Genomic DNA, 53674 nt, shown 5'->3' with positions numbered 1-53674 from the left:
TTGCGGGTGACGTCGGGCCGCGTCTTCGGCATCACGACGGCGTCGTCGCCCGAAGGCCCCTTGCCCTTGGCCGCTTTCGGCTCCGGCATACGGAAGTGAACGGTCTGCACCTTGCCGTCGCGGTCGAGATACATGGCGGAGTGATCGGACTTCTTCGGCTTGCCATAAACCCGTTCGGCCTTCTTGGGCAGCTCCGGCTGGCCCCATGTGTTGGCCTCGGTGATGACCCCCTTCTTGGGCAGGTTCCGCGTCATCCACTCCTGCTGCGCACCGAGATAGGCTTCGACGTCGGTGGTGTAACGGCTGTCCTCGTCGGCGGGCGCGAACAGGTCCTCCACCCAGGAAATGCCGTAGGCCTGGGCGAGTTCGTCGTCGAAACTCGCATCGCGCGCATACATGCGGGTCTTGGAGAGACCGTTGGCGACGCTCCACCAGGAAACCTGGGGATCGCCTTTGCTGGGCTTGTGCGCCTTCCAGACCTCCTTCTGCTCCTCGAGCGAGGCAGCCGCGATCGTGCGGAGCTGGCTTTCGTTGGGCATGTCGCCCTTGGCCATATGATCAAGCATGGCCGGCAGCACATTGGCGAGCAGCCGCAGCTTTCGGATCTGGCGGACCGAGAGCGCCAGCGCCACGGCGATCGCCTCTTCCGTCCAGCCAATGGCGACGAGGCGCTCGATCGCCCGCCACTGGTCGACCGGATTGAGCCCTTCATGGGCGAGCGTTTCGACGAGCGAACGCATGGCGCCACCATCCTCGGCGGCCTCTCCGACGATCACCGCGATCTCTTCGAGACCGGCGGCGATAGCCTGTTTGACGCGGCGGTGCCCGGCCTGGATGACAAAGCCGTTGCCGCCGTCGGGCTGAGGCGCCACGACGGGCGGCTGCACGATGCCGACCGCCTTGATCGTTGCAAGCAGCAGCGCATCGGCCTGGGGATTGGATTTCGAGCGGCGGGCCTTGTCGGGATTTTCGACGAGCGCGCGCGGATCGACGAGCTTGATTTCCATCGGGATGCTCCTTTCGGGGTTCGGGAATCCGGCACCACGCCGGTCCCTTTTTCGTCTTCTTCCCGAAGACATCCCCCGGCCCGCGGAGCGGACGGGCCGGTGCAACTGCGGCGGAGCATCCCTGCCCGGCAGGGCGAGCATGGCTCGTGAGCCATCGCGACGACCGACGGGCCGGGATCGCGAGCGGCGCGGTTGAGGTGAAACCGTCAGCGGCCTGGCCGCTCTGCGAGGGGTACTTCGTCCTCCCCCTCCTCTGTCATGTTTGCGGCTCTTGACCGCAGGTCGTCAGAACCGCCGCCGTGGCCGCGGGCTTCTCCATACGCGCCCGCGCTTCCATCGTTTCCCGGATGGGAGCCGGCGGGCCTGTTGCATCGCCGCCACGCGTGCCGCCCGGAATCGTGCCTGAAGGACGCCGACGATCTGTGCCGCGTCCAGAATCTGCGGACGCTCGTGCGCGGCCCGCACGAGACCTCGGCGGCCGAGCGCCACGACAACGCCGTTGCCCTCCGCCCGCCCGGGCAGAAGCCCCCAAAGATAACGCTCGATGGGCATGGCATCCGGCGCAACGGGTTCCGCACCGGCGAAATCGAAAAAGGCGGGAGCCCGGCAATCGATCCAGTTCGGCGGAAAGCACTCTCCCGGGAAGGCGAGCGTGTAAATTCCCCTCCAGGGCGTGGGCCGCAGCATTTGCCCACCTGCCGCAAAGCGCGGCGCGTCGCGCTTGAGGCGGGTGCCGTCTAGGACCCAAATGAGGTTCGGATAGAAGGCCTCGCGCGCGGCGCGTTCGTCGGGCCGCAAGTGGGAGTGCTGGAATTCCAGCACCAGTCCGTGCCCGGTCCTGACATCGGCGATGTGCCGCTCGCCGTCGGTGGCGACATGGACGAACTCCTGCCAATCGGCCGGAAATCGGCTCTTCCATTTGCGATGCCATCGGGTTTCGGGTTCCCACCAGTGATCGCAGGTTCGCCTGCCGCGGTGCGCCCAGTGATGGACGCGCCGGTCGCCGCATTTGGCGACCATGGACTGTCCGCAACCCGGGCACAGGGCAGAAAGACCGTGGCTGGCTTCGACGCGTTCGTTGTTGACCAATGCATAGCGCATGTCCGACTCCATATATATTGAGACGCATCCGCCAGTGTGGCGGGCGCAGATTGTTTGTTTTGGATGGAAGCAAACCGCAGCATGGCCAGACGGAGCTGGTGCTGTCTTGATTATCTTCGGCGTGACGGGGCAATGCCGGTCGCCGGTTATGATGACGGAATGTCGAACATGCCAGGCTCCGTCTTGTGCTCAGGCATGTTGCAAGATTAACCGCCGACCGGTTCCCGTCAACTCCGGTTGATCGACTATCCTCAGAGAGAGTTCGTCAGGCGGCGGCCCGTTCGGACCCTGTCGCTGCGTCCGCGAGCTCGGCTTCGATCTCGGCCAATTGCCGGCGCTTGTCTTCAAGCTCTCCCGCAAAGGCGAAGGCTTCGCCTTGGCGAGAGCGGTAGGAGGAGAGCCTGCGCTCCGCGTCCGCCAGACGCTGGCGATAGCGGAGCCGCTCGTCCTCGAATGCCGAAAGCGCGTGCTCGAGGCGTGAGACCGCGCCGAGCGGTGTCGTCGTGACCGGAAGTTCGATTTCGTGTTCGGCGCCTGTGCGCATGAGCATTGTGGTGTAGCGATATCCATCCGCACCGAACCGCTCGCCGGAGAATTCGACATCGAAGCCGCCGATCGTGGCGATTGCGGCGTCACCCTCCTGCTGAAGCTGGATCAGGGTGAGGATCTCCTTCATCAGCGCCCTGCCGGCGGGTTTGCGCTCGGAAAAGGATTTGCCGGCGACCGTCATGGCGAAAGCCTCGCCCGCGGTCGGGAGACGCCGGTCGATGTCCATGCCGATGTCAGCGATGCGGCGGGTCGCGATCTCGATGTCGCGCTCGGCCTCGCGAATCTGACGTCGGACCGCATGCTGATCGTCCATATGGGCGGAACGTAGCCGTTCCAGACGGGCGATGTCGGCTTCGAGCCCCGCCTTCTGCATCAGGCGCGGGTCGCCCGACGCGATTGCCTTGGCCATGGCGAACTGGTTGGCCTGACCCTCGCCCATGTCCTCGAGCCTGCGGATCGAGGTGTCGCCGGAAAGGGCGGCGGCGATGAACCGGGCCTTGCGCTCATTGTTCTGCCACATGGTGGCATCGAGCGAGCCTTCCGTCGCATAGGCGAAGATATCGATCTCGTCATGCTGATTGCCCTGCCGGCCGATGCGACCCTCGCGCTGCTCGATCTGCGAGGGCAGCCACGGCACGTCAAGATGATGCAGGGCCTTGAGGCGGAGCTGGGCGTTGACGCCGGTGCCCATGGTTTCGGAAGAGCCGATCAGGAACCGGACCTTGCCGGCATTGACGTCACCGAACAGGCGCTGCTTGGCCTGGGCCTTCTTATGGTCCTGCATGAAGGCGATTTCCGACGCCGGCACGCCCCTGCGCACAAGCTCGTCCCGGATCCAGCGATAGGCAGAGAATCCCCTGCTCTTTTCCACGCTGATCGTGCCTAGATCGGAAAAGATCATCTGCGCGGCACCGGGCAGCTCAAAGCGATCACCGTCGGGCTTGCGGTAGGTGTTCTGTGACGTTTCCACCCAAATGCGGAAGGCGTTGCCGATCAGGTCGTTGAGCTTGTTGTCGGGCTCGTCTTCATTGTCGGGGTCGACCAGGCGCAGGTCGATCGCAGCGTGGCGACCGTCGGTGATCACCGACAGCAAGATGTCGTCTCCGGGCTTTGCCGGTCCCTCCCGTTCCTCGATCGCCTTGATGCGCGCATCGAGCACGGTCTGGTAACGCTTGAACGCGGCGGACGGCCTGGAGGTCCTGATCTGGCGCTTGCCGGTCGAGACCGCCGGCACCTTCACATACTGCCGCAAGTCCTCGGGCAACACGACGTCCGCAAAGGAGCGGAACATGGCGATGAGCTCGGGCACGTTGACGAAGGTGGCAAAGCGCGTGACGGGCTTGTATTTGCCCGAGGGCTGAAGCTCGAGTTCGGTCGTCACATCGCCGAAGGTCGAGGCCCAGGCGTCGAACTCGTGGAGGCCACGCTCCTTCAGCGCCTCGATGCCGAGGAAGCGCTGCACCGAGAACATCTCGCCGAGGGTGTTGGTGATCGGGGTGCCCGAGGCCAGCACCAGCGCACGGCCGGGGTTCTTCGTCTCAATAAAGCGGGACTTGACGTAAAGGTCCCACGCCCGTTGTGATCCGTTCGGATCGACCCCCTTCAAGCTCGACATGTTGGTGGCAAAGGAAAGCTTGCGGAACTCCTGGGCCTCGTCGACGATGATCTGGTCGATGCCGAGCTCGGAGATGGTCAGAAGATCGTCCTTGCGCGTCGCGAGCGCTTCGAGCCGTTCCTTAAGCCCCTCCTTCAGCCGCTCGAGCCGCTTGCGCGACACGCGGTCGTCGCTTTCGACCCTGGTCAGCAGCTCCTTGTAAAGCTCCAGTTCGTCCTGGATCATCTGCTGTTCGAAGGCCGACGGAATGGAGATGAACCTGAACGCCGAATGGGTGATGATGATCGCGTCCCATTTGGCCGTGGCAGCCCGAGCGAGGAAGCGATGCCGCTTGTCCTTGGTGAAGTTGGTCTCGTCGGCAACGAGGATGCGGGCGGTCGGGTAGAGTGCCAGGAACTCGCGCGCCGCCTGGGCGAGGCAGTGACCGGGAACGACCAGCATCGCCTTGGCGATCAGCCCGAGCCGCTTCTGCNTCGCCTTGGCGATCAGCCCGAGCCGCTTCTGCTCCATGATGGCGGCCGCCATCGTCATGGTCTTGCCGGCGCCGACGGCGTGGGCGAGATAGGTCGAGCCCGCCGAGATGATTCGCCAGATGCCGCGTTTCTGGTGCCCATAAAGAGAAAAGGCGCCCGAGGCGCCTGGAAGCTGAAGGTGATCGCCGTTGAACGTTCGCGGGGCGATGTTGTTGAACCGGTCGTTATAGTCCCGGGCAAGCCGATCAGTGCGGTCTGGATCGGACCAGATCCATGCCTGGAAGGCCGTCTTGATCTTTGTGAGCTTCTCCTTGGCCGCCTCGGTGTCGACCACATTGAGGACGCGCTTCTCGCTGTCGCCCTCCTTCACGGTATCGTAAATCTGCGGAACCCGGCTGTTGAGCGCATCGGCGAGAAGCTCGCCGGCGTGCCGCCGATCCGTGCCCCATTCCGAGGTCCCCGCGGCGGTATATCCGAGTTGGCGCGCCTCGACCGTCCAAGAGGCAAGCTCCGGCATGTGGCGGATCTTGATTTCGACGCCCATCATCTCCTTGACGAAGGCGACCACGTCGTCGGCCGGAATCCAGGGGGCACCCAGACGTGCCGTGATATCGGACGGGCTGAGGTCGGCCGGCTGGACATCACGCAGCGCCCTGACATTGCGTTCGAACACCGGATCGAGCGCCGAAGCGGCTTCCGCCGCCCTGAGCTTGTCGCGCACCTTCCCCGAGAGATAGGCGTCGGCGGTCTGCCAGGACCCGGTCTCGGGGTCGCGGAAAACGGCGTCGCCGAGCTCGGCGACGACGGTGTCCACATCGGCATGCATGAGCTCGGCAATGTGGTCGACTTCGACATAACCGCGCTCGTTGAGCACCACGGCCAGCGCATCGGCGGCTGAAGCGATGACCGGCGTCGAGGGCGGGGCGATCACCCGCTCGGTAAAGATCGGACCGGGGCGCGCCGTGTTCGACTCGAGGTCGTAATCCTCGATCGAGGCGACGAGCCAGCAATCGGGGTCGTCTAGGAAGGGCTGGAGATTGGGACGACGGTGCGCCTCGCGGATTTCGCCGGTCTCAAGATCCTCCTTCACCGATACGGTGGTGGAATTGACCGGACCGAAGGCGCGCACGAAGTTCGACCAGGCGATGCGCAGTTTGACCTGATGCTGTTTGAAGGACTGGTCGCGCTCCTGGGCCTTCAGGACCTCGCGCGCCGCATCGCGGATCGGGATCAGCTTTCGGATGATTCTGGCGTGCTTGTCGGAGATGCCGTCAGCGGAGCGGCCCTTGCGCACCGTGATGGTGACGGGTTCACCGCCGCGCATCTGCATCAGCGCCTGGTTGTTGCCGACAAAGAAGCTGCCCTCGCGGATGCCCTGCCCTTCGGGCTCATCGAGTTCGTGGGCGTCGCCGGCATCGGTTTCCGGACCGACGGCTTCGGGCTCGCCGTCATAGATCGCTTCCGGAAGAAGACGGATGGCGGCGCCAAGCGCCTGCTCCAGATCGACATGGGGCCGGGGCAGGCAAGTATAGGTTTCACCGAACGGTCCGGACGTCGTGGCATGGAGTCCCAACACGCGATCCGGATGCTGCGCGAACCAGCGATTGACCCGGATGGGGCCCTCGTCCTCGGTTGCAGGCCGGACCTCTTCTGTTTCCAGCCAGGACATGTCGCCCTCGGCGTCGTCTGGCCTGCGCTTCCGGAAAAAGAGGATGTCGGCCACCACATTCGTGCCGGCCTCGGCCCGGAAACTGCCCTCCGGCAGGCGGATGGCAGCGACACGATCGGCCTGTCTGGCGATCGTATCCCGGGCGGCTGCATCGGCCTTGTCCATGGTGCCGCTGGAGGTGACGAAAGCCGCAAGCCCGCCGGGCTTCAGCCGGTCGATGGCCTTGACGATGAAATAATCATGCAGCCGCAGGCCGAGGCCGCGATAGGCCCGGTCCGAGCGCACCGTGCGATCGGAAAAGGGCGGATTGCCGATCGCCAGATCGAAATGGGCCGGCAGATCGATACGGGCGAAATCGCCATTGACGATGCGGGCGCGGGGCTGGAGCAGGCGGGCGATCCGCGCCGTGACCGGGTCGAGCTCGACCCCCGTGACATGCGAGACCGGGCGTAGGTCCTCGGGCATCAGAGCGGGAAACAGCCCCGTGCCGATACCAGGTTCGAGCACCCGGCCGCCGCGCCAGCCGAGCCGCAGCAAGCCCGACCAGATGGCCCGGACGATAAATTCGGGCGTGAAATGCGCATACTGCGTGCAGCGGGCGAGCGAAGCGTATTCCTGCTCGGTGGTGGCATCCTGCAGATCGGCGCCGATCTCCTGCCAACCCTTGCGAAACGCCTCCTCGCCCGGGCGCCGGAACACCGCATTGGCCAGTTCCGAGGCCCCGAACCCGGTGAACTTGATGAGGGCCGCCTGCTCCTCGGCCGTCGCCGAACGGGCCTCGGCTTCGATCGTCAGGGCGAGCGCGATGGCGGCGATATTGTCCTGGGCGCGCTGCCTCCAGCCACGGGCCAGCCCGCGATCGCCGGCGAGATGGAAGTTCTCGCCGCGTGCGCTGTCGGCGGTCTTGCCGGCGCGTTGTGAGGCCGCCGGTTCTTCAGGCGTATTATCATGATCCTCCGGCGGTTCGATCGTCGTGCCGAACGCGGTGACGCCAAGGCCGAGACCGGATGAAAGGGAGGTGTTGGCTAGAGACACGAGCGTGAAGGGGTCGTCATTGGACATCGGTTGTTCTCCATGTGTTGAGATGCACGCCCGCCCGCCGCCGGTTTGGCCGGTGGCGCGACGCGCGTGACAGATTCGGGATGGGGTCAGCGGGTGATCAGCGCGAACGAGATGTCGTGCTCGGTGAGCTGCACCCTCAGATGCGTGGCCCCGAAGTTCCGGTTGAAACTCGGGATCAGCAGGCCGGCATCGATGAATTCGACGCCGTCATCGCCACCGAAATGCCGGCGCTTGTAGTCCCACCAGTCCGGATTGCCCTTCGGATGGCATTCGGCGGAATAGACGACGAGCGGCCTCTGCCCATCGGCGAGCTTGCCGTTGGAGATGATGTAGACGCCCTCGTCGCCAACGAGCCACAGGCCGGGCTTTTCGCCCTGGCCGGGTTTCAAGCCGTAATAGGGGTCGCGGAAGCCGCCATTGGCGGCCGCGTCGGCTTCCCCGCGCGCGATGACCTTGCGCACGGCCATGATCGGGAAGGTGAACATGGCGGCCTCACGCGGCCTCGGCGAACGGCAGGTGGCGCAGATGAACCGGGAGCTTCTCCGAGATTTGCGCGTCGGTCAGATGATCCAGCAGCGCTAAGCTGCTTCCATGCCTGCCATAGACGATGACGGTGCGCTTGCCCCGATGCTCGGGCGGATAACCCGCCCCGGCATAGCCGCGATACCGGTCCTCGGTGGCGCTCCAGATATGCTCGATCCGCTCCTCGCGGGTCATCGCCTTGACCGGGCGGCGCTCCCGCTCGACGATGGCGTCGCGCATCTCGACCGGCGAACCCGGCCGGGCGAGATCGCAATATGCATGGAAGCAGCGGTCCGCCCCATTGATGCGCAGCGCGTAGAACACGCTGGTGATGCTGCCGGTCAGGAATTCGCCCAGGGCGAACATCTCACCGCGCATCCAGAGCGGCGGCAGGATATCGAGCATGTAATCGTGCTCGGGCCGGGCGATCTCGAACCATTCGCCCGCGAAGAGGGCGCCATCGTCGTTCTGCCAGCGGTTCGGGCGCTGGGCGTGGCGATCGAACAGACGGAACATCTGCCGGCGATCGGCTACCCCGAAGTAGATCTTGCGGATGGGAGAGAGGGTCATTGTTGGGCTCCTTGGCCTCCGGGGCTGGAGCGCGGCTCATCCTCTCGACGTCGCCATCGTCTTCAGCCCTTCCGGACCCCTCTCAAGCGGCCGCCTCTCCGTCCGGCCGGGTCAAGGGCCGGCGTCAGCCGGGCGAAGCGTCACCCTTGAGGCGGCCGGCGGGCATGCGGCAGCCGTCCTTCCTATCCTTCCCAATCGATTCCTGCTTCCTCACCAATTCCGTGTTCCAATCGTCTTCCAGCGGACAGATCCGCTCGAACCGGCATTTTGCTTCGTCCGCAAGGGCCTCCAGGCGGCTTGCATAGATCTCGCCCTGCGCGTTGTTGTCGGTGGCCGCCACAAGATGGGCGCCCGGCCGGCAGGCCTGTGCGTGAAGGGCTTGTGCCGTGGCCGGGGCCCAGCCGCCGCCGGTGCTGAGATAGAGGGTATTCGCTTGCACATCCTCGATCGCGGCGAGGCTCATGGCGTCGATCGCCGCCTCGGTTACACAAAATCGGAGCGCATCGGGCCGGCCAAGACGGAACAGCGTCTTGGTGCCGCCGGTCGCGAAGCCGCGCCAATCGGGACCGCGCTCCTCCCAGCCGGTCACCTCACCGGCGGAATCGGTGTGGCCGGCCCACATGCTACCCTTCGGGCCTTCGCGCAGGAGGTTCCCGGCAATGGCCTTCCGGATAACACGCTCAGGGATATGGCGCGTGTCGCGGAGATAACGCCATGTCGCCGAGCCGGGCCATGGTTGGCGCCGGACCCGCCAGCGTTCCATGATCGTCAAGTCGGGCGCGCGGTCCCTGGCCTCGCGTGTCCAGACCGGTTCGGTCGGGACAAAGCCGACCAGTTCGGCAACGACATGGAGCGCGGCGGCAAAAGGAACGCCGTCGAGATGTTCCACCAGGGAGAAGACGTCGCCCTTCGCATCGGACAAGGGATCGAACCAGCCCTTGCCGTCATGGATCACGATGATGATCTCGCTGGCGCGGCGATACTTCATCGCCTTGCGGCTGCTCTCCTTGAGATCGAGCGCGAACCCCGCGTCCTCCAGCACGGCGCTGCAGGGCACCTTTCTTCTCAGCTCTTCCAGGTCTGCTTTTTCCATGTCTCGCCTGCGCCTTCGCGCGCTCCTCTTATCCGATTCCCGCTCCCAGTCTCTGCCGGAACGAGGATCGGCATGCCGCGAAGAGCAAGACGGGCAAGGGCGCGGCGGGCAACCCGGCAGATTTGCAGGGACGGACCGATCTGGCCTGCCGCGGCGAAGCCTCCCTTGCCGGGCGCAGCGCGCAAGCGGCACCTAGACCCGCACGTCAACCGCTGCGTCTCTCTTCCTCTGCGCTGCATCTCCGAATGGTCCTGGAATTCCGGGCAAAGTGCGATTCTGAACCTTCAAGCAGCTTGAGATGCAAGAGCCGTCGAGTTCAGGAAGCCGTTCGCGGTCCGAACAGGATTACTGTTGCGCCGACCAGACAGATGGCGGCGCCTAACGTATCCCATCGGTCAGGTCGCACTCCTTCGATCGTCCATAGCCAGAGAAGCGACGCGCAGATATAGACACCGCCATAGGCGGCGTAAGCTCGACCGGCAGCGCTTGTGTCGACCAGCGTCAACAGCCAGCCGAACAACAGGAGCGATATCGCACCGGGCGCTATCCACAATGCGGTCTTTCCCTCGCGCAGCCACAGCCAGAGGCTGAAACACCCGGCGATCTCGAAGAAGGCGGCGGCTGCATAGACGACGGCGGTCTTGCTCACTGGCGTTGCTCCCGCCCCGGCGACCGCGAGGCACCGGCGACAGGTTCGGCCATGTCGTGAAGGATGGTGCAATCAGGTCCGGGGCCGCCGGCGCAGGCGGCGTCGCAGCGGCGCACGAAATCCGCGAGATTGCTCTGCAGCTTCCTCAATTCCGCGATCTTGTCCCGCACCGCGCCCAGATGGTCGACAGCGATGGCGCGCGCTTCCATGCAGGAGCGGTCGCTGTCCTGCGTGAGCGCCACTAGCGAGCGGACCTGGTCGATCGGGAAGCCGAACTCGCGGCATTGACGGATGAAGGTCAGGCGACGGCGATCCTCTTCCCCGTAGCACCGCTGGCCGCCATCACGCCGGTCGGCCGGCGGCAACAGGCCGATCTCCTCGTAATAGCGGATGGTGGGCGGATTGGTGCGGGTGCAGCGGGCAAGGTCGCCAATTCTGAATGTCATCGGGATGATCCCAAAGGGTTGAACTTAAAGTCACTTGAAGGACTAGGTTATGGATGGCGAATGTGAATTGAAAGGGATCGTCATGGAAAATACCGACATTTCGGCGGAGGCTCCAATAGCCTGCTCGCTGGAGAGCGGCGCGTTCAGGGAGCGTCTCGCATGGATTGCTGACCTCAACCGAGCGGCGTTGCTGGACGCGCAACGCGAAGGCTTGCGATTGATCCTGACCTACCGACGCGACCATGCTGATCAGGTGCGCGAGATGGTACGGCGGGAGCAGCAATGCTGCGCCTTTCTCGGATTCGAGCTCCAAGTGGGGGATGACAGCGTGACACTCGCCATCGCGGCGCCCGAGAGCGCCGCCGACGCGCTGGACGCGGTCTTTGAACCATTCCTGCCGAGCGAAACCGGCAACGCCGGTTGCGGTTGCACGGCAACGCGTGACACAAGGAGACTCGATCATGGCTGCAACTGAACACGCCGGACGGTCCTGGCTGAGAGCTATCGGGATCGGCATCCTCGTTTCCGCTCTCACCGCCGCGGTGATGCTCGCACTGACAGCCGCCGGTGTATCGCCGTTCCCGAAGCCGCCCTCGCTAGCTTTTGCGGAGACCGCGCTCGGACGGACCTTGCCCCTGCCGATCGGGCTGCTGTTTCACACCGTATACGTGACCTTCTGGTCGGTGATCTTTGTACGGTATCTTCCGCGACGAGATGTCTGGGCCGCGTTGGGTCTCGCCGCCTTACTTTGGATCGTGATCCTGGTGGTGTTCTTCCCTATCGTCGGATGGGGCCTTGCCGGCCTGTCCATCAGCCCGAAACTGATCGTCGCGTCCTTCGTGCCTCACTTGCTCTTCGGATTGCTGCTTTGGGGGCTGGACATGTATCTGCCGGGAAAAGATGCTCGTGGCGCCCGCGGAACGTGACAATATAAGTCGTGAGCCGACATGGGTCGGACCCGCCTCCCCGTCACTCAAGTTGCCTGACCACCCAGCGTGCCGGCTCAAATTGCCGGTCCGCTCGCCGGAAAACGGCAATAGTAGGTCATTCGTTCGACGACTGTACCCCGATCCGCCGGAATGCCATTGAGGGTCAGCGTTGTAACCTGAGTGGACGGCGGCGAAACGATCGTTCCCGCTATTTTCGTTTCGGGATGCTCATCCGGAACGAGCGTGAACCGGTATGCCCCTCCTTCGCTGTCTGTCCAGGTCACACTCCCGCGATCGTAATCACCTTCGGCGGAATAGGTCGTCTCGATCCGAGTTGGCGTAACGATGAGATACAGTTCGAGCTCGTCCGTCTCGAAGTTCGGAACTCTCCCCCACAGCCAATCCTCCGCCTTGGCAATGGAAGGTTTGACCTCGGCCACCAGGTCGCGACAATCTGCGTCCGTGGGAACGCCAGGTCCGGGATACCACAGATAGACACCGAAGGGTCCCGGTGCAGCGAAGGCACCGGGCGTTGCCAGACACAGCATCACAAGAAGTTCGCCAGTTCGGAAGCTTCGTTCGGACATGGCCGCCACTTGTACCCTTGCTGCGGCCTAGCCGGCGAACCCCCGTGAAGGAGACAACAACCAAGCTAGTGCTCGTCGTCGCATAGATCATGGCTGGCGAGCGCGCGGAACACGTAGCAGTCCTTGATCTGCTCGCCTTCGCAGCCGGTAGCGATTCGCGCTAGTTCGCGTTCCAATCGGCGAAGCCTGTTGATCTTGTCGCGCACCGCCTGCAACTGCTCCGCTGCTATCCGGTCCGCATCGACGCACTGCCGGTTCGGGTGTCCGCTGAGTTCAATCAGCTCGCGTATTGCCTCGATCTTCAGCCCGAGATCGCGGGCATGCTTGATGAATGCAAGGCGGTCGCGTTCCTCTGGAGTGTATCGGCGCTGGTTCCCTTCCGAGCGCTCGGGTGGAGCCAGAAGCCCCATCTGCTCGTAATAACGTATGGTCGGTATCTTGACGCCGGTGCGCCGGGACAGGTCTCCAATCGTCAACATGACAGATCTCACAGCAATTCCATGATTTCTATAGAACCTAGAGGTATAGCAGGCACCCCGCAATGGGAACATTTGCCGCAACAGATTACGCGTTTATCAAGCCGCAGAGTTCGTGATGAACCTTGACCCTCCAGCAGCTTGAGGTCACATGATTACCCCAATTACATAGAGGGAGAGCTGTCATGATACGTCTCTTGCCAACACTCGTCTTTGGGCTCCTGATACCGATCGCGTCGGCACACGCTACCGAAGGAGCGCCATCGCATAAGGCTGCATCCGACGAGCTCTCGGTCGAGCACGCAGAGATCGTCTTGCCAACTATCGGACGGGCGAGCGCAGCGGGCTATTTGGTTGTCTGGAACGGGAAACGCTTGCAGGCAAACCTCGTGTCTGTTGAAAGCCCTGCTTTCGAGTCCGTCGCCATCTACAAGATGGAGCAAGACGACGGTATCGCGAGAAAGCGCCGGGTGGAAGGTATATTACCCATTCCCGGTAACGCGGAGCTTTTAATGCGACCCGGCGGCGTGCATCTATTGCTCACCCAGCCGAAAGAAGCGCTCTCGTCCGGAGATGCTGTCGAGTTGACGCTGGTTTTCGATAGCGGAAAACGTATTGCGGCAACCGCCACACTTCTGGCTGCCGGCACGTCTGTGACAGATCATCACCATGGCAACGGGGATGGCGTCCAAGGTAGCGGTCGTCTTTGAACCAAAGGTCACCTAAAGGGACAGTTTGACGGGCGACCAATGCTGCTAGTCCGAATAGACGGAATTCGAGGGCACTTACCCGTGGTTAACGACGGACTTAGATAACAGCCGGGCTTTGATTTTCATTCAATTAAACTATAACTCTTTGTTTTCGCGTGATTTTCAGCTCCAACAGCTAACGTCTCTCCCGCAAATTTGGGGAGAGTGTCACAATGCATCGACTTGTTCTGGGCGCGGTCGCGCTCGCCGTCTCGTGCGCTTCGGCTGGAGCCAACGCACTGCATCTCAATCCATCGCAGTCGGCGCTGGCGAAGAACATGGAAACTTTCGGCAACACGTCAATTCCGATCGGTTACTACGAGTACTGCCAGCGCTACCGTGAGCGCTGCGCCCGTCAGCCGGAGAGATCCAAGGTCGAGCTGACACGGGAACTCTGGAAAACAATCATCGAGGTCAATAACGAGGTGAACACCACCGTGGAGCCTCTGACGGACAGGGAGATTTTCGGCGTCGAGGAACGCTGGGACTATCCGGACCAGGTCGGCGATTGCGAAGATTTTGCGCTGGAGAAACGGCGAATTTTGAACGAGAAGGGCGTGCCGCTGGGGGCGCTGCTGATGACCGTTGGCCGGGATGCCGACGGCGGCGGCCACGCAGTCCTTACAGTGGTGACCGATCACGGCGACTTCGTCCTCGACAACGTTGAGCCGCGGGTACTTCTGTGGAAGGACGCCGAACTGTACTATCTCAAGCGGCAGTCGCCAGACGATCCAAACAGGTGGGTCAGTCTCGCCTCCAGCTGACTCAGTCCGATCCGATCGGTCTGAGCCACGCGAATTCGAACGCCGCAGCTACGGAAAGCACATAGGTTGCGGCGTTTCCATAGACCATTTCCATGACGTTGTGTCCTCCGAGCAGGCAGTAAGCCCAGAATACGGTCGCCAGGACAGGGTAGACGGCCACGCCGGCAACCAGAAAGGTGGCGATGCGTGCGATCATGGTCGCTCCGACGATTTGGATTCACACCGTCAACTACTAAGGTTCATCGCGCTCCCGCGCCATTCACTGGTCGGTGATCGCTTCCGGCGACCCTGCATTGCTCGCGCTAAGTTCCGCTTCCATGTGCCAAAAGCTAAACGCGAAAGCGGCTGCCACGAATGCAACCAGCGCCAGCATGACCACGACGTTGCGGGACCGGCGACTGCTTGCAAGGGCAGCACTCTCGCGAATAGTGAGACGTTCGGGTGCTTCAGTCACTGTGATGTATCTCCCTTTGTGCGACCTGTGTTAAGGAGACCGGATGCGGCGGTGAAGAGGGCATTCGGTTCGCAGTGCTGCGGCGGTTTGCCGCCCCTTGGATGAGTCACGTAAACGCGCCATTAATCATGATTGGCGAGTGTCTGACCGATTCACCAGCTTGGAATGCATCGCCGTGGATCAGGTTCTAGATTATGGTTCGATTGATCATAGCATTCGCGCTGGTTTCGCTCATGGGCCTAGCAACGTCCGCGTGCGTTTCAACGGTGCTCGACGTGGACGGGAGGTCAGTCCAGCCGGTTCCGGCTGCGCTTGTCGCGGAAATGAATCGCAAATCAATGTCGCGGTCAGCGCCGATCCTGATTCGGATCTTCAAGCAGGAGAGCGAGCTGGAGATCTGGAAGCGCGACAAAAGCGGCAAGTTCGCGCTCCTCAAGACCTATCCTATGTGCCGCTGGTCGGGAAAGCTTGGGCCGAAGACGCGCGAGGGCGACCGGCAGGCACCCGAAGGCTTCTATCATGTCAGCGCCGGCATGCTTAACCCGAACTCGCAATACTACCTTTCCTTCAATCTCGGATATCCCAACAGGCTCGAATCCGCACTCGGCCATACCGGGGAAGCGCTGATGGTGCACGGGGCATGCTCGTCGTCCGGCTGCTTCGCAATGACGGACGAGGGCGTGGCCGAGATTTACGCGGTGGCGCGCGAAGCGCTGAAGGGCGGCCAGACGGCGTTCCAGGTTCAGGCTTTTCCGTTCCGCATGACACCTGAAAACATGGCGAAGAACCGAAACCATCCGAGTTTCGATTACTGGATGAACCTCAAGAGGGGTTACGATATTTTCGAAGTTACGCGCCTGCAGCCTCGCGTCTCCTACTGCGCAGGCCGCTACGCGTTCAACACCGAGTTTGAAGGTGGCGAGCCGAGGGATCCCCTCGCGGCATGTCCACCGGCCATCTCCATGCCAAATCCCGTCGTCGCGGCGCGCTCGCAATCGGATCTGCGGGAAATGAACCGGATCGTCGAGGAAGGCTCGGCTGTGCGGGCGCACGCCTATTCGGACGGAGGAATGCACCCGAAATTCCGCGAGCTGCTGGGGCGCCTTGGCGACAAGGCGCTTGCCGAGCGGGTTTCTGTGGACGCGGTACCGATCAGCCGTCCCGATGCCGCTCTTGCCGATCCTCACGCCCCAAACGAAGAATAGACGTTCCCCGGTTCAGGTCAGTAGCCTGGAAACCGGTACGATGACAGCCAACAGAACGGGCTGGTGCACGAGATAGATCACGAGGCTTGTGCGCCCGCACCACGCCAGGAATCGTGCTGTCTGACCCTGCGGCGCCGATCTCGACAGATATCGTTCCAGATCAAAGGTCAGCAGCCATTTCGTCGCCGCCATGCCAAAAAGCGTGAGGCCGACCCATGGGAATATCGGCACGAAATCATTGCTCGGCGGGGGCTGGGTAAAAAAGCCGATCCAGGCCGTCAGTCTGGTGTCGAAAGCTGTCGACTCGTAGAAAAACGGAAGCGCAAAAATTGCAGTCCCGGCCGCCAAACATAGTGACGCGGGAGCGCGAATGAACAGGGCCCCTATCAGCGTCGCTGCTGCGATTGCATGAAGGATGCCGAAATAGACGAAGCTGGCCGGGAACACGAGGTACGTCACTACGGTGACGGCCGCCGCTGCGAGGGCGATGATACTCAGACGCCGCATGAATGGCGACCATCTGATCTGCGTTCGATGTGCAAGAACGAGGCTGACGCCGACGAGGATCATGAAGGTGCCGGCCAGACTGCGACCGAACATCAGCCAAGCGGGATGCTGCGCGACACCTGAGATGATGCCGGTGAACTCAAAATCCCAGACGAGATGGAACAGGACCACGCCCGCAATCGCGAGGCCACGAACGATGTCGACAGCAATGAGGCGTTGCGTCCCTGCCAAGGAGTGATCTCCGGTCTGTATTTCAGGTTCGTGTAAGAGCTCATCCCGCTGGAGGTTCAACCCCATATTTCCCGTTCGATCACCCAATCTCACATTGATTTGGCTTTGCTTAACCATCCCGGTGCATTAAATGGAGGCATGTTCCGGATGCTTTCCACTATAGCGTTCCTGTTGTTCGTGCTCATGCACGTGGCCGCCGCACCGGTCATTGCCGCGGGGTCGACTATAGAAGCGGGCGAACCGAGCCGGAATGCGACGTTGGTCTCCGAAAATTGCGACGCGGCAGGCAACGCCGGAAATTGGCAGCAGCAACGGAATGTTGCGCCGGATGCAGCCCTCCCGCGGCTTTCGACATGTCCGGATCATTGTGTGTGGTTGGTACAAGCTCTTGAGCCCCTATCTCGCGCGGTCAGCAGCCTGCGCGCACTCGCCGGATCACCCTCTCCCGCGCCCGTTCCCTTCGAGGTTTCCCTCCCGCCGCCGCAATAAACGCGATCGCCGCGGGCGAGGCCTTCTTGCCCAGATCACACGAACGTCCCGTCTCGCGGCCCATCCGGAGCGCCGCAGGCTGGTCATCATCCGGGATAACAGTTCCCGCTTGCGGCAAGCCGCAGTGCATCGTGAGCAGAAAAATCGTGAAAAGCAGCAAAGACATCCACTTCGACCCGAAGCGCCGCGCCTTCCTCGCCGGCATAACAAGTACCGCAGGTGCATTCGTCGTTTCAGGCTGTACGACAACGAACGGCGAGAACACGGCCGAGCCGGAGCCACAGCCGGACCGGTCCTATGTTTCAATGTATGCGGCGATGCCGAACGAGAGGTTTCCGATACCCGCGGTGGATATCTCGAAGGTCAACAAGCGATTTTACCGCCAACTCGTCGATGACCCCACCGGCGAACGGCCGGGGACGATCGTTGTCGATACGCGACGCTTTTTTCTTTATCTGGTCCAGCCCCGAGGCAAGGCCATGCGCTATGGCGTCGGCCTGGGTCGTGCCGGGTTCGAATGGTCGGGACGCGGCGTGATCCAATGGAAGCAGAAATGGCCGTCATGGACGCCGCCAGCCGAGATGATAGCGCGACAGCCGGAACTGGAGAAATACAGCGCTGAGAATGGGGGAATGGCACCGAGCCTCCTCAATCCGCTCGGCGCACGCGCCTTGTATATTTTCCAGGACGGCGAGGACACCCTCTACCGAGTCCACGGCACGCCCGAATACTGGACGATCGGAAAGGCGGTTTCGAGTGGCTGCGTGCGCCTTATGAACCAGGACATCATAGATTTGTACAAGCGCGTGCCCACCCCCTCGCCCATCATCGTTCGCCATGGCGCCCGTTCCATTGTCTAGAGAGAAACGCGCTTGCCCCTCTAGCTGCTGGAGGTTTTACAAATCGGGATCGCAGTTATGGAGATGTCATGAAACGCCGTCATTTTCTTGCAGGTGCGTCCGTATTTGCTGTCGCCGGCATTAATCCGCTTCCGCTGTTCGCTCAGCCCACGCAGCAGCAGTTGCTGGCACCCGGTCCGCTTCCCGAGAAAAGTTTCGGAGATGCGGGCGCACCCGTGACCGTCATTGAATACGCGTCGCTGACCTGCGGTCATTGCCGCAATTTCCATATGACGGTCTGGCCCGACTTCAAGGTCAAGTACGTCGACACGGGCAAGGTCCGCTTCATCATACGCGAGTTCCCGTTCGACCCGCGCGCCTCGGCCGGTTTCATGCTGGCACGGTGCGCCGGCGAGGACAAATGGTACCCGACGCTCGACCTGCTCTATCGCTCGCAGGACCGCTGGGCCCGGGTTTCCGACGCGACCTCGGCTCTGAAGTCGATCATGGGCATGACGGGCATGGAGGGTGAGCAGGTTGAAGCCTGTCTCCAGGATCAAGACCTGCTGGACAAGATCACGGCCATCGCTGACACGGGCAAGTCGTACGGCGTCGACTCGACACCGACCTTCTTCGTCAACGGCGAAATGTTCAAGGGCGTGCTCAGCCTCGAGCGATTCAGCGAAATCATCGACCCTCTCTTGGTTGCCGAATAAGGAGCGGACAAATGCATGAGATGACGATCATTTCCGGATTCGGCTCCGCATCGCGCGGCATCATTGCTGCAACAATCGTATTCGCTGCGGCCATGACGGCCAGCCCCGCCGTCCTTGCTCAGCAGGAGGAGATTGTGGCGCGTGTCGACGGCCAAGACATCACAGCGTCGGAGCTGGCAGTTGCCGAAGAGATGTACGCGCAGCAACTGGGCTCCATGCCCGATGATGCAAGGCGCTCGGTTCTCGTCGATGCACTGATAGACCTGCGCATCGTCGCAAACGAGGCGCGAGATCGGGGAATTGCCGGCGACGAGTCCTTCAAGCGCAGAATGGCGTTCCTGGAGCAGCAAACGCTGCGTTCCGTTTTCATCAGCGAGCAGATCTCCGCGTCTGTAACGGAAGAGGCGGTGAGGACCGCCTACGAGGCGCAAGTCGCGCGCATGCCCCGCGTTGAGGAAACCCGGATTCGGCACATCCTGCTGGATACCAAAGAGGCTGCGGCCGCGGTCATCGAGGCGCTGAACGCCGGCGAGGACTTCGCCGTTCTCGCGCGCGAACGTTCCAAGGACACGGTCTCGAAGCCTAAAGGGGGTGATCTGGGTTTCGTCGCGGCCGGCCAGTCGCTTCCGGAGATCGACGCCGCCGCCGCGAAACTGCAGGTCGATGAATACACCGCCGAGCCGGTCCGCAGTTCCTTCGGCTACCATGTGCTGAAGGCGGAAGAGAGGCGGCAGCAGCCGGCGCCGGAGTTCGAAACCGTCGCACCTCAGATTCGTCAATCGCTTCAGGCGGCGGAGCAGCAGCGCATCATTGGGGAGCTTCGGGCAGAAGCCGAAGTCGAAAAGCTGGTGCCAGACGTGACGCCGCCAGCCGCGGACGACGGTCACGACCACTAACCACATTTCATTGGCGGTTCCGGGGGGACATCATGCTCAATCGAAGGCAATTCCTGCTCACCTCTTTCGCGCTGTTCGCCGCCGTGCAGGGCGCGGCGGCCCATCCGGAAACAGGGACTGCGCTTGCCCCTCAATTCCTGCCACAAGAGGTCGATTTCGCACGGGAATATCCTGTCGGCACGATCGTCGTCGATACGGCGAACCGCTTCCTCTATCTGATCGAGTCGAAGAATATCGCTCGACGCTACGGGATAGGGGTCGGCCGGGCGGGTCTCGCCTTTTCCGGCACTGCCGAAATCGGCCGCAAGGCGAAGTGGCCCAGTTGGCGTCCGACCGACAACATGATCAGACGCAATCCCGGAAAATATGCGCGATATGCGGATGGTGTACCGGGCGGCCCGAACAATCCGCTCGGTTCACGCGCGCTGTACCTCTATCGCGACGGCCAGGACACTTTGTACCGCATCCACGGCACCACCGAACCGTCGTCGATCGGTAAAGCCGTGTCCAACGGGTGCTTCCGAATGCTGAACGAACATGTCGAAGACCTGTTCGAGCGCGTCCCGGTTGGAGCAAAGGTTGTTGTCGATTGACAAAGCCTCCTTTCGTGCTGGTTGTAGGTGCCGGTCAGGCCGGGCTCGCTGCTGGCTACCACTTGCGCAGGGCAGGCATTCCGTTCGTTATCGTCGACGGCAACGACCGCGTCGGAGACAGCTGGCGCAGGAGATATACGTCGCTGACGCTGTTCACGCCGCGCCAGTTCAGCGCGCTGCCGGGAGCGACTATTCCAGGCAACCGCGAACTTTATCCGACTCGCGACGAGTTCGCCGACTACCTTGAAGCGTATGCGCGTCTGTTCAATCTGCCGTTGCGGCTGAATTCACGCGTCGTCAGGCTGCAGCGGTCGGGTGGCGGGGAATTCGAGGCCACTTTGGAGAGTGGCGAGGTTCTGGCAGCCACGTATGTCGTCATCGCGACGGGCGGATTTCAGATTCCTCTCGTCCCGAAAATCGCCGCTGGCTTCGGGACTGCGGTGACGCAATTGGCTGCCGACACCTATCGCGATCCGGCCTCAGTGCCCGAGGGGGTGGCCCTGATCGTTGGTGACGGCGCAAGCGGTCGGGACATTGCCGCCGAGCTTGTCCCCAGTCGCCCGACCTTGCTTGCGGTAGGGAGGCCGCGCAAGCTGTTCCCGGAACGCCTATTGGGAAAGAGCATCTGGTGGTGGCTCCATTGGTCTGGGCTCATGCGTGCGCCTGCGGGCTCGGCTGTCGGGCGGCTGATGCGGCGGACCGATCCGTTTCCCGATCGCGACCGCAGCCTCGACAGCCTCGCACGCAAGGGCGTTCGACTGAAGCCCCGTCTCACGGAAGCTGCGGGAACGCGCGCGAAATTCGCTGACGGCGGCGAAGCTGAAATTGGCTCCGTCATCTGGGCCGTAGGCTACCGCGATGATAGCGATTGGGTGCAGATTTCGGCCGCCAAGAACCCGGACGGCTCTTTCGCCCACACGAACGGCGTTTCGCCGGTCCCGAACTTGTTCTTCGTCGGCAGACCATGGCAGCGCAATCGCGCCTCGGCCCTCATCATGGGCGCCGGTCGCGATGCTGGTGCCATCGTGAAACTGATTTCCGAACGGATATAGTAGCCAGATTTCCCGTCGACCGCGGATATGCGTGAAAAACTCGCGCTAATGTCCACCCTCATCTTCAACGATAACTTTGACCGGCAGCTTACCTTCATCCCCGAAATCCAGGATCACCTCGAAGCTGTCGCCTTGCTCGACGGAGTCGCGCATTCCGGACAACCAGATGTGTTCTCGCCACGCGGCAAGTGACACGGGCTTGTTTGGACGCAACTCGATGAATTCGAGCCAGTTTACCTCACCGTCCTTTGAAATGCGAAAGCCAACATCCTCAGCCAGTGGGCTCGAGGCTCCGACGAGCCGCGCGCTCTTGTCGCCACGATTGAGGATCGGGCCGTACACCGCGATACCCCCGGCACCCTCCTCGGGTGGGGATGCCCAGACATGACCGACCGCGATATCGTCGAGCTTGTAACTGTGCGCCAGTGTTTGAGACGGCGTCTGCTGGAGCACAAAGACGAGGCCCGCCGCTAGCGCCGGGACCGCCTTTTTGAACCGCGCTCCGCCACTGCGGGCGACCGCGTGCCAAAACTCCATCGCCGTCATCTAATCGTCCTCCGGTCCTCTGGCGCCTGGCCCCAAAACCGGCACGGAAACCGCGATTGGAGATGCGTTCGCAAAACGCAGCGTGAGCTTGAGTGTTTCTCCCTTCTCAATCGGCCGCTCCAGATCCATGAGCATGACATGATACCCGCCCGGCTCCATGCGAACGCTCCCACCGGCAGGCACCTCGATTGGTCCGGCCGGCACCATCTTCATGACATCGCCTTGCTTGACCGTGCGGTGAACCTCCGCGCGGCCTGCGACGGGAGTCTCCAGCGCAACGAGAGTGGCGGGGCGATCATCCTTGTTCAGGATGGTCAAGTAGGCCGCCGCAGGTCGCGAGGCCAGGATGGAGGCGCGCGCCCACGGCTGCTGGACGAAGATGGCAGCTCCATCCTGTCCCCACGCCGGAATCGCGAACGCGAGCACAAACAAGCTCAGCAAGCCGATAGGATGCGCGCGCACGGTCATGTCTCCCCACCCGCACCGCCGAATCTGGCAATGGCCTCGCGGATCGTCTCGGCCATCTCCTCCGGAGCGGTGCCGTAGCTGAAATGCGTGAGATAATCGCCGGATCTCGACATCAGATATGTGTTGCCTTGATGGCTCACGAGGTAATCGCCACTGCCCTGATAGGCTTCGCCGTCCATTCCGACCTTCTCATACGCCACCCGATATGTGCCCGCCATGGCGTCGACCTGATCAACCGTCCCGGTTAGACCGGTGATGCGCCTGTCGAATGCCTTCACATACTCAGCCATGACCTCCGGCGTGTCGCGATCCGGATCGAGGCTTACGAAAAGATATGCCACGGCATCGGCATCGTCCTTCAACAGTTCGATAGTTCGCGCGATTTCGGCCAACGTAGTCGGACATATGTCGGGACAGTTCGTGAAGCCGAAAAAGACGAGGCGTAGCTTTCCGGCGAAGTCGTCGTTGGTGACGGTCTTGCCCGTGTGATCGACGAGGGAAAACTGTCCGCCTATGGGGACTGAGCCCGGCTCTGCAAATGTGTCCTGCTTCGGCTGGCTGGCCATCAAGCCTGGCGACGGCCCGCGCATTACGTATGCAGCACCGAGGGCAACCGCCAGCACCAAAGCGACAGCGGCCAGAAAACCCGAAAGGACTCTCAAACCCCTGCTGCTCATCGTCTTGGCGCGTCGTTCTCGAATTCCACCGAGCGGGCGCCATCCAGCCTTGCATCGGTTGCTTTCGAGCCAGCCTTCAGATCGCGAGCAGCGTCGATTTCCTCGCTCGATAAATCCTTTTGCCTGAAGAAGGTGTAGGAAAGCGTGACCTCGCGGAACATTTTCGCGTTCTTGTCCTTCAGCATCTGCTCGTCGAGGTAGAGGACGAGCGGCATTCTCGCGCTCTCGCCCGGCCCGAGTTTTTCTTCCGTGAAGCAGAAGCACTCAATCTTGAAGAAGTATGGCGCCGTTGGGTACGGGGTGACATTGAACGTGGCGCGCGCGACGATCGTTTCGTCGGACTTGTTCTCAGCGTAGTAGTAAACCCTTGTCGGCTCCCCGAAGCGGGTTTCGACGCTTCGTTGCTCGGGGCGAAACTCCCAAGGCAGGCCTGGCGCAACATTGGCGTCGAAATGAACTTTGACCGTTTCGTCTGTGGTTGTGGCGGACGGCTGCTTCGCAACAGCGCGCTGTACCGTTCCGCCGTAGCCGGTCAGGTCGCAGAACATCTGGTAAAGCGTGGGCGAGTAGGCCACCAAGCCGGTCATGGCCCCCAATAGCGTTACACTGAGGGTGAGCACGCGTATATTCTTGCCGCGTAAAGTGGTCATCGGTCCAACTCAATAATCATTCTCTTGCAATCGTCTCGCGCTCCAGCATTTCGTTCAACGCGACACCACCACGCGCGCCGCTTTGACGCAGCAGAGCTGCAGGTCCCCTCCTTGACGCTACGGATCCGAAGAGGATCGTACAACCTCTAGCGGCTTTAGGTTCAAGCATCCGCTGTGCGACCGTTTCACCTCGTCAGACCTTTAACGAATGCTTCGCGTCGTGCGGCGAGTTCGGCCGGCACTCCCGCTGTCCTCATATGATTCCTGAGCAAGACCCGCTCAGGTCCGGTTGCTCTGTTGCTCTGCCGGATTCGGGATTGAAAAGCAGATTGGATAATTTGGAGCACTACGGAATAGCCGAGGAGGCGATCCACCAGACTTGCAGGACGTGATCCTGGACCGATCTCCATGAGCCTGACCGCTATGGACGGCTAGCGCTCAGCTCCACCCGCCGTTGTATGTCCGGTAAAAGATGTGGCTACCGATTTGCGTCATCTCTTCCATCCCATCAGCCCATTCGGGATTGACGTAGGTCGCATTGTAATGTGTCGATGAGCCAACTTCCCGCAGGAAGATCTTTCCCCCGGTCACGGCCATAGCCACTTCGCGGGCGGTCCGATAGGCACGGCGGTTGACGATGCGCTCGGGAAGGCCGTCACAAGCGAACGAAAATTGGCATCGTTTATACCAGTCAGCGTTTTGATAGACGACATTGCACACTTCATTGGGATATGTGGGGTTGCGCACCCTGTTCAGGATCACTTGGGCTACTGCTGCCTGCCCTTTCAGGCTCTCCCCCCGGGCCTCGAAATAAATGGCTGTCGACAGGCACTTCTGTTCTTCAGAAGAGAAGACCTTAGGCGGTAAAGGGTCCTTCATCCACACGTGGTCCCCCTCAACAACAGGAGGAACGAACCGTCCTTTCCGCTTGGTTCCGAGTAGAGCATCAAAGGGGGATGAAGGGTCGTGGAAGGGATCCGTTGGCGCGTAAGCTGTCGCTAGGATATCCGCGCCATCATTGGTGACCAGATCGGCCAGCTTTGCCGGGACGCCTGCAAGCCGATCCATTTCGGCGCTGTGAAAAAGCATTCGCTTCGTGGGTCGCTTCGCGTCGCCCACATCAAACGGTGCGAGACGCTGCGCGTTGACCGCCTGGGGACGCAATCCTAAGCGAAGGCCCAATGCAACTTCGGCCAATTGGCGCTTACCTGCTCCAGCAGATACCCTGTCCTGCTTGTCGCCTCGTACCACGTGCGGCTCGTCGGAAACATGCCGAGCATGGTTCGACTGGTCCTCGAAGACGAATTCGTTCGTCACGATGTGAGGAGCGCGCCCTACTGGATTTACCGCAGGATCTGTGCCCGCCATACCAACGACGAGCCAGATCACGGCGAAAACGGCTTTGGTGAGGTTTCTCGCTCCAAAGCATCGTTTTCGGCTGCGCCCCTGCATGCTATCCTTCCGCTTCCCTCCCGAGCAGCCTGGGTCGTTAACCTTAATGAGCCGTTAAATCAAAGTTCCCTTTCGTCGCAGGATAGGCAATTTATTGGCCGCCGCCGCTCCTAGTGGCCGTGCGTGATCTGGCCGACGACCATGGAATCGACGGCGCCCTCCAGACGTTCCCTCGTGAACATCGTCTCCGCGCTAGGCCGCAGCAGACGTAGCGCATTTGCCACCACGAGCAGCGACACGCCGACATCCGCCGCGATCGCGCCCCACATCGAGGCCATGCCGAAGGCGGTCAGGCCGACAAAGACGGCCTTGGTCGCCAGCGAGACACCGATGTTTTGGTGGATGATGGACATGGTGCGCCGCGAATGGCCGATTAGCCATGGCACTTTTCCGATGTCGTCAGTCATCAGCGCGATATCCGCCGTCTCGATCGCCGCGTCCGAGCCCACCGCGCCCATAGCAATGCCGTAGTGGGCGCGGGCCATGGCCGGGGCGTCATTCACCCCGTCGCCGATCATGGCGACCATGTCGTGGGTCGTCACCAGCTCCGTAATGGCGGCGACCTTGTCCTCGGGCAGCAGTTCGGCGCGAACCTCGTCGATGTCAACCTCGGCGGCGACGGCGCGGGCGGTGCGGTCGTTGTCGCCGGTAAGCATGACGATCTTCTTCACGCCCTGTTTGTGCAGCTGTGCAACGATTCCGCGTGCATCCGGCCGGATCCGATCACGCAGTTCCAGCAGGCCCAGAACGCCGGAGTCGTCGCCGACGGCGACCATGGTTGCGCCCGCCCCTTCGATGCGGTCGCGCAGGTCGACGGGGATTGCGGCGCCAAAACTCTTTTCGGCGGCGAACCTGTCAGACCCGAGCCAGACGGTGCGGCCGTCGAATCGGCCTTCGATGCCACGGCCTGGCACGGTGCGGGTATCCTCGGCGGCGGTCACGTCCTTGCCTGCATGGGCGAGGATCGCCTGCGCGAGCGGATGCGACGACCTGGCCTCGAGCGACGCGGCAACGGCCACCAGGTCGGCTTCCGACGTGCCGCCCAGCGGATGCACGGCGGCCACTTCGGGCTTGCCTTCGGTGATCGTGCCGGTCTTGTCGAGCGCCAGCGCCGTGGTGCGTCCCGGCGCCTCGACGTAGGCGCCGCCCTTGATCAACACGCCCGCCCGTGCCGAGGCAGTGAGCGCCGCCACGATGGAGACCGGCGTCGAGATCACCAGCGCGCACGGGCAGGCGATGACCAGCAGCACGAGCGCATTGTAGATCCAGAAGCTCCACGCCGCACCCATAAGGAGCGGCGGCAGCAGCGCGATGGCGACGGCGGCCACCATCACTATCGGGGTATAGATGCGAGCGAATTTCGACACCCACTGCTCCACCGGCGCCCGGCGCGAATGCGCGTCGCCGACCATGCGGATGATTTTTGCCAGGGTGCTGTCCGATGCGGGTTTGGTAGCGCGCACCGTCAGCGTGCCCTCGCCGTTGATGGTGCCGGCATAGACCTCGTCGCCCGCCTCCTTTGGGACCAGCGCGCTCTCGCCCGTGATCGGAGCCTGATCGACCGCACCCGCCCCATCCGTCACCTCGCCGTCGAGCGGGATGCGGTCGCCGCCGCGCACTACGAATCGGTCACCCACGACAACCTCGGCCGCGGGCACGTCCGCCTCGGTGCCGTCGCTGCGGATCACCCGCGCCGTGGCCGGCGCAAGGTCGAGAAGCGCCGCGACGGCATTGCGCGCGCGCCCCACGCTCCAGCTTTCGAGATAGAGCGACAGCGCGAAGAAGAAAGCGACAGTCGCGGCCTCGAAATATTCGCCCAGGCCGACGGCGCCGGCAACGGCAATGACCATCAACAGGTTCATGTCCGGCGACAGACGCCGCGCCGAGGACCATGCCTTGGACGCCACCAGCCAGACGCCGAATACGATAGCGAGGCCGAACAGACCTGCTTCGACCAGCGGCATCGCCGCCTCGCCGTGGCCCGCGAACAGCCCCAGCGCACCGCCCAGCCCGGTCTCCACAATGTGATACAGGAACCCTGCCGCCCAGAAGCCGCCACTGACCGCGGTGAACCGCGCCTGTTTTCTTAGGTGCACGGCGCGGTCGGCCTCGGCATTGTCGGCGTTCCAAGGTCGCGCGCCCATCCCGGTTCCCGCAACCGCCTTTATGATCTTATCGTCGGAGGCGGGATTTGCCGTCTCCAGCACCGTCATCCGACCGTTGATCACGTCGAAGGCCAAATGCTCGGCACCGCCGACCACCGGTCCGACAACGCGGTTCAGGATCGCCACTTCCTCGGCACAGTCGAGACCGCTGACCTGAAAGCTGCGCCCATTGGCATCCATCGAGGCCTCAGGCATGTCGGTAGCGCAGCACGCTTGGCCGTCGTGAGAATGCCTACGCTCGTGCCCTTGAGGGCTTTCGTGATTGTGTTCTTTTTCGGTGAGCATCGTTGTCTCCTGTCCCGCGTCGGCTGAGGTTGCGTTTCACCGTTCCGCGGTCGACTCTGATTGGTCCTTCCAAGATAGGACCTCTAGCAACTGTAGGTTCAAGACCCGATGCGAAGTTTTCAAGCGGTCTCAGATGAAGCGTCGAACGCGCCGCTTATAGTCGGAGTAGGCGTTGCCAAGCCGCGCTTCAAGCCAGGGTTCCTCGGCAAACGGCGCGATGAATGCGCTGATCATCGCCAAAAGCGCCGGCCACAATGCGAGCAAGGAATTAGCCGCAAGCACAAAGCCGGCGATGATGAGGATGTCGCCGATGTATTGGGGATTGCGTGTGAACCGGTAGGGGCCGCCAGTCACGAGTTCGCCGGCCAGTCCGGTGGTCGGCCTTGCACCGAGGACGACGACACCCCACCAGGCCAACCCATTGCCCAGAACCAGCAACACGCCGCCGGCAACGCGCCAGTGCAATGCAGCCAGTCCTAGACTGCCGTAGTCGACGATACCGATGTAAAGCGTTCCGATGATCAACAGGCCGATCAGCACCCACACCAGCCAGAACTGCCATCCCGCCTGCCCGGAGGGAGGCGGCCACACACGCTGGGCCGGTTTCGCGATGGACCAGAACAGCAGCGCAACCAGAAGCGCTGCGGATGTGACGGTGATGAAGAAGGTAATGGTGAGCATTTCGGACACCCCGCAAATGGCGCAGGGGCGTTCCCTACGCTGGAAGCCAGCACAAATGCAGCCTTGTGCATTGGCGGAGGGTGTAGTCCCTATAGAGGCTAGAGGTTCAAGGGCTGTATGGCACGGCTGACTTTCAGTGGAAAGCTAAGAACTGCCGTCGCTGCCAATGAGTACATGGCAACGAGCAACAGCTTCGGGCGTCCCACGCGTTTGGTCGGACAATCTCGCGCCAATCCCCGCCACCAGGGTGCGGCCGGGGATGCAGCGGCGGATCAATGCAGTGCGCCCACCAGCGGTGCATCGCCGTCGCGGATGCTCACCCACCGTCCAGTGTGATAGGTCGCCTGCCTCTTCAAAAACAGGTAGCCGGTCTCGTCCCAGGGGAGAATGTCATCGGTAAGATTGTCGAGGATGTAGTCGCCGACTTCCGTTCTGACGGTGAGGACGGCATGCCCCTCTCCGTTGGATTTCTTGAGAACCGTGAGCAGTAGGTTTGCGGGCGAAACGCCCTCATTCATCAGGACGCGGCGCTTTTGGAGCGCATAGTCCTCGCAATCACCCCTGTCGGTCGGATAGGTCCAGAATTCGTCCTTGCCGTAGATGTCGGTGTCATACATCGGCTTGATCGCCTTATTGATCGACTCTGATAGACTGGCGAGGCGTCGCCGAAAATCATTGCTCCACGCTATAGGACTGACGTCATTCGATCGTACCGAGCACTCCTTCGGCATGCGCTTGCACAGTTCATAGTGTCCGATCGGCTGCGAGGTCTGGCCTCCAGTCACCATTTGGCTCGGATGCGCCGACGCCGCCCCCGAAGAGGCTATACCCAACAATGTAGCGAGGATTCCCAGCAATCTCTTGCTCGGCATCGTTTCCACCCCTTCGCCCGATTCGTTACCAATACGTTAACAACGCAACGGGCGGCTGACCATTGCAGATGGGCCACAGTTCGGGATGCAATCTGCCTCGCCGGTGCAGCGGCAGGATTGCCCGCATCTCCGGCTGATTGGCGCTCGCAAGGGTCCATGTGCATCCACTCACTGCATCGCAAAGGCAATTCGCCTCGCGGTATTCCGCGAAAATACCTGCGCAGAGAATTTGGCTTGGGGAAAAGCAATATTGCGCTCGGCGTTGGATGGGCTAGGCAAGCTTTGGCGGCGTCGGCTTCACGTGATGCCTCCAACAAATATGGAAATGTCATGTCAAAGGAGCGAGAGTGAACAATCTGTGGCTGGTCATAGGTCTCGCTCTGCTTCCGGGGCTGGGCAACTTAGCCGGGGGAATGGTGGCAGAGTTCGTCCGCACGACGCCGCGTCTCCTCAACCTCGCGCTGCACGCGGCCTCTGGCATCGTCATCGGCGTCGTCGCCATCGAACTGATGCCCGAGGCGCTCGACAATCTTGCCGGCTGGTGGATCGCAGTCTCCTTCGCCGCAGGAGGCGCGGCCTATGTTGGAGCCGAGACATTAATCGAGCGGGTGACGTCGGGAGGCGGCCGCGGCGGCAGCCCAATGTGGATGATCTATGTCGCAGTCGCTGTCGACCTTTCGGGGGACGGGTTGATGATTGGATCGGGCTCGGCGGTCGCGACGTCGCTCGCCATCGTCCTAGCGGCCGGGCAGGTGCTGGCGGATTTTCCCGAAGGCTATTCGGTGGTAGCGAATTTGAGGGAGAAGAAGGTGTCCCGGGGCCGGCGAATTCTCGTCTCGCTCTCCTTCCCCCTCTATTGCATAGGGGCGGCCCTGATTGCCTGGTTCCTTCTGCGGAACGCGCCCGACGCCGCCAAGTACGTCGCCCTGAGCTTCGTCGCCGGCCTGCTGACGGTCGCCGCTGTGGAGGATATGCTGGAGGAAGCGCATGAGGCCGCGGGAGATACGCGAAGCTCTACGCTCGCCTTCGTCTGCGGCTTTGCGCTTTTCGCGCTCGTGTCCGCCGGACTCAGCTCCCTCCTCGGCAAAGACGGTTCGCCAGGGGGAGGCACCGCAGGAATTTCCACGTTGAAGGATCAGATGATCTATGCCTCATGATCACGGCCACGCCCACATAGATCCGAAATCGGGGGACCGGCGGGTCTCCGTCGCCATTTGGGCGAATGGCCTCCTGACCGTCGCGCAGATCGTCGGCGGCATCCTGGCTGGCAGTCTCGCGCTGATCGCCGACGCGCTGCACAACTTCTCGGACATGGCCTCGCTCGTCATTGCCTTCGCGGCACGCAAGATTGCGCGCCGCCCGGCCGACAAACGCATGACATTCGGCTATGGCCGCATCGAGATTGTCGCCGCCCTGATCAACTATACCACGCTCATACTCGTCGGCTTCTACCTGATCTATGAGGGCGGCATGCGGATGATCGATCCTCCTGAGGTCCAGGGTTGGACCGTGGTGATCTTCGGCAGCATCGCCCTCGCAGTAGATACGCTGACGGCCCTCCTCACCTACTCGATGCAGAAAGGCAGCGTGAACATACGCGCGCTCTTCCTGCACAACCTGTCGGACGCGCTTGCATCGGTCGCCGTGATTATCGGCGGCTCCCTCATTATCCTTTACGACATGCGCTGGGTTGACCCCGCGATCACGATCGGTATCGCGCTCTACATCTTGTATCTTGCCTTCACCGAAATCAGTGGCCCAATCCGGACGCTGATGCTGGGGAGCCCGCCGGATATCGACAGCGACGCCGTGATCGACTCGATGCGAAACGTCGCCGGGGTCCGAGACGTTCATCACGTGCATCTCTGGCAGATGCAGGAGCACGAGGCGGCGCTTGACTGCCACGTGGTCCTGGCAGCGAATGGCTGGAAGCGCATTGAATCTGTCAAGGCCGACATCAAGGAGCGCTTGAAGAACGGCTTCGGCATCACCCATTCCAGCCTGGAGTTCGAGCACGTCGATTCCGCACACAGTGACGCCGATCTCTATGGACATGACGGGGCGGTGGGAAAGGAGAACGACCATGTTCACCGAAACGCTGACAGCGCAGGATGACGTCGTGGGGATTGCCTGCGAAGGCAAGCTGACCGAAGACGACCTGAAACGGATGCACGCGCTGCTGCACGAGCGGCTGCAGGCGGAAGCCGAGCCTGGCCTTGTCGTCGATCTCACAGGATTCGAAGGTTACGAGGGGCTCGCCGCGCTGCGCGAGGACATGAAGATGGACACGACCCACCGCAACGACTTTCGCCGTATCGCCGTCGTCGGCGACAGCAAATGGATGGAATGGGGAACGTCGCTGGCCGGGCTTCTGACGCGTTCTGAGATGCGCTGGTTCGGGCCCGGCGAAAAGGAAGCGGCTGCCGAGTGGGCTCGCAGAGGCTGATCCATTCTGTTGTCGGCAGGCACTAGCCGGGCGGTCGCGGCCGATCTGGGTGCTCCTTGTTCTGCTGATCACCCTTGTCCGGCTGTCTGTCGTTACCAGCGCACCTGCGGATCGACTGGCTGCTCGCGGCAGCGAGAACCGCGTCGGCATGATCGTCAGAAGTCGAACAACTCGCTCAGGAACGATTCCTTCTTCTTGCGATACGGCTTGCCGCCGTGCCCGTGACCTTGCGGCGGGGCGCCTCTCGGCTTGGTAAAGGAGCCGACTATGTCGCCGATCGCTCCATGATCTTGTCCAACTCGCCACGGTCCAGCCACACGCCGCGGCACTTCGGGCAATAATCGATCTCGACACCGCTGCGTTCGGGCATGACGAGTGTTTCATTGTCAACGGGACATTGCATGCGCTCGCATCTCCTGTTCTCGCTTCCGCTCTGAGGTCAATTCCGTTCCGAAATAACTTCTCGATCTCCCGATTCAACCAGGGTCTCTTCCGGGCCGTGACCCGCGCTTGCACTGGGACAACTGCGATGCTAAATTGCAAATCGTTTGCATTTGCAGGAATGAAAGATGGGCGAGATCACCGATTGGTTCAGGGTAAAATTGAGCAGGCGCGGCATGCTGGGCGCTGGTATCCTGGCGGCTGGGGGATCGGCCGTAGCTGCCACCGGCGCCGCGCAGCAGCCCGCCCCAGCGGAGCGTTCCAGCGGCTCGGGGCACGACGGATTGGGCTCAGCCGGTCACGGCTCGAGCCACGGCGCGATGATGACCGTCGGCGAGGTCGATGAGGAGCGCAACGGCTTCGACACCATGAAGATGCTGACTGACTGGGAGACCGGCACCGTCTCGCGCCTGCCCGGCGGGCGGGTTCTGCGCACCTTCGAGATCGATGCCGTCGACAAGGAGATCGAGATCGCCCCCGGCGTCATGTTCCCGGCATGGACCTATAACGGCCGGGTACCGGGGCCGGCGCTGCGCGCCACAGAAGGCGAGAGGCTGAAGATCGTCTTTCGTAACTTCGGCTCTCACCCACATTCGATCCACTGTCACAATATCCATTCCGCGCGCATGGACGGCATTCCCGGCGCCGGCGTGATCGCGCCGGGCGAGGAGTTCGTCTACGAGTTCGACGCCGTACCCTTCGGCTGCCACCTCTATCATTGCCATGCGCTGCCGCTGAAACGGCACATCCACAAGGGGCTCTACGGGCTCTTCGTCATTGACCCCGACCCCGCGCTTCACCCGGAACACGCCGATGTCGCCCGGTCTCGCCTGCTCGGCACGCCGGAGAATGCGGAGTGGCAGGAACTGGCGATGGTGATGAACGCCTTCGACACCAATTTCGACGACGAGAATGAGGTCTATGCCGTCAACACGGTCGCGCATACCTACATGAAGCGGCCGATCCCGATACGGCGCGACAAGCCGGTGCGGGTCTACCTCGTGAACGCCGTCGAATTCGATCCGATCAATTCCCTCCACCTTCATGCGAATTTCTTTGACTACTACGATCACGGTACGACGCTGACGCCGACGCTTCGAACGGTCGATACGGTCATGCAGTGCCAGGCCCAGCGCGGCATTCTCGAGTTCTCCTTCAAGGACCACGAGCCGGGGCTCTATATGTTCCATGCGCACCAGTCGGAGTTTGCCGAGCTCGGCTGGATGAGCTTCTTCGATGTTCAGGAGGCCGTGGCATGAATGAAGCGCACCCCGTCACCGAAGCAGGATCGACTCCGGCCGAAGAAGCGCCGCGCTCCCGCGCACCCCTCGTCTGGCTCGTTTTGCCGCTCGCCGTGCTAGCGCTTGCGGTTGCATGGCTTGTCGCGGCCGACCCGTTGAGAAGTTTCGACAACGGTGCGCCCCCCGTGGAGAACCTGACATTCGAGCGAACGGTCCTGTCGTCGGGCGGCATCGACGTACTCGTCCGCGCCGGCGGCTCGGAACCGATGACCATCGCCCAGGTCCTTGTCGACGATGCCTATTGGGAGTTTTCCCAGGATCCGTCAGGACCACTCGCGCGCGGGGAGACCGCCTGGATCCATCTGCCCTATCCCTGGGTTCAGGGTGAAGCGCACGCGGTGAAGATCATCACCAGTACCGGTGCAACCTTCGAGCACGAAATCCCGGTCGCCGTGCCGACGCCGGTGCCCACCACGGGAAGCCTCGTCAATCAGGCGCTCCTGGGCGCCTTTGTCGGCATCGTTCCCGTTGCGATCGGGCTTATGTTCTATCCGGCGCTGCGCGGCATCGGGCGCGGCGGCATGAACTTCCTTCTCGCCATGACCGTGGGCCTGCTGGTCTTCCTGATGATAGACGCCGGAGGGGAGGCATTCGAGCTTGCGGACGAAGCCGCGGCCATCTTCCAGGGCCAGGCGATGGTTGTTCTGGCGGCTGCGGCAAGCTTTCTGCTGCTCATGGCGATCGGCCGCCGCGACGGCACACCGGCCGGGCTGGCGCTCGCGACATTCATCGCCCTCGGCATCGGCCTGCACAATCTCGGCGAGGGCCTCGCCATTGGCGCGGCCTTCGCGTCTGGGGCGGCGGGTCTCGGTACCTTCCTGGTCCTCGGCTTCACGCTTCACAATATCACCGAGGGGATCGGGATTGCCGCCCCGATGCTAAAGGGGCGACCCGCTCTGTGGATATTTCCGGCGCTGACGCTGCTTGCCGGCGGCCCGGCGGTACTCGGACTCTGGATCGGAAGCCTCGCCCATGCGCCGCAATGGTCGGCGCTGGCGCTGGCGATTGGGGCGGGCGCCATCCTTCAGGTCGTCATTGAGGTTGCCGCCTATCTCATGAAATCCGACGGGCGTGGCGTCGCGGCCCTGTCCTCGTGGCCTGTCCTGTCCGGAGCCGCCTTCGGGGTGGCGTTCATGTACGCCACGGCCATGCTGGTGAAGATCTGACTTGATCTAATTCCGGGTGTTCGGGGAAGCGGGAAAGTGGCAGTCGGGATCGACATGCCGTCATGAATCGTCCCATCCCCCGCTCAGGGCTCGCGCGGCCATTGCGGATGCAGATCGTCGATGACGAAAGCATGGGCGTGGCGCAGGCCGCCGCTGGGTATGCCCTCTTTCCAATGCGGGTCATCGGCAGGCAGTTCGGGATGTCTGTGCGGGATCGTCTCCTTGTCGGTCGCCGGCCAGAGAAACAGCGCCGCCGCCAATGCTGCAGCGGCGATGACGGCAAGAACCAGGAATGTCGGGACCAGTCCAATTGTGGCGCCCAGCCAACCCGCCAACGGATAGGTAGCAAGCCAACAGGCATGCGACAGGGCAAATTGCGCGGCAAAAAGGGCCGGTCGATCCTCGGGATGCGAGGAGCGCCGCAGCAATCGGCCGGAAGGCGTTTGCGCGGTGGAATAGCCGATCCCGATCACGAACCAGAGCGGCAGAAGGACAGCAAAGCCTGGGACAACGGTTCCCGCAATGAGGCCTGCGATCATGACCGCGACGCCAGCGAGCATCGCTACACGGTCGGAGATGGTTTCGAGCAGCTTCGGCAGGGCAAGCGCGGCCAGCATCGACCCGCCACCGAAAGCCGCAAGCGCCAAGGCTGTCGATTGCTGAGAAAGACCGAATGCGCCTTGTACAATGACCACAGTGTTGACGATCACCATCGCACCGGCCGCGGCGACGGCCATGTTAATTGCCAGCAGGCCGCGCAACCGCGGTGTTGCCAGATAGATGCGCATCCCACGCGTGGTTCGTTCGTATATCGGCCGCGGCGTGGTCGGTTTCGGGCTGGGCAGCAAGACCGAGACAACCAGGGCGGCCGATGCGAGGAAGCCGATGACGGTGCCTGCGAACAACGTATGAAAGCTCATCAGCGTGAGCAGCAGCGCGGCCAGCATCGGACTCACCAGGCTTTCAAGATCGTAGGCCAGCCGCGACAGGGACAAGGCACGTGTATAGTCCTTCTCGTCGGGCAGAACATCGGGGATCGTCGCCTGGAACGTTGGGGTGAATGCCGCCGATGCCGATTGCAGCAGGAAGATCAGCACATAGACCTGCCAGACCTCGGTGATGAATGGCAATAACACCGCGATTGCCGCGCGCACCAGATCGAGGCTGACCAGCATGGCGCGCCGGGGAAGGCGTTCGGCGAACGCTGCCGCAACCGGCGCAACGCCGACATAAGCGATCATCTTGATGGCGAGCGCGGTACCGAGGACCGCCCCGGCATCGGCTCCTGCCAGATCGAATGCCAGCAACCCAAGCGCAACGGTTGCCAGTCCCGTGCCGATCAGGGCGATGACCTGTGCGCTGAAGAGATGCCGATAAGTGCGGTTCGCCAGGATTTCGAGCATCGGCGTTTCACAGATATTTCGTGATCGCCTTGAATTCGGCGATCGAGCGCTTCTGCACTTCCGGCAAGCCCTCAGCGGCTTCGGCGAGACAATGGTCGAGATGATCCCGGATCAGCGTTTTCTTGGCTTCGGCAATCGCTTTTTCGACCGCGTGGAGCTGCTGAGCCAGTTCGAGGCACGGTCGGCCGTCCTCGATCATTCCGATCACGCCACGCAGATGACCTTCAGCGCGTTTGAGGCGCTTGATGACGGCGGGATGTGTGGAATGGATAGGGTCGGACATGCCTCACGATATCCTCCCTGGGGGGATATGGTCAATGACCGCGATACCGTACCGACCAGCAGCAAATTGAGCCAAGACAGCTTCGATCAAGAACAACTGGCCTCTACCGATTCACGCGAGAGCGGTTCGAGAAGGCCGTCAATACCGCGGTCGTCGGCCAGATCACGCTCGGACATTGAGGCAGAGGACAAGCCTGATCGACATCTCGAATTTGAGCCGATCCCCGGTCCGACAGGAGGCGAACAGCCTGTTGCCGAAGATTTGAGCTGGATTAGCCGATCGTAGACAGCACCGGAAACGTCTCCAGCAGCCAGAAGGCAAAGGTGGAGAGGTAGCCGGTCATCATGGCGATGCCCATCGCGATCATGACCACTCCGGCCAGCACTCGCAGACTGCGTCCGAGGCGTCCGAACGCTTTCAACTTGGCGGACAGCGTGTCGGTGAACAGCGCGGCAAGCAGGAACGGCACGCCGAGACCCAGCGAATAGATCGTGAGCAGCGCGACGCCGTCAGCGAGCGTCGCCGACGCGGCGCCGACTGTCAGGATGGCGCCGAGGATCGGACCGATGCACGGTGTCCAACCAAAGGCGAAGGCCAGGCCGAGGACATAGGCCGAGACGGTTCGTCCGCCGGGCAGATCAAGGTGGAAGCGTGCCTCGCGCATCATCCATGCCGGGCGGATCGTTCCGAGCATGAACAGCCCGAACAGCGTGACGATCCCGCCCCCGACGATGTTCAACTCGAACCGGTAACTGAGCAGCAACTGGCCAAGCGCCGAGGCGCTGGCTCCGAGAATCACGAAGACGGTGGTGAAACCGAGCACGAAGCAGAGGCTGAGACCCAGCGTCGCGCTTCGGGCGACAGCGATCTCGCCGGACGGGGAAGCAAAGGTCGACCGGCCAGCGACATAGGAAACATATCCCGGCACCAGCGGCAGCACGCAAGGCGACAGGAACGAAATAATGCCGGCCACGAAGGCGCTGAGGATACCGATATTGGAGAGTTCAGGCATTTGGACAAACTTTCAGAGGCGGCTCCGGCTTCATCGATTCTGTTCCTTCCGGGCTTGGTTGATCAGCCGCTGCATGGTCTGCAGGTCGGTGGCGCCGCGCAGGATCTCGTCTCCGATCACGAAGCCCGGCGTGCCATTGATCCGCAATGCCCGGGCGAGCGCGAGATTGCGCTCGATCTCGGCGTCGATCGCGGGATCTTGCATGTCGGTCCGGAGTTGTTCGACATTGAGGCCGATCTCTTCAGCGACAGCGATGACCTGCGCTTCGCCGGCGGCTCCTGACACCTGCATCATCGCCTTGTGGAACTGTGGGTAGAGGTTCTGCCTGCGGGCCGCGAGCGCCGCCCTTGCCGCGAACACGGAATTCGGCCCCAGAATAGGAAACTCCTTATAGACGATCCGCAATTGGGGATCGCCGTCTTCGGCCTCTACCATCGCGGGCGCGACCTGCCGGCAATAGGGGCAATTGTAGTCGAAAAACTCGACCATCGTGACGTCGCCTTGCGGATTGCCGCCGACCGGGCTTTCGGGGCTGTTGAGCAGTTCATCACGGTGCGTGGCAAGGGCCGCCTGAGCTTCCGTCTGCTCCGCCTCCCGTTGCTTGCGTTCGAGGTTCTGCATGGCCTCGACGATGACCTCCGGGTTGGCGACAAGATAGTCGCGCACCCGCCGCTCGAAAGCGTCCTGCGGCAGGTTCTCCGACGCGGTTGTAAGAGGCTGCTGGCCTGCCCTGAACCCTGGATCGAGCAGATACCAGGCGCCTGCCGCGATGATCAGCAGCAGGGGCAGGAGGAGAAAGCCAAAGCGGCGCCCCGTGAATCTCGAAAATTGCGTCAACTTCCTTCTCCTGCCGTTCAGAACCAGCCTGTCAGCCATTCCCACCACCCCTTTTCGGCAGGCGGCTTTGGCGCATGCGCGTTGTTGATGAGCTGATTGATGTAGAGCGTTAGATTTGTCTTGCTGAAATCGGAACCATGGAAAATTCCGGCATGCCGTCCGTTGCGGTCGATGACATGCGCCATCGGCAACTCCTGGCTGCGGCTACTCAGCGCGGCGAAACGATCCGCAGCGGCAGTTGTTTCGTCGTCCGATGGGATCACGAGCCGCCAGTTCGCCTCGTCCCACGGCGCCTCGATCGAGGCATCTGCGTCGTGAACGGTTACGAACGTGACCATTTCCTTCATGGGCGAAACATTCACCTGTCCTTGCACGCCTGCGAGAAGGGCCTGCTGTTCGACGCATGGACCGCCACAGTCCGTTGGCACAAAGCTCAGCACGATGATCTGATCATGGAGATCGCCGAGGCGCAGGACGTCACCGCCCGGTTCTTCGACATTCAGATTGGGCGTGGAAGGGCGATCCGCGACCTCGAAGGCCGGCTCCTGTGCGGTCATCACCTCGTCAATGCGCTCACCGGGATGGTTTGCAAATGCCGGCTGTGCGACCAGCAGGAAAGCTAGGATCAGCAAGCGCTTCATTCAGCAGCCTCCCGTGGCCCCTCGGCCGCTATTCCGAGCACGGAGACGTCCACCGTAATCTCTCCCGCCTTTTCGAAGCTGAGCGTCATCGGAAACGCCGTGCCCTCACTGAGCTTGTCTTGCAGTCCCATCAGCATCAGGTGCATGCCGCCGGGTGCTAACGTGATCCGCTCACCCGCCGGCAATTCAAGCGTTTCGATGTGCTTCATGCGGCTTACGTCGCCGTCCTTTTCGACTGCGTGAATCATGACCTGCCCGGCAACAGGCGTGGTCACACCGAGGAGCCGATCTTCCGCGGCACTCTCGATCGTGAGATAGGCGGCGCCGGGACGAGACGCGAGGATGGTCGCGCGCGCCCACGCATCGAAGACGCGGACAGTCTCCTCAGCGAGTGCCGGCGATGCTACCGCCCAGACCGCCACCACTATTGCAATCAGTTTTCTCATCATTGTTTCCTGTTCATTCTTGGAAGGATATCGGTGGCCATCTCTTCCGCGGACTGGTCACCTTCCCGGAAGACATCCTCAAAGCGCCCTTCGGGTGTCATCAGGTAGATGTGCCCGGAGTGAGCCATCAGGTATCCGTCCGGAGCCGTTTCCTCTTCCATCTTCTCGTAGTAGACGCGGAAGGATTGGGCAGCCGCGGCGACCTCGGCTTCGGAGCCGGTCAGTCCGACCAGCTTCGGGTGAAAGGCCTGGACGTATTCCGCCATCACCTCCGGCGTGTCGCGGGACGGGTCGACCGTGATGAAGATCGGTGCGACGCGCTCGACCTCCTCCCCAAGCCGATCCAGCACATTCGCCATATAGGCGAGCGTGGTCGGGCAGACGTCCGGGCAATGGGTGAATCCGAAGAACACGAGTTGCCAGCGTCCGAGGAAGTCGGCCTCGGTTACGCGATTTCCATTGTGGTCGATCAACGAAAACTCGGAGCGAATCGCGGCTTCGCCGACGGTGACCGGCGGCGGCGGCTCACGGATGCCGATCGTCCGGACGAAATAGGCGCCACCGAGCGCCAGCGCAGCAGCGGCCACGAGGATCCATAAGCTGAAGCGTATGCGCCTGAGCTGCGTTGTTTTGGTTGATGTCATATCAGTCTTCCTCGAAAGGCCCTGTCCAAGCACGGCCCATCGCGATATGGCCCCTCGATTATCTGGGCACGTTGCGATGCCAGGCTGTGACCGGCCCACCCTCCGGGATGGAGGGCGGGCCGGGATTGGGCGGCTTAGCCGTTGTTGTCGGGTGATTTCTCGCGCCACTGCTCGTTGGGCCGTCCGGAGCCGTCATGGCTCATGGACTGCATCATCTTGTTGCAGCCCTCCATCATCTCGCTCATCTGGCCCATCATATTCATCATGCCCATCATGGAGCCGCCGGACTCCTCTGAGTCATGGGCATACAGCGCGGGTGCAGCCGCGAGGCCCGCGATGACGGTGGAAGTGATGGCAAGCGCTTTGATCGATTTACGCATCGGTCGGTCTCCTTTCCTTGGAGGGTTGCGGTTCGGGGCTTGCAAGAACGGCGGCGTCGCCTCTGATTGGTGGATTGCGCGCCGCGCGGTCAGGCGGTGCGTCGAGAGCAACTTCCTGCGTGTCTGCCCCTGCGTCCTCGATCGCCGCCGGGTCGGAGTTACTCGCGCCGGTCGAGCAGGACTTGCCGCCCGACCGGTTCATGCACAGGCCGAGGGCGCACATGGCGAGGCAAGGCAACACGCTGATCAGGATCGGCGCGGTGCCGACAGCGGCCAACCAACTCCAGTTCAACGCCAGACCGGCCGCGATCGCCAGTCCGGCGAGCACGAGCAGGCCGCGTCGGCCGCCGAGGTAGTAGCGAAGGGCATAGAGCAGGTCGCGACCGAGCGAGCCGTCTTGAGATTGTGACTGTTGTGTATCGGCCATGGAGGCTTCCTTCTCAGTTTGACGTCAGATTGTTTTTGAGAAATGCAATCATCTCGGGCGTGTCCCACTCGGCCGGACCGACGAGCCTTCCCAATTCTCGGCCCTCGCTGTCGATCAGAAGCGTCGTCGGCAGTCCTGGCGCCTGGAGGTCGAACGAAGCCCGCATGGAGGCGTCGATGTAGAGGCCGAGATGCTCGATGCCGATTTCGGCGTAGAACTTCCGAACCACCTCCGGCCCGGCCCGGTCGACCGAGAGCGGCACGACCTCGAAGCCAGGGCCACCGAGTTCCGCTTCAAGTGCATCGAGCGTCGGCATCTCCTCGCGGCAGGGCACGCACCACGTCGCCCAGACGTTGAGCAACACGGTCTTGCCCCTCAAATCGGCCAGCGTAAGAGCCTCACCGTTCCCGTCCTCAAACTCGATTTCGGGGAGCGGCCGCGGCGCCTCGTGCATCACGAAGGACCGGGACGAGGCCGTCTCAGCCTGTCCTCCGCCTTGAGGCGCACGCACTGGCGTGCCTCCGCTGAAATAGATCACGCCGACGATCGCGATCGCGGCCAGGGTTAGCGTGCCTGCCGCCAGAAATACGATTGTGCGCTGTCCCTGCAGGAGGTTCCTCATTGGCCGTCTCCCAGGTCTTTATCGCCTTCCGCCTGACGGCGCAGTTCCTCCACGAGCGGCAGGATGGTGCCCGTGAGTGCCTCTTCGCTCACCGGGCCGATATGCTTGTAGGCAACACGTCCGTCCGCGCCGATGACGAATGTCTCGGGCACGCCGTAGACACCCCAATCGATGGCCACGCGTCCGCTGATGTCGGCCCCGGTGCGCGTGTAGGGATCGCCAAGGCTGTCCAGCCATTTCGCCGCATCGTCCGGCTGGTCCTTGTAGTTGAGGCCGTGCAGCGGCACGGCGCCTTGCGCCGCAAGCTTCATGAACAAGGGGTGCTCCGCGCGGCAGGCAACGCACCAGGAGGCGAAGACATTGACCAGCGAGACTTCGCCCTTGAGATCGGTGCTCGACAGGCCAAGCGTCCGGCCCTTGACCGGCGGCAGCGCGAAGTCGGGCACCGCCTTGCCGATCAGCGTAGACGGCAGGTTGCCTGGATCACGCGTGAGCCCCCAGGCCAGCACCACGCCGAGCACGGCCGCTACAGCAAGAGGCAGGAAGGCCAGGACATTGCGGCGGCGCATCGGAACCGTGGGATATTCGTCGGTTCTGCTCATGAGCCGTCCCCGTCGCTGGCCGTAATTCGAGCCTGGACGTCCCGCTGGCGCTCGGGCCAGGTGCTCTTGATAAAGGCGAGCGCGGCGGCGATTTCCTCGTCGCTCAGGATTTCCCCGAAGGCAAGCATGTCGCTCTCATAGCCCGGGACGACACCGCCGACGCCGAGCTTGGTGATGGCGAACAGGTCCTGGTCCGAGTGGTGCCAGGTGTGTCCGCTTTCATCGTGCGGCGGCGCCGGCATGCGGCCGTTCTCCAGCCGGCGTTTCCAGTTCGGTTGGCCTTCAAGGTTTGCGCCGTGGCAGGAGGCACAGTTCTCGGCATAGATCTCCTTGCCGCGGGCGATTTGTTCGCTCGTCACGGGCTGGCCAAGGAACGTCACGTCCGCCGCTCGCGCATTGCCACCCTGTACTTGCGCAAACGAGACGATGGCTGCCAACGTCGAAACGGCGACAGCGGAAAGGAGGATCACGTTGCGCCTCATTGCGGCCCCCGCAGATATTTCACCAGCGCGAAGAGGCCGAGGATCAGGACAGCAAGGACCAGAAGCGCTACGAGACCGCTGCCGACCATCATCCAACCCATCAAGCCCTCCATTCCGCCCATGAACTCATTCATCGGAATAAACGGAGACCCCGCCCTCGCCGAAGGCGTAGGTCTTTAGCGTGCCGGTTTTTGCCGGCGCCATGCCGGGAGCGTTGGCCGGCATGCCGGGCAGTGTGATCCCGGTGATGTCTGGCCGTTCGGCGACAAGCCGCTCGATGATCTCGACCGGCACGAGCCCGCTCACGACATAGCCGTCGATCTCGGCCAAGTGGCATCCGATTCCTTGCCGCGGAACCCCGGCCTCGATCGAGCGCTTGTCGAAGTTGGTGTCGTCGACGCGCGTCACTGTGTAGCCATTGCCCTCCAGATAGTCGGCATAGGCATCGCAGCACCCGCAGCCCGGATCGCGCCAGATCGTGATCGTCTTGTTGTCCGACGCTGCCGCGACGGCGGAACCTTGAGGCGAGCTCGCCGAACCCAGCGACCAGTAGGCGATACCGCCAACGGCAACCACGGCGACGACGGCTACGGCAATTGTTTTCCTGTTCATGACATTCTCCATTATGCGCGCGCGAGCGCGGTCCAGTTCGCGCCGCCATCGCGGCTCCGGGCGAGGCCATCGCCGGTGATGGCGACGACATGATCGGCATTGGTGGGGTGGACAGCGATGGCCAGCGCGCGCGTGTTCGACTTTTGCGACCACACGACTCCGGCATCCTGCGATTCCCAGATGCCCGAAGGCAGTGCGGCGTAAAGCCGAGTGGGCAATGAAGCCGCGCTGACCAACGCGTTTATCGCCTCGCCTGCGGGAAGCGGCGCCTCCATTTGTGCCGGCTTCCCCGAGACAAGCGCGTCCATCGCATCGCCCGGCTGCACGTCCTGCCAGCGGCAGAAGCAATCCGGCACGCGGGTGAGACCCAGTTCGGTCCCGGCATAAATCCAGATGCCGCCCATGCCCGTTGCCAGATCGACCGAGGCCAATGCCGTCAGATCACGCTCGGCGTCTGCTAGCCACGGGCGATCCATCGCGAACGCCCAGGACTCGCCGGCATCCTCGCTTTGCCATAGCCCGTCGCCGCGAATGGCGGCATAGATGGCATCCGGTTCAGCCGCTGCTACGGTGACGGCGGTCACCGTAGCAGCGGGCAAGCCTTGGCTTCTCGCCTCCCAGTTATTTCCGCCATCTTCAGAGACGGCGACGCCGCCGCTCGTGAGGCCCGCCACTATCCGGCCGGGCCGGCCCGGATGCGTCGCGAGCGAGAGGATACCGCCTCCGGCTGGGGCGGACAGATCTATCCAGCCGCCGGCGCCTTCGCTGCGGGAAAGGGCGCCTTCGGCCAGGATCAACGCTTCGCCATCGAAGGCGATGGCGGGGCCGCTTGCCCCGGGTGCGGCGCGAAGGCTGAACGGCAGGCCGATCAGCCCGGCGCCCGCCGCCAGTGCGCCAAGGAAGGCACGTCTGGAAAGACGAGCGGAATATTCGGGCGTGGTTGTCATGTCGGTGTCTTTCATGTTCAGCGCGCCTCACAGCGTTCCGTGACGAGATGATTGAGGTCGGCAAGGCTGGAGAAGATTACCGAGAAGCGGTCACCGCCCATGCCGGCCCCAAGGATCACCGCGACGCCCGCCGGCGGGCCGGTTTCGACGCTGTCGATCTTGAGCCGGATGTTTTTCTCCCAATAGGGCGTTTCCTGGCCGTCGCCGGTGGTGATGAAATAGCTGTCCCCGCAATGGCGGATTGCCGTGACGCGCATTTCAGGCGGTGGATCGCCGATCGGCCCCGGCGCTCCGGCCCGCAGCCAGCCGGCCGGGATGAGACCTTCGTCGACGACCTTCCTGCCGCCGCCGGGCTGGCCGGCGATTTCGAGGAAGGCGACGAGGTCTGCGCGCGCCTGAGGATCGTCGATTCCGCGGAACGTCATGTAGGTGTCGGGGATCATGCCCGCCGGGTCTTTCAGCCAACCGTCGAGCGCGGCCGCGTTCCAGGAGAAGCCCGCTTCCCGCAGTCCGCTCGAATAGCGCACGAACCCGTCCGCTGTGCCCGCAATACGCTCCATGAAGCCGTCAAGGCTCGGACCGCTGAGGTGCAGGCCGGGTGCGAGGGCATGGCAGGCAACGCAGGCGCGATAGACCTGTGCGCCGCGCCGCGCATCCCCGTCGGCAAGTGCGGCCGAACTGACCGACAAAAGGCTCATTGCGGCGAAGGCGAGCGCGCCGAAAGTGGCCCGAAACCCCAAGATCGGGAGTACCGCACTGGCCGCTAAGGTCACGGCGGATGTGCGAAAAGCCCGACGCCCCGGCGTCGGTAGATATAAAACCATGATGTTCCAACCATCCTGAGAGGGCGCTTGAGACCGCAGCGCGCTGACCGCGCGATGCGAAGCGGAATCATGGGTGGTCAGTCTGACCGCGCATGATGTCAGGCACCGCGAACCGGAAGAACTCCGGGCGGCGTCAGCTCAGAATGGTGGTTCGGGGAGGATAAGGGTCGGGCGGGCCGGTGCGCCCGGTCACGCTTTGGAGGACAAAGCTGTCGGTAGTCGTCTCAGCGCCCGGCAAGCTTGTCTGGCCCGACGGCACGACGGCCAGGATCGGCGATACGCAGACATTGTCGCACGGAGGCATATCGCCGTTACCGTCCGAGCAATCCTGGCAGTCGCCCATGTCCGCACCATCGATCACGGCAAGCGTCATCTTCGCGCTCATGGTGGCGGCATTCGCGGCATGCACGACCGTCCCCGCCGCGAAAGCGGCGAGCATCATGATCATGAAAATGCGAACATACCTTGCCATGGCATATTGAATACCCGAAACCATATGGCCTGTCGATATGCGTTTCTGTCGCATCTGCCGCACTGATCCAAGTGTTGATCAATGATCGAACCGAACGATGCAGTTTCGGAGCTGAAAATCTGGCGACGATGTTTTTGGCCTCGTCACATAATCTTGATCTAAACTGACCACGTCTCAATGCGGCCCTCGCCTACAGGCCGCCAGTCGAGTTCAAGGCGGAGTTCAAAACCGCCGAGCCTGGACTGACTGCAGCGCAGTAGCCCACCCAGGCTCGACGGCCTCTATATATGCGCAATAACATCGCAGAGAACCCGCAGCATGCGACCCTTCCAGGAACTTGATGACGCCGCCGGTGATGATGAACCGCTTGGCGTCTCCTTGCGGAAATGAGCTGCCGAAACCCTGTAGCTGTCCGGTTCGATGATCAGGCTGAATTGTTGCAAGAACCGCGGAATTCGTGCGCAGCAGACCTCAAACGCCTACGATGACCAGTTCGGCGTTCTTGGGCCCACTGATGTGAGCGCCGCACCAAAGCCAACCCATCACGCCGACTGCGACCAGAACCCACCCGATCAGGGACAAGCTATGCTCCAAGAAGAGCAGCCGCCTGGCTCCAGGCATTCATAGTCGAGCGTGACGAAGAGAAGGACTGCGAAAGAGCGTGACAAGACAATGCGCAAGCAGGGCGAAATATACGTGGCATTCACAGGAAAAACTCATATGCTCGAGTTCGTTCAAACGTTGCCATAGCGGAGATCACGCTTCTGTAGCACGGTGTTCTTGACGCGCCGCCTGCCAGACCTCCCGCGCCGCATCGGCGTTGATCGCGGCGATGCCCAGGCCGACGATCAGGTCCGGCCAAGCGGACAGGGTGTAAACGGTGAGCAGGCCGGCCGCGATGATCGCGATGTTCGCCAGCGCATCGTTGCGCGCCGAAAGGAAGGCGGCCTTCGTCAGACTGCCGCTATGGCGCCGGAACCGGGTCAGCATGAGGGCGCAGGAGAGGTTGACCGCAAGAGCCCCGAGGCCGGTCAATGACAGCGCGAGGGGCTCTGGAGGTGTCGGTGCGACGAACTTGTCCCACGCTGTCCAGAGCGTTGCGAGGCCGGGGATGAGCAGGATACCGGCGAGCGCCATTCCGACTTTGGCGCGGCGGCGGGCGGACCATCCGAGCGCCGCAAGGATCAGGAAGTTGACCGACGTGTCCTCCAGAAAGTCGACGCTGTCGGCGAAGAGCGACACGGAGCCGATGGCGAGCGCGACGGCAAACTCGACGCCGAAATAGGCGAGATTGAGAAGGGCGACCAACCAAACCGCCCGTCGCAAACCCTGATCATGCGATGACATGTCCATTCGTCTGTGATCAGATGCCGGCCTTGCGACCATTGGTGCCGTATTGGAGCACGCGCACATTCTCGAGCGTGATCAGGCCGCTCGTCATGAGGCGGTCGAGTTCCGGCAGGAATGCGTTGATCTTGTCCTCGCTCTCGACGATTTCGATGACGAGCGGCAGGTCCTCGGATAGCCGCAGGATCTTCGACGTGTGCACCCGGCTCGAATGTCCGTAGCCGAGCGCCCCTCTGAGCACCGTCGCTCCGGCGAGATGCATCTCCCGGGCCTTTAGTACAATCGCCTCGTAAAGCGGCCGGCCGTCGTCTTTGTCATTCTCGCCGATGAAGATTCGCAGGGCGAGCGCCTGTTCCGGTACCTGCATGTCGTCCGTCCTTTCCTGATTTGATTGTGCCAGTCGGCGTCGGCCATCCAGGCGGTTGAGACGCATGGCCAATGTATGTCCCACCCACACGGCCAATAGCCATATGACGACGGATGCACCGATATTCAGTCCCGCAAACCGATAATCTTTCGCCATCGCGAACCGGAGCGTTTCCAGGCTGAACACGGAGAAGGTGGTGAACCCGCCGCAGATGCCCGTCATCACGAACTGGCGCTGGCGCCCGCTGACGAAGAGTCGACCATCCGGCCCGGTCAGCGCCGCATAGGCTCCGATCACAAACGATCCGATCCCGTTTGCCGCCAGCGTGCCCCAGGGGAACCCCGGACCCAGCATCTCGAGGGAAGCCAGTGAGACGGCGGCGCGCATCACGCCGCCGATCGCCGTGCCGAAGCCCACCGCCAGGTACATCAGCAATCCGCTGCGGAAGCTCCGCCACCGAGCCGATCTGAGCGGACTCATGCCGCACCCGCCGCAATGGCTGCACGGCCAGCGAGCACGCCCAGCGTCACGGCGCCAAGACAAAAGGCGAGCGACAGAATAACGTTCCTCGCCGCCCGCCGCCATTCGCCATCACGCGCCAATGCAAGCGTTTGGAGACTGAACGAGGAGACGGTCGTGTAGCTCCCGAGGAATCCGGTGACCACGAGCGGCCAGACCTGTGGCCAGTTCGCGAGAAGATTGTTGTCGGCGAGACAGGCGAGGATGCCGATCGAGAACGCCCCCGTGACGTTCACGACGAATGTGCCCCAGGGAAAGGTTTCGCCGATAGCGCGGGCGACGAAACCCGAGACGAAGAAACGGACCATGCCGCCTAGGGCACTTCCCGCCGCGACTAGCGCGAGCAATGTCCAGAGGTTCGTCATCAGGCCGTGCGGGAAGCCGTCACCGCTTTCTGATGGCGTGCTGCACGCAGGACGGCGCCCATGAGCACGACAAGGCACCCGACGAACAGAACGCAACCACCGAGCAGCGGTGAAAGATCGCCGATATCGATCAGCGCGGCGGCGACGCCCACGACCGCAAGCACGGCCACCGTCAGCCGCGCATCGCCCACGAACATGCCGAAGAGTTCCGCGAAGACGTCCCTGAGAATGGTCATTGCACGGCCTCCCTGGTCGAGGTGCGGACAAGGTTTGCGGCGAGAAATCCTGTAGCGAGGAAGAGTGCGGCAAAAACAAAGAGGGCAAGGTCTGCGCCCGGCCATTCCACGCCCAGACCCTCGCCGGTCCAGAACACTCCGAAGGCCGACAGCATCACTCCGACGCCAAACTTGAGGGTGTTCTCTGGAACCCGCGAGAGCGGCCGGTGGACGATGGCGCCGACCAACAGGACAAGCGTACAGGCCGCGAGCGCGCCGAGGCTTGCGGGCCACAAAAGGCCACGCCCGGCGCCGACGGCGATGACGATGAACACCACCTCCAACCCTTCGAGCAGCACCGCCTTGAACGCGGTGATGCCGGCGATCCATTCGAGCGATGTCTTCTTCCGCTGGGCTTCCTCGCCGAGATGCGCGGTTTCGGCCGCGAAGATCGCCTCCTCGTCATGGAGCGGAATCACGCCAGCCATGCGCAGCGCAGCCTTGCGAAGCCAGCCGATGCCGAAGAGGAGCAGGAGAACGCCGATCACCAGTTGCAGCGCGTGCAACGGTACGCGGTCGAGCAGAGGGCCGAGGGACAGCACGACCGCCGCCAGAACGGCCAGCGCAGCCGCGGTTCCAAGTACCGCCGGGCGCCAGCCGCGCAGCGTTGCCACCGCAAGGATGATGGTGAAGGCCTCGACGATCTCGACCACGGAGGCGAGGAAGGCCGAGCCGATGGCTGGGGCGGCTGTGGACCATTCAATCATCGTCGCCGATCCTTTCGTGTTGCAATCATTTCAGTCCCATCTCCTGGCCTCCGTTTCGGCTGCCCAACGGCTCACGCCAATGTCGTCCAGCAACCGGTCGTCGAGTTCCGCTAGCGCGGCACGCTGGCGCTGGCGGTCGAGCCAGCGCAGCACCCGCGACGGTGCCTGCCGCACCGCCTGGGGCGGGAAGTGCGGAAAGAAGATAGTGGGTGAGCTAATCCCGGTTTGAAGCATGCCCATGCCGTCACCCGTTCTCGTCATGAGCATCGAAGACGCGCCGGGCGTAATCGTCCAGGACAGCCTCGCACCCTTTCAGCCGCTCCTCGGCCTCGGCTGCACGGGCGCCGCCATAGAAGTCGAGCTTGCGGATCTTGCCGAGCCAGCCCTGAAGTTTCTTCAGATCGACGTCGTTCTCCTCGAGCTCGGCATAGGTGAAATGGTTCGCCGTGACTTCCTTGGCGACCTCGCGTTCGAAGTCGTCGCACTTGTCGATGAACTCTTCATAGGCGTCGTCACGATCCGCCTTGAACCGGCCGATCACCTTCTCCTCCTGACCGCGGTCCAGCGCGACGGTCTCGAGGATCACGCACTCCCCCTTCGCCTCGCCGATGTCGTTTTCGATCATCTTAAGCCGGCGCACATGGTCGTCGGTCTTCGGCAGCAGGCAGACGCCGCTCTGGAGATAGACAGCGCCCATTCCCTTGAGCCGACGCCAGATGCTGATCCGCTTCGCCGCCGGCTCGGGCGGAACCTTGTATGTGAGAAGGAGCCATGCAATATCGGTCATGCGTTCACTATTGATGTTACAATGGTAACATGTCAATAGACCAATTGGCACAGATTGCCTGTTGCCGACGGCCAAGAAAGCAATCAGCCCGTGCAGGACAAGAGTTGACAAAGCCGAGGGCGCGGCGAAGAACGCCGCGCCAACTTCAGATTCACAGGGATTTCGGGAAGGCCATCAGATCCTTGTCCACCTCCACGAGCGCCCGGGCCTTGGCTGCCCAACCTCGCAAAGCGCGACGGCATTGGCTTTCATCGTGAGGTCGATCTTGGCATAGCTATTGGTCGTGCTGGGTCTTCGACAATCGGATCGTCGAGCTGCTTGCCGAACTCGTCTACGTCCGTGTCCTCCCGATACTGGGTAGGAAAACCGAAGGTCTCGCCGACACGCTATAACGGGCGTGGGGTACGCTACGACAGCACGCATTTTCAACGTGCCTTTCACACTCGGCGGTCGGAGCGGTGGGCCTAACTTCACGCGCCGCTTGAAGACCGTCGCAAGTTTCGACCCATTCCTTTTGGGCCAAAGATGCTTTGGCAGATCAGATCGGCCACAATTATCCAGAGGAACCCGGCAGACCACCCTGCGAGCACATCGCTAGGCCAATGCGTCCCAAGGTAAATTCGGCTTGCACCTGATAGAAATGCCAGTACGGCAGCCGATATCCAGATGTAAGCCTTTGCGGTTGCGTTATTCAGCGATCTCGACGCAATTAGCGCTGCCGTACCGACAAACAAAGTAGCCAGCAACGCATGGCCGCTCGGGAAGCTCGTGTTGAGCATTTCGGCCGAGCCGGGGAGGTGATGTGGTCGGAAGTAGCCGAAGACCGACTTCATGAGATAGCCACCGAAAGCCCCTCCGCCGATGGATATCACAACGAGTCCCGCCGCCGAACGACAACCGGCAACAAGAAAAAACCCTAAGAGTGAGGATGCGCCGACGAAAACGATTTTAGGGCTACCGATCGCGGAGAAACTCCATGCGATCGACGCGCCGTGCTCATCAGCCCGCGGCGCGCCAGCTGGGTTGGGATGGCCAAAGAGCAAAAATCCGTCCACCTCGTGGTTGCCCGTCAGAAACCAGTACGAAGACATGACCAAAGTGAGGACAGAGAAGGTGATGGCCGCGGATATCAATGCCCGCCGGAAAACGGGATCGGCCAACAGTGCGCGACGTGAGATCCGAGCACTTGCTCCGATGATCCGACTGTCGTCGGCAATGTGTTTTTTGTACATGCCGCTGAACATTGCCCAAAGCTACTCGATGCCCACTAACGATAGGTTACCTCTAGGCTCGCCGCGCCCTTTCGCGCGCGCGTTGCAACCGGACCGCTCATGCCGATGCGCCGCAGAAGCGGTCGGCGCAGGCGAAGCGCCGGTGCCTCGACCAGAGTCCAGGAAAACCAGGCTGCGGTGAGGGCAAGCACAGTCGCGAAGAGCGCGTTCTGTGCCACGCTCATCCAGGGCATCGCCTGCACCAGCCATTGCTGGATGAAGAAGCCGGTTATGTAGGCGCCGTAGGAAAGGTCGATGCGAGCGGTCCAGCTCTGGAGCCTGCCCATCTGGATGCTGCCCAGCCACAGGCTCCAATAGGCCGTCGCGACGATTATTACGGGGTAGCGGATAGCCAGACCGCTGAGCAGGACCGCGAGAACCGCCACGGCGAAGGCAAGAGCGATGTCGCGCCGAACCGGAACGTGATCGCGCGCAATCCAGCATGCAACGCCGAGATAGAAGGCGAGCGTAAATCTGGCGAGTTGCGCTGCGAAGCTGAACTGTTCCGGATCGCCTGCAATGCTGATTACGACCGCCGCCACCGCCAGCACCGGCAGCACGGGGACGAGCCGTCGCAGCCCCCGCAACCGCAGCGCTGCCAGCGCGGACATGAACGCAACCAGCGTTGCGTAGCAGATGACCTCGAAACGGATTGTCCAGATGGGAATATTGGTGGAGCTTCCCATCGGATTGTCCGTGAAGACACCGTCAAGAGCGGCCCCGACCGAGAACAGTAGGGTTGCCTTCACCAGGAACGTGCCGATGTTGTCGAGCGTCCAGTAGTCGGCGGGGGCGGCCGAGGTTAGCCACAGGCCGCCGATAAGAACGATGGCGAGGTTTACGCAGATCAGCGCCGGCATGATGCGCAGCGCGCGGGCCACCACGAAATCGACCCAGCCCGCCGCGCGTTCCCAGCTTGCCGCGACCATAAAGCCGGAGAGCACGAAAAACACATGCACGGCATGCGCCGCTAGCGACCATCCGGTCGCCGCAGCAAGCGGCTCGGCGGCTTCCCAGCCGCCAACGACGCCAAATGCATGGGTGAAAATCACCGCGATAGCAGCCGCCAGCCGGATCACGCCATAGCTGTTAGCGTCCTTGTTGGCGAACGCCGAAAGAGACAATGATTTGCCGCCCATGACCTGCCTGAACCCATCATTGGTACCCGTCATGTGCGCGACTTCTAACATATCGCTCAAGTGCGAGCTTCTGGTGATTGGCAGGACGGTTAACGTGGCCACATGCCACCATCACCCATTGACGCTGCATTTCAATGACGAAGGCAGGAGACCTCCGATCATTGACCGCTACGCAGCCGCCGTGCGCCATAAGGTGTCAGCCCGCGCGGCTTATAGATGGAGAGCACCAGTGCCAGAAGAACCACGACAAGGCCGCCGGATGCGTGAAGGATCAGCGAGGCCTGTACCGAGGCGAACGCATCCGTGGTGAACGAGCCATCTGCCGCCGCGCGGGCGAGTTGATCGATCCCGCTCAGCTGGAGCAGCAAGACGCCGAGCGCGAAGACGGTCAGCACTAGCTTGGCGATGATCCAGTAATGCCGGAACAATCCCCAAGGCGTCACGAGAGACTGGATGATCCCGATCAATAGCGCGCCCGAGACAAGGGGTACAATGATCCACCATGCCACTTGGCTCAGCGCCGGATAAATGGCGAGCGGCGGCAGCCGCCTATCGACTGTGCCGATGATCGCCAGAAGCAAGAACACCGCAATTGCGCCAAGCGATCCCACGGATGTGGCGACGTGGACAACCAGCAGGAATTTGCGTTGCGCCGCGGATGGCAAGATCAATTGGCCCGTTCCTAATTGGGATGAGCCGCACCGGGCTGCGCCGGGAGGTGGCGGCCCGGACCGTGCGGTCCACCAACGCCGCTTAATGCGACGACGACCAAGATGAGGCCGAGGATGCAGGCAAGGGCAAGCGAGCCTTTGACCCAACGGGGCATCGCTGTGGATTGATCACGATCGCGCGTCACTCTTCGCTCCTCTTTGTTTTCAACCCGCTGGACAATAGCTTGTTGCCGTGCGTGAATCTCGTGCCGCAAACAGACAGGCTGCCCTGAATGTCTGACTTAACGACGAACGCGCGGACGACAGGTCCGCTGAGGCGGGACGCAAGACGCACCCGCGAGGCCGTGCAGGATGCGTTGATCACGCTGGCTTGCCAGAAGGAGTACCGGGATATCCGAGTTGATGAACTCTGCGAGGAAGCGGGCGTCGGGCGCTCGACCTTCTATCAGCATTTTGCAAGCAAAGACGATGTGAAATCCAGAGGCGCGATGCGCCTTTGGACAAAGATGCGTGCGATCCAGCAACGATCGGGGAATATCGCGTGGAAAGGCCGAACGGCAAACCCAGGGCATAGGCGCCGAAAAACGTGCTCGCCGATCCTGCCGAGGGACGAAGCATCGGGATGGCAATGTGAATGACACGCCACAACGCCAGTGCGGTCCCTGCCAGCACGAGGGCCAGCAGCCCATAGACATAGGCCAGCGCGGACGTCAGCAAGCGCAACACCGCGAAGCCGGCAAGACCGAAAAGGCCGCCCAGAATGATATCGACCGTGACGATCCCGAGCGCGAAACCGGCCGACAGGCAAACCCGCGCATACGCGCATTGTCTGTTGCGTTCGTTCCTTCGCCAGCGCCAAGACCGGTGGCCACGGCGATAAGTGGAAACGAACTCGGCGCGATCCCGACGACAAGGCCCGCCAGAAGCACGAGGGCGACCGTCAGCGGGGTAAGGCCGTCGATGTTTTGCAGGAGCGTTTCGATCCCGCTCATACGGTCTGCTTTCCCTTCGTTTGTTTTCGCTGCGATTCGACCTGTCCGCTGACCCGGTGGCCGAGCCGGGTGATCGCGTCCGAGATATTCCGGGACGCGAGGCGCCTGGGATCGAAGGTGACGGCAAGCGTCTTGGCCGCTGGATCACCGCTCACGTCGAGGATACCTGTCGATTTAGGTTTGAAACCGAGACTCGCGCATTGAGTG

General features: G+C 62.3%; 64 protein-coding genes and 2 pseudogenes (1 of these 66 cut by a window edge). 16 read left to right on the top strand and 50 right to left on the bottom strand.

Annotated features, from left to right (window positions below; translation table 11 throughout):
• From EP380_RS21910 to EP380_RS21875, 8 genes are all read right to left on the bottom strand, one after another.
• A protein-coding gene (locus EP380_RS21910; protein WP_127600873.1) for a ParB N-terminal domain-containing protein crosses the window boundary here: on the bottom strand, positions 1 to 1007 show its 5' portion. It extends 661 nt beyond the left edge of the window; only the first 1007 of its 1668 coding nucleotides appear in the window; the start codon lies at positions 1005 to 1007; its stop codon lies beyond the left edge, outside the window.
• Between the two features lie 285 nt (positions 1008 to 1292).
• Positions 1293 to 2108 carry a competence protein CoiA gene (locus tag EP380_RS21905; protein ID WP_164749957.1) on the bottom strand — a complete coding sequence of 272 codons (816 nt, stop codon included), beginning with the start codon at positions 2106 to 2108 and terminating at the stop codon, positions 1293 to 1295.
• 265 nt (positions 2109 to 2373) lie between these two features.
• Positions 2374 to 7476: a helicase-related protein gene (locus EP380_RS21900; RefSeq protein ID WP_127600869.1), complete on the bottom strand. Its 5103-nt coding sequence runs from the start codon at positions 7474 to 7476 to the stop codon at positions 2374 to 2376.
• An 86-nt stretch (positions 7477 to 7562) separates the two neighbouring features.
• A complete protein-coding gene (locus tag EP380_RS21895; protein ID WP_127600867.1) occupies positions 7563 to 7961 on the bottom strand; it encodes a DUF3085 domain-containing protein in 399 nt (132 codons plus the stop codon).
• 7 nt (positions 7962 to 7968) lie between these two features.
• Entirely contained in the window at positions 7969 to 8568 is a 600-nt protein-coding gene (locus EP380_RS21890) for a DUF1419 domain-containing protein (RefSeq protein WP_127600865.1), read from the bottom strand.
• A gap of 124 nt (positions 8569 to 8692) precedes the next feature.
• Complete coding sequence (locus EP380_RS21885; RefSeq protein ID WP_164749956.1) at positions 8693 to 9661, bottom strand: DUF3991 and TOPRIM domain-containing protein; 969 nt, start codon at positions 9659 to 9661, stop codon at positions 8693 to 8695.
• A gap of 316 nt (positions 9662 to 9977) precedes the next feature.
• Positions 9978 to 10310, bottom strand: coding sequence for a YnfA family protein (locus tag EP380_RS21880; protein WP_127600863.1), 333 nt, complete (start codon positions 10308 to 10310; stop codon positions 9978 to 9980).
• Positions 10307 to 10756 (bottom strand): MerR family transcriptional regulator, encoded by a 450-nt coding sequence (locus EP380_RS21875; protein ID WP_238719993.1) that lies wholly within the window; start codon positions 10754 to 10756, stop codon positions 10307 to 10309. The genes EP380_RS21880 and EP380_RS21875 overlap by 4 nt, the downstream gene beginning before the upstream one ends.
• 49 nt (positions 10757 to 10805) lie before the next feature.
• Between EP380_RS21875 and EP380_RS21870 the strand changes: the two genes are divergently transcribed.
• A complete protein-coding gene (locus tag EP380_RS21870; protein ID WP_164749955.1) occupies positions 10806 to 11231 on the top strand; it encodes a hypothetical protein in 426 nt (141 codons plus the stop codon).
• Positions 11218 to 11682 carry a hypothetical protein gene (locus tag EP380_RS21865; RefSeq protein WP_127600859.1) on the top strand — a complete coding sequence of 155 codons (465 nt, stop codon included), beginning with the start codon at positions 11218 to 11220 and terminating at the stop codon, positions 11680 to 11682. The genes EP380_RS21870 and EP380_RS21865 overlap by 14 nt, the downstream gene beginning before the upstream one ends.
• Before the next feature lie 77 nt (positions 11683 to 11759).
• On the opposite strand, the gene EP380_RS21860 is transcribed toward EP380_RS21865, so the two are convergent.
• Together EP380_RS21860 and EP380_RS21855 are read right to left on the bottom strand one after the other, a co-directional pair.
• Positions 11760 to 12272: a hypothetical protein gene (locus tag EP380_RS21860; protein WP_127600857.1), complete on the bottom strand. Its 513-nt coding sequence runs from the start codon at positions 12270 to 12272 to the stop codon at positions 11760 to 11762.
• Positions 12273 to 12337: 65 nt separating this feature from the next.
• Complete coding sequence (locus EP380_RS21855) at positions 12338 to 12751, bottom strand: MerR family transcriptional regulator (protein WP_127600855.1); 414 nt, start codon at positions 12749 to 12751, stop codon at positions 12338 to 12340.
• Between the two features lie 182 nt (positions 12752 to 12933).
• Here EP380_RS21855 and EP380_RS21850 point away from each other — a divergent pair, with 182 nt between their 5' ends.
• The gene (locus EP380_RS21850; protein ID WP_127600853.1) at positions 12934 to 13458 is read left to right on the top strand and encodes a copper chaperone PCu(A)C; all 525 of its coding nucleotides are present in this window, start codon (positions 12934 to 12936) and stop codon (positions 13456 to 13458) included.
• A 212-nt stretch (positions 13459 to 13670) separates the two neighbouring features.
• Positions 13671 to 14261 (top strand): transglutaminase-like cysteine peptidase, encoded by a 591-nt coding sequence (locus EP380_RS21845; RefSeq protein ID WP_127600851.1) that lies wholly within the window; start codon positions 13671 to 13673, stop codon positions 14259 to 14261.
• A gap of 1 nt (position 14262) precedes the next feature.
• Here the strand turns inward: EP380_RS21845 and EP380_RS21840 are convergent, their stop codons facing one another.
• Together EP380_RS21840 and EP380_RS21835 are read right to left on the bottom strand one after the other, a co-directional pair.
• Complete coding sequence (locus tag EP380_RS21840) at positions 14263 to 14457, bottom strand: hypothetical protein (protein ID WP_127600849.1); 195 nt, start codon at positions 14455 to 14457, stop codon at positions 14263 to 14265.
• 63 nt (positions 14458 to 14520) lie between these two features.
• Positions 14521 to 14715 carry a hypothetical protein gene (locus EP380_RS21835; RefSeq protein WP_127600847.1) on the bottom strand — a complete coding sequence of 65 codons (195 nt, stop codon included), beginning with the start codon at positions 14713 to 14715 and terminating at the stop codon, positions 14521 to 14523.
• A gap of 194 nt (positions 14716 to 14909) precedes the next feature.
• On the opposite strand from EP380_RS21835, the gene EP380_RS21830 reads away from it, so the two are divergent.
• On the top strand, positions 14910 to 15920 hold the full coding sequence (locus EP380_RS21830; RefSeq protein WP_127600845.1) for a L,D-transpeptidase family protein: 1011 nt from the start codon (positions 14910 to 14912) through the stop codon (positions 15918 to 15920).
• 12 nt (positions 15921 to 15932) lie between these two features.
• On the opposite strand, the gene EP380_RS21825 is transcribed toward EP380_RS21830, so the two are convergent.
• Positions 15933 to 16658, bottom strand: a complete 726-nt coding sequence (locus EP380_RS21825) for a heparan-alpha-glucosaminide N-acetyltransferase (RefSeq protein ID WP_127600843.1) — start codon at positions 16656 to 16658, stop codon at positions 15933 to 15935.
• 620 nt (positions 16659 to 17278) lie between these two features.
• Between EP380_RS21825 and EP380_RS21820 the strand changes: the two genes are divergently transcribed.
• The 5 genes from EP380_RS21820 (at position 17279) to EP380_RS21800 (ending at position 21243) form a co-directional block, all read left to right on the top strand.
• Complete coding sequence (locus EP380_RS21820; RefSeq protein WP_238719992.1) at positions 17279 to 18007, top strand: L,D-transpeptidase; 729 nt, start codon at positions 17279 to 17281, stop codon at positions 18005 to 18007.
• 68 nt (positions 18008 to 18075) lie between these two features.
• Complete coding sequence (locus EP380_RS21815) at positions 18076 to 18702, top strand: DsbA family protein (protein WP_127600841.1); 627 nt, start codon at positions 18076 to 18078, stop codon at positions 18700 to 18702.
• 11 nt (positions 18703 to 18713) lie between these two features.
• Entirely contained in the window at positions 18714 to 19598 is an 885-nt protein-coding gene (locus tag EP380_RS21810; protein ID WP_238719991.1) for a foldase protein PrsA, read from the top strand.
• Positions 19599 to 19630: 32 nt separating this feature from the next.
• Entirely contained in the window at positions 19631 to 20191 is a 561-nt protein-coding gene (locus tag EP380_RS21805; RefSeq protein WP_127600840.1) for a L,D-transpeptidase, read from the top strand.
• Positions 20188 to 21243, top strand: a complete 1056-nt coding sequence (locus EP380_RS21800) for a flavin-containing monooxygenase (RefSeq protein ID WP_127600838.1) — start codon at positions 20188 to 20190, stop codon at positions 21241 to 21243. Before EP380_RS21805 ends, EP380_RS21800 begins: the two co-directional genes overlap by 4 nt.
• Positions 21244 to 21288: 45 nt before the next feature.
• Here EP380_RS21800 and EP380_RS21795 read toward each other — a convergent pair whose 3' ends face one another.
• From EP380_RS21795 to EP380_RS21760, 8 genes are all read right to left on the bottom strand, one after another.
• On the bottom strand, positions 21289 to 21789 hold the full coding sequence (locus EP380_RS21795) for a copper chaperone PCu(A)C (RefSeq protein WP_127600836.1): 501 nt from the start codon (positions 21787 to 21789) through the stop codon (positions 21289 to 21291).
• On the bottom strand, positions 21790 to 22257 hold the full coding sequence (locus EP380_RS21790) for a copper chaperone PCu(A)C (protein WP_127600834.1): 468 nt from the start codon (positions 22255 to 22257) through the stop codon (positions 21790 to 21792).
• Positions 22254 to 22934, bottom strand: a complete 681-nt coding sequence (locus EP380_RS21785) for an SCO family protein (protein ID WP_127600832.1) — start codon at positions 22932 to 22934, stop codon at positions 22254 to 22256. Before EP380_RS21785 ends, EP380_RS21790 begins: the two co-directional genes overlap by 4 nt.
• Entirely contained in the window at positions 22931 to 23584 is a 654-nt protein-coding gene (locus tag EP380_RS21780; RefSeq protein ID WP_127600830.1) for a cytochrome c oxidase assembly protein, read from the bottom strand. The genes EP380_RS21785 and EP380_RS21780 overlap by 4 nt, the downstream gene beginning before the upstream one ends.
• A gap of 438 nt (positions 23585 to 24022) precedes the next feature.
• The gene (locus EP380_RS21775; RefSeq protein WP_127600828.1) at positions 24023 to 25036 is read right to left on the bottom strand and encodes a cell wall hydrolase; all 1014 of its coding nucleotides are present in this window, start codon (positions 25034 to 25036) and stop codon (positions 24023 to 24025) included.
• A 110-nt stretch (positions 25037 to 25146) separates the two neighbouring features.
• On the bottom strand, positions 25147 to 27486 hold the full coding sequence (locus EP380_RS21770; protein WP_238719990.1) for a heavy metal translocating P-type ATPase: 2340 nt from the start codon (positions 27484 to 27486) through the stop codon (positions 25147 to 25149).
• Positions 27487 to 27615: 129 nt separating this feature from the next.
• Positions 27616 to 28167: a methyltransferase family protein gene (locus tag EP380_RS21765; protein ID WP_127600826.1), complete on the bottom strand. Its 552-nt coding sequence runs from the start codon at positions 28165 to 28167 to the stop codon at positions 27616 to 27618.
• 272 nt (positions 28168 to 28439) lie between these two features.
• On the bottom strand, positions 28440 to 29039 hold the full coding sequence (locus tag EP380_RS21760; protein WP_127600824.1) for a transglutaminase-like cysteine peptidase: 600 nt from the start codon (positions 29037 to 29039) through the stop codon (positions 28440 to 28442).
• A 347-nt stretch (positions 29040 to 29386) separates the two neighbouring features.
• Here EP380_RS21760 and EP380_RS21755 point away from each other — a divergent pair, with 347 nt between their 5' ends.
• The 3 genes from EP380_RS21755 to EP380_RS21745 are packed head-to-tail and all read left to right on the top strand — an operon-like array spanning position 29387 to position 31485.
• Entirely contained in the window at positions 29387 to 30196 is an 810-nt protein-coding gene (locus EP380_RS21755; protein ID WP_127600822.1) for a ZIP family metal transporter, read from the top strand.
• On the top strand, positions 30186 to 31154 hold the full coding sequence (locus EP380_RS21750; protein ID WP_127600820.1) for a cation diffusion facilitator family transporter: 969 nt from the start codon (positions 30186 to 30188) through the stop codon (positions 31152 to 31154). The genes EP380_RS21755 and EP380_RS21750 overlap by 11 nt, the downstream gene beginning before the upstream one ends.
• Positions 31123 to 31485 carry a SpoIIAA family protein gene (locus EP380_RS21745; RefSeq protein WP_127600818.1) on the top strand — a complete coding sequence of 121 codons (363 nt, stop codon included), beginning with the start codon at positions 31123 to 31125 and terminating at the stop codon, positions 31483 to 31485. Before EP380_RS21750 ends, EP380_RS21745 begins: the two co-directional genes overlap by 32 nt.
• Positions 31486 to 31640: 155 nt before the next feature.
• Here the strand turns inward: EP380_RS21745 and EP380_RS24100 are convergent.
• Positions 31641 to 31888: pseudogene (locus EP380_RS24100) on the bottom strand (TFIIB-type zinc ribbon-containing protein).
• Between the two features lie 166 nt (positions 31889 to 32054).
• Between EP380_RS24100 and EP380_RS21735 the strand changes: the two are divergent.
• Positions 32055 to 33185: a multicopper oxidase domain-containing protein gene (locus EP380_RS21735; RefSeq protein WP_127600816.1), complete on the top strand. Its 1131-nt coding sequence runs from the start codon at positions 32055 to 32057 to the stop codon at positions 33183 to 33185.
• Complete coding sequence (locus EP380_RS21730) at positions 33182 to 34393, top strand: ZIP family metal transporter (RefSeq protein ID WP_127600813.1); 1212 nt, start codon at positions 33182 to 33184, stop codon at positions 34391 to 34393. Before EP380_RS21735 ends, EP380_RS21730 begins: the two co-directional genes overlap by 4 nt.
• An 83-nt stretch (positions 34394 to 34476) precedes the next feature.
• Here EP380_RS21730 and EP380_RS21725 read toward each other — a convergent pair whose 3' ends face one another.
• The 27 genes and pseudogenes from EP380_RS21725 to EP380_RS21595 form a co-directional block, all read right to left on the bottom strand.
• Positions 34477 to 35796, bottom strand: a complete 1320-nt coding sequence (locus EP380_RS21725) for an MFS transporter (RefSeq protein ID WP_127600811.1) — start codon at positions 35794 to 35796, stop codon at positions 34477 to 34479.
• Between the two features lie 7 nt (positions 35797 to 35803).
• Complete coding sequence (locus tag EP380_RS21720) at positions 35804 to 36079, bottom strand: metal-sensing transcriptional repressor (protein ID WP_127600808.1); 276 nt, start codon at positions 36077 to 36079, stop codon at positions 35804 to 35806.
• Positions 36080 to 36350: 271 nt separating this feature from the next.
• Complete coding sequence (locus EP380_RS21715) at positions 36351 to 37091, bottom strand: cytochrome c biogenesis CcdA family protein (protein WP_127600806.1); 741 nt, start codon at positions 37089 to 37091, stop codon at positions 36351 to 36353.
• A 30-nt stretch (positions 37092 to 37121) separates the two neighbouring features.
• A complete protein-coding gene (locus EP380_RS21710; RefSeq protein WP_127600804.1) occupies positions 37122 to 37967 on the bottom strand; it encodes a DsbA family protein in 846 nt (281 codons plus the stop codon).
• Positions 37946 to 38569 (bottom strand): thioredoxin domain-containing protein, encoded by a 624-nt coding sequence (locus EP380_RS21705; protein ID WP_127600802.1) that lies wholly within the window; start codon positions 38567 to 38569, stop codon positions 37946 to 37948. The genes EP380_RS21710 and EP380_RS21705 overlap by 22 nt, the downstream gene beginning before the upstream one ends.
• The gene (locus EP380_RS21700) at positions 38566 to 39018 is read right to left on the bottom strand and encodes a copper chaperone PCu(A)C (protein WP_238719989.1); all 453 of its coding nucleotides are present in this window, start codon (positions 39016 to 39018) and stop codon (positions 38566 to 38568) included. Before EP380_RS21700 ends, EP380_RS21705 begins: the two co-directional genes overlap by 4 nt.
• Positions 39015 to 39659, bottom strand: coding sequence for an SCO family protein (locus tag EP380_RS21695; RefSeq protein ID WP_127600800.1), 645 nt, complete (start codon positions 39657 to 39659; stop codon positions 39015 to 39017). The genes EP380_RS21700 and EP380_RS21695 overlap by 4 nt, the downstream gene beginning before the upstream one ends.
• A 134-nt stretch (positions 39660 to 39793) precedes the next feature.
• On the bottom strand, positions 39794 to 40039 hold the full coding sequence (locus EP380_RS21690; protein WP_127600799.1) for a hypothetical protein: 246 nt from the start codon (positions 40037 to 40039) through the stop codon (positions 39794 to 39796).
• Positions 40032 to 40466, bottom strand: a complete 435-nt coding sequence (locus EP380_RS23835) for a hypothetical protein (protein WP_238719988.1) — start codon at positions 40464 to 40466, stop codon at positions 40032 to 40034. The genes EP380_RS21690 and EP380_RS23835 overlap by 8 nt, the downstream gene beginning before the upstream one ends.
• Positions 40467 to 40479: 13 nt before the next feature.
• The gene (locus tag EP380_RS21680) at positions 40480 to 41088 is read right to left on the bottom strand and encodes a TlpA family protein disulfide reductase (RefSeq protein WP_127600797.1); all 609 of its coding nucleotides are present in this window, start codon (positions 41086 to 41088) and stop codon (positions 40480 to 40482) included.
• The gene (locus EP380_RS21675; protein ID WP_127600795.1) at positions 41085 to 41690 is read right to left on the bottom strand and encodes a DsbE family thiol:disulfide interchange protein; all 606 of its coding nucleotides are present in this window, start codon (positions 41688 to 41690) and stop codon (positions 41085 to 41087) included. Before EP380_RS21675 ends, EP380_RS21680 begins: the two co-directional genes overlap by 4 nt.
• A complete protein-coding gene (locus EP380_RS21670; protein ID WP_065818503.1) occupies positions 41687 to 42172 on the bottom strand; it encodes a c-type cytochrome in 486 nt (161 codons plus the stop codon). The genes EP380_RS21675 and EP380_RS21670 overlap by 4 nt, the downstream gene beginning before the upstream one ends.
• A gap of 126 nt (positions 42173 to 42298) precedes the next feature.
• Entirely contained in the window at positions 42299 to 42784 is a 486-nt protein-coding gene (locus EP380_RS21665) for a DUF411 domain-containing protein (RefSeq protein WP_238719987.1), read from the bottom strand.
• Positions 42785 to 42795: 11 nt separating this feature from the next.
• A complete protein-coding gene (locus EP380_RS21660) occupies positions 42796 to 43746 on the bottom strand; it encodes a WD40/YVTN/BNR-like repeat-containing protein (protein ID WP_238719986.1) in 951 nt (316 codons plus the stop codon).
• A 2-nt stretch (positions 43747 to 43748) separates the two neighbouring features.
• A complete protein-coding gene (locus tag EP380_RS21655) occupies positions 43749 to 44471 on the bottom strand; it encodes a c-type cytochrome (RefSeq protein ID WP_164749953.1) in 723 nt (240 codons plus the stop codon).
• 217 nt (positions 44472 to 44688) lie between these two features.
• Positions 44689 to 45081 carry a hypothetical protein gene (locus EP380_RS21650; protein WP_127600789.1) on the bottom strand — a complete coding sequence of 131 codons (393 nt, stop codon included), beginning with the start codon at positions 45079 to 45081 and terminating at the stop codon, positions 44689 to 44691.
• Between the two features lie 702 nt (positions 45082 to 45783).
• Positions 45784 to 46380, bottom strand: coding sequence for a cation efflux transmembrane domain-containing protein (locus EP380_RS21645; protein ID WP_238719985.1), 597 nt, complete (start codon positions 46378 to 46380; stop codon positions 45784 to 45786).
• A gap of 10 nt (positions 46381 to 46390) precedes the next feature.
• Positions 46391 to 46741, bottom strand: coding sequence for a DUF190 domain-containing protein (locus EP380_RS23830; protein WP_238719997.1), 351 nt, complete (start codon positions 46739 to 46741; stop codon positions 46391 to 46393).
• A gap of 90 nt (positions 46742 to 46831) precedes the next feature.
• Positions 46832 to 47170 (bottom strand): annotated as a pseudogene (locus EP380_RS23825) (CrcB family protein); the annotation flags it as partial.
• A gap of 47 nt (positions 47171 to 47217) precedes the next feature.
• Positions 47218 to 47625 (bottom strand): fluoride efflux transporter CrcB, encoded by a 408-nt coding sequence (gene crcB, locus EP380_RS21635; protein ID WP_127600777.1) that lies wholly within the window; start codon positions 47623 to 47625, stop codon positions 47218 to 47220.
• Positions 47625 to 47861 (bottom strand): hypothetical protein, encoded by a 237-nt coding sequence (locus EP380_RS21630; RefSeq protein ID WP_127600775.1) that lies wholly within the window; start codon positions 47859 to 47861, stop codon positions 47625 to 47627. The genes crcB and EP380_RS21630 overlap by 1 nt, the downstream gene beginning before the upstream one ends.
• Complete coding sequence (locus EP380_RS21625; protein ID WP_127600773.1) at positions 47858 to 48607, bottom strand: COG4280 domain-containing protein; 750 nt, start codon at positions 48605 to 48607, stop codon at positions 47858 to 47860. Before EP380_RS21625 ends, EP380_RS21630 begins: the two co-directional genes overlap by 4 nt.
• A gap of 30 nt (positions 48608 to 48637) precedes the next feature.
• The gene (locus tag EP380_RS21620) at positions 48638 to 48868 is read right to left on the bottom strand and encodes a DUF1127 domain-containing protein (RefSeq protein WP_238719984.1); all 231 of its coding nucleotides are present in this window, start codon (positions 48866 to 48868) and stop codon (positions 48638 to 48640) included.
• Positions 48852 to 49394, bottom strand: coding sequence for a Chromate resistance protein ChrB (locus EP380_RS21615; protein WP_127600771.1), 543 nt, complete (start codon positions 49392 to 49394; stop codon positions 48852 to 48854). The genes EP380_RS21620 and EP380_RS21615 overlap by 17 nt, the downstream gene beginning before the upstream one ends.
• 470 nt (positions 49395 to 49864) lie before the next feature.
• Positions 49865 to 50638, bottom strand: a complete 774-nt coding sequence (locus EP380_RS21605) for a phosphatase PAP2 family protein (RefSeq protein WP_127600769.1) — start codon at positions 50636 to 50638, stop codon at positions 49865 to 49867.
• A gap of 23 nt (positions 50639 to 50661) precedes the next feature.
• A complete protein-coding gene (locus tag EP380_RS21600) occupies positions 50662 to 51837 on the bottom strand; it encodes an acyltransferase family protein (protein WP_164749951.1) in 1176 nt (391 codons plus the stop codon).
• A gap of 125 nt (positions 51838 to 51962) precedes the next feature.
• Complete coding sequence (locus EP380_RS21595; RefSeq protein ID WP_127600765.1) at positions 51963 to 52475, bottom strand: hypothetical protein; 513 nt, start codon at positions 52473 to 52475, stop codon at positions 51963 to 51965.
• Positions 52476 to 52747: 272 nt separating this feature from the next.
• Between EP380_RS21595 and EP380_RS24065 the strand changes: the two genes are divergently transcribed.
• The gene (locus EP380_RS24065) at positions 52748 to 53113 is read left to right on the top strand and encodes a TetR/AcrR family transcriptional regulator (protein ID WP_127600763.1); all 366 of its coding nucleotides are present in this window, start codon (positions 52748 to 52750) and stop codon (positions 53111 to 53113) included.
• Between the two features lie 350 nt (positions 53114 to 53463).
• Here the strand turns inward: EP380_RS24065 and EP380_RS23820 are convergent.
• A partial coding sequence (locus EP380_RS23820; RefSeq protein WP_238719983.1) for a hypothetical protein occupies positions 53464 to 53674 on the bottom strand: 211 nt, incomplete at its 5' end.

The organism is Nitratireductor alexandrii, from assembly GCF_004000215.1.
Lineage (GTDB): Bacteria > Pseudomonadota > Alphaproteobacteria > Rhizobiales > Rhizobiaceae > Mangrovimarina > Mangrovimarina alexandrii.
Note: the sequence above shows the minus strand (reverse complement) of the source record. Positions and strands in the feature narration are given on the sequence as shown.

What these genes read in the sequence shown, in the direction of transcription:
- EP380_RS21775 (WP_127600828.1), bottom strand. Translation starts at nt 25,036, where the DNA reads ATGCAGGGGCGCAGCCGAAAACGATGCTTTGGAGCGAGAAACCTCACC.
- EP380_RS21830 (WP_127600845.1), top strand. Translation starts at nt 14,910, where the DNA reads ATGGTTCGATTGATCATAGCATTCGCGCTGGTTTCGCTCATGGGCCTA.
- EP380_RS21745 (WP_127600818.1), top strand. Translation starts at nt 31,123, where the DNA reads ATGTTCACCGAAACGCTGACAGCGCAGGATGACGTCGTGGGGATTGCC.
- EP380_RS21855 (WP_127600855.1), bottom strand. Translation starts at nt 12,751, where the DNA reads ATGTTGACGATTGGAGACCTGTCCCGGCGCACCGGCGTCAAGATACCG.
- EP380_RS21765 (WP_127600826.1), bottom strand. Translation starts at nt 28,167, where the DNA reads ATGCTCACCATTACCTTCTTCATCACCGTCACATCCGCAGCGCTTCTG.
- EP380_RS21785 (WP_127600832.1), bottom strand. Translation starts at nt 22,934, where the DNA reads ATGAGCAGCAGGGGTTTGAGAGTCCTTTCGGGTTTTCTGGCCGCTGTC.
- EP380_RS21720 (WP_127600808.1), bottom strand. Translation starts at nt 36,079, where the DNA reads ATGTCCGACCCTATCCATTCCACACATCCCGCCGTCATCAAGCGCCTC.
- EP380_RS21705 (WP_127600802.1), bottom strand. Translation starts at nt 38,569, where the DNA reads ATGAAGCGCTTGCTGATCCTAGCTTTCCTGCTGGTCGCACAGCCGGCA.
- EP380_RS21600 (WP_164749951.1), bottom strand. Translation starts at nt 51,837, where the DNA reads ATGACGGGTACCAATGATGGGTTCAGGCAGGTCATGGGCGGCAAATCA.
- EP380_RS21865 (WP_127600859.1), top strand. Translation starts at nt 11,218, where the DNA reads ATGGCTGCAACTGAACACGCCGGACGGTCCTGGCTGAGAGCTATCGGG.
- EP380_RS21620 (WP_238719984.1), bottom strand. Translation starts at nt 48,868, where the DNA reads ATGACGAGAACGGGTGACGGCATGGGCATGCTTCAAACCGGGATTAGC.
- crcB (WP_127600777.1), bottom strand. Translation starts at nt 47,625, where the DNA reads ATGACGAACCTCTGGACATTGCTCGCGCTAGTCGCGGCGGGAAGTGCC.
- EP380_RS21795 (WP_127600836.1), bottom strand. Translation starts at nt 21,789, where the DNA reads ATGACGGCGATGGAGTTTTGGCACGCGGTCGCCCGCAGTGGCGGAGCG.
- EP380_RS21670 (WP_065818503.1), bottom strand. Translation starts at nt 42,172, where the DNA reads ATGAGGCGCAACGTGATCCTCCTTTCCGCTGTCGCCGTTTCGACGTTG.
- EP380_RS21645 (WP_238719985.1), bottom strand. Translation starts at nt 46,380, where the DNA reads ATGGACATGTCATCGCATGATCAGGGTTTGCGACGGGCGGTTTGGTTG.
- EP380_RS21605 (WP_127600769.1), bottom strand. Translation starts at nt 50,638, where the DNA reads ATGTTCAGCGGCATGTACAAAAAACACATTGCCGACGACAGTCGGATC.
- EP380_RS21650 (WP_127600789.1), bottom strand. Translation starts at nt 45,081, where the DNA reads ATGCGACAGAAACGCATATCGACAGGCCATATGGTTTCGGGTATTCAA.
- EP380_RS21615 (WP_127600771.1), bottom strand. Translation starts at nt 49,394, where the DNA reads ATGACCGATATTGCATGGCTCCTTCTCACATACAAGGTTCCGCCCGAG.
- EP380_RS21710 (WP_127600804.1), bottom strand. Translation starts at nt 37,967, where the DNA reads ATGGCTGACAGGCTGGTTCTGAACGGCAGGAGAAGGAAGTTGACGCAA.
- EP380_RS21730 (WP_127600813.1), top strand. Translation starts at nt 33,182, where the DNA reads ATGAATGAAGCGCACCCCGTCACCGAAGCAGGATCGACTCCGGCCGAA.
- EP380_RS21760 (WP_127600824.1), bottom strand. Translation starts at nt 29,039, where the DNA reads ATGCCGAGCAAGAGATTGCTGGGAATCCTCGCTACATTGTTGGGTATA.
- EP380_RS21790 (WP_127600834.1), bottom strand. Translation starts at nt 22,257, where the DNA reads ATGACCGTGCGCGCGCATCCTATCGGCTTGCTGAGCTTGTTTGTGCTC.
- EP380_RS21895 (WP_127600867.1), bottom strand. Translation starts at nt 7,961, where the DNA reads ATGTTCACCTTCCCGATCATGGCCGTGCGCAAGGTCATCGCGCGCGGG.
- EP380_RS21700 (WP_238719989.1), bottom strand. Translation starts at nt 39,018, where the DNA reads ATGATGAGAAAACTGATTGCAATAGTGGTGGCGGTCTGGGCGGTAGCA.
- EP380_RS21870 (WP_164749955.1), top strand. Translation starts at nt 10,806, where the DNA reads ATGGATGGCGAATGTGAATTGAAAGGGATCGTCATGGAAAATACCGAC.
- EP380_RS21805 (WP_127600840.1), top strand. Translation starts at nt 19,631, where the DNA reads ATGCTCAATCGAAGGCAATTCCTGCTCACCTCTTTCGCGCTGTTCGCC.
- EP380_RS21665 (WP_238719987.1), bottom strand. Translation starts at nt 42,784, where the DNA reads ATGAACAGGAAAACAATTGCCGTAGCCGTCGTCGCCGTGGTTGCCGTT.
- EP380_RS21735 (WP_127600816.1), top strand. Translation starts at nt 32,055, where the DNA reads ATGGGCGAGATCACCGATTGGTTCAGGGTAAAATTGAGCAGGCGCGGC.
- EP380_RS21680 (WP_127600797.1), bottom strand. Translation starts at nt 41,088, where the DNA reads ATGAGGAACCTCCTGCAGGGACAGCGCACAATCGTATTTCTGGCGGCA.
- EP380_RS21810 (WP_238719991.1), top strand. Translation starts at nt 18,714, where the DNA reads ATGCATGAGATGACGATCATTTCCGGATTCGGCTCCGCATCGCGCGGC.
- EP380_RS23835 (WP_238719988.1), bottom strand. Translation starts at nt 40,466, where the DNA reads ATGGCCGATACACAACAGTCACAATCTCAAGACGGCTCGCTCGGTCGC.
- EP380_RS21675 (WP_127600795.1), bottom strand. Translation starts at nt 41,690, where the DNA reads ATGAGCAGAACCGACGAATATCCCACGGTTCCGATGCGCCGCCGCAAT.
- EP380_RS21660 (WP_238719986.1), bottom strand. Translation starts at nt 43,746, where the DNA reads ATGAAAGACACCGACATGACAACCACGCCCGAATATTCCGCTCGTCTT.
- EP380_RS21625 (WP_127600773.1), bottom strand. Translation starts at nt 48,607, where the DNA reads ATGATTGAATGGTCCACAGCCGCCCCAGCCATCGGCTCGGCCTTCCTC.
- EP380_RS21850 (WP_127600853.1), top strand. Translation starts at nt 12,934, where the DNA reads ATGATACGTCTCTTGCCAACACTCGTCTTTGGGCTCCTGATACCGATC.
- EP380_RS21840 (WP_127600849.1), bottom strand. Translation starts at nt 14,457, where the DNA reads ATGATCGCACGCATCGCCACCTTTCTGGTTGCCGGCGTGGCCGTCTAC.
- EP380_RS21890 (WP_127600865.1), bottom strand. Translation starts at nt 8,568, where the DNA reads ATGACCCTCTCTCCCATCCGCAAGATCTACTTCGGGGTAGCCGATCGC.
- EP380_RS21815 (WP_127600841.1), top strand. Translation starts at nt 18,076, where the DNA reads ATGAAACGCCGTCATTTTCTTGCAGGTGCGTCCGTATTTGCTGTCGCC.
- EP380_RS21695 (WP_127600800.1), bottom strand. Translation starts at nt 39,659, where the DNA reads ATGACATCAACCAAAACAACGCAGCTCAGGCGCATACGCTTCAGCTTA.
- EP380_RS21875 (WP_238719993.1), bottom strand. Translation starts at nt 10,756, where the DNA reads ATGACATTCAGAATTGGCGACCTTGCCCGCTGCACCCGCACCAATCCG.
- EP380_RS23830 (WP_238719997.1), bottom strand. Translation starts at nt 46,741, where the DNA reads ATGCAGGTACCGGAACAGGCGCTCGCCCTGCGAATCTTCATCGGCGAG.
- EP380_RS21905 (WP_164749957.1), bottom strand. Translation starts at nt 2,108, where the DNA reads ATGCGCTATGCATTGGTCAACAACGAACGCGTCGAAGCCAGCCACGGT.
- EP380_RS21780 (WP_127600830.1), bottom strand. Translation starts at nt 23,584, where the DNA reads ATGACCACTTTACGCGGCAAGAATATACGCGTGCTCACCCTCAGTGTA.
- EP380_RS21715 (WP_127600806.1), bottom strand. Translation starts at nt 37,091, where the DNA reads ATGCCTGAACTCTCCAATATCGGTATCCTCAGCGCCTTCGTGGCCGGC.
- EP380_RS21750 (WP_127600820.1), top strand. Translation starts at nt 30,186, where the DNA reads ATGCCTCATGATCACGGCCACGCCCACATAGATCCGAAATCGGGGGAC.
- EP380_RS21845 (WP_127600851.1), top strand. Translation starts at nt 13,671, where the DNA reads ATGCATCGACTTGTTCTGGGCGCGGTCGCGCTCGCCGTCTCGTGCGCT.
- EP380_RS21690 (WP_127600799.1), bottom strand. Translation starts at nt 40,039, where the DNA reads ATGCGTAAATCGATCAAAGCGCTTGCCATCACTTCCACCGTCATCGCG.
- EP380_RS24065 (WP_127600763.1), top strand. Translation starts at nt 52,748, where the DNA reads ATGTCTGACTTAACGACGAACGCGCGGACGACAGGTCCGCTGAGGCGG.
- EP380_RS21860 (WP_127600857.1), bottom strand. Translation starts at nt 12,272, where the DNA reads ATGTCCGAACGAAGCTTCCGAACTGGCGAACTTCTTGTGATGCTGTGT.
- EP380_RS21770 (WP_238719990.1), bottom strand. Translation starts at nt 27,486, where the DNA reads ATGCTCACCGAAAAAGAACACAATCACGAAAGCCCTCAAGGGCACGAG.
- EP380_RS21630 (WP_127600775.1), bottom strand. Translation starts at nt 47,861, where the DNA reads ATGACCATTCTCAGGGACGTCTTCGCGGAACTCTTCGGCATGTTCGTG.
- EP380_RS21725 (WP_127600811.1), bottom strand. Translation starts at nt 35,796, where the DNA reads ATGCTCGAAATCCTGGCGAACCGCACTTATCGGCATCTCTTCAGCGCA.
- EP380_RS21885 (WP_164749956.1), bottom strand. Translation starts at nt 9,661, where the DNA reads ATGGAAAAAGCAGACCTGGAAGAGCTGAGAAGAAAGGTGCCCTGCAGC.